The sequence below is a fragment of the Methylobacterium hispanicum genome (assembly GCF_022179285.1).
Lineage (GTDB): Bacteria > Pseudomonadota > Alphaproteobacteria > Rhizobiales > Beijerinckiaceae > Methylobacterium > Methylobacterium hispanicum.
Genome location: NZ_BPQO01000004.1, coordinates 112,204 through 169,874, shown reverse-complemented (window position 1 = coordinate 169,874; position 57,671 = coordinate 112,204). Strand labels below are relative to the sequence as shown.

The 57,671-nt window shown below is 68.5% G+C and carries 40 protein-coding genes and 1 pseudogene (2 of these 41 only partly in view); 21 read left to right on the top strand and 20 right to left on the bottom strand.

The annotated features are described in order from the left end of the window. Nucleotides 1-655, bottom strand: partial view of a site-specific DNA-methyltransferase gene (locus MFF56_RS06340; RefSeq protein ID WP_238229763.1) — the beginning only. It extends 773 nt beyond the left edge of the window; 655 of the gene's 1,428 nt are visible here — the first part of the coding sequence; it begins with the start codon at nt 653-655; the stop codon falls past the left edge of the window. A gap of 5 nt (nt 656-660) precedes the next feature. Beyond that, nucleotides 661-1,500, bottom strand: a complete 840-nt coding sequence (locus MFF56_RS06335; protein ID WP_238229762.1) for a metallophosphoesterase family protein — start codon at nt 1,498-1,500, stop codon at nt 661-663. A 298-nt stretch (nt 1,501-1,798) separates the two neighbouring features. Here MFF56_RS06335 and MFF56_RS06330 point away from each other — a divergent pair, with 298 nt between their 5' ends. From MFF56_RS06330 to MFF56_RS06320, 3 genes are all read left to right on the top strand, one after another. Then, entirely contained in the window at nt 1,799-3,799 is a 2,001-nt protein-coding gene (locus MFF56_RS06330) for an ATP-dependent helicase (protein WP_238229761.1), read from the top strand. After that, entirely contained in the window at nt 3,796-4,530 is a 735-nt protein-coding gene (locus tag MFF56_RS06325; protein WP_238229760.1) for a hypothetical protein, read from the top strand. Before MFF56_RS06330 ends, MFF56_RS06325 begins: the two co-directional genes overlap by 4 nt. A 106-nt stretch (nt 4,531-4,636) precedes the next feature. Beyond that, nucleotides 4,637-5,830, top strand: a complete 1,194-nt coding sequence (locus tag MFF56_RS06320; protein WP_238229759.1) for a hypothetical protein — start codon at nt 4,637-4,639, stop codon at nt 5,828-5,830. A 212-nt stretch (nt 5,831-6,042) separates the two neighbouring features. Here MFF56_RS06320 and MFF56_RS06315 read toward each other — a convergent pair. The 10 genes and pseudogenes from MFF56_RS06315 to MFF56_RS06270 all read right to left on the bottom strand — a co-directional run. After that, nucleotides 6,043-6,309 (bottom strand): annotated as a pseudogene (locus tag MFF56_RS06315) (deubiquitinase); the annotation flags it as partial. 465 nt (nt 6,310-6,774) lie between these two features. Next, the gene (locus tag MFF56_RS06310) at nt 6,775-7,737 is read right to left on the bottom strand and encodes a hypothetical protein (RefSeq protein WP_238229758.1); all 963 of its coding nucleotides are present in this window, start codon (nt 7,735-7,737) and stop codon (nt 6,775-6,777) included. Nucleotides 7,738-8,017: 280 nt separating this feature from the next. Next, nucleotides 8,018-8,290: a DUF6894 family protein gene (locus MFF56_RS06305; protein ID WP_238229757.1), complete on the bottom strand. Its 273-nt coding sequence runs from the start codon at nt 8,288-8,290 to the stop codon at nt 8,018-8,020. Nucleotides 8,291-8,751: 461 nt separating this feature from the next. Next, nucleotides 8,752-9,036 carry a hypothetical protein gene (locus tag MFF56_RS06300; RefSeq protein WP_238229756.1) on the bottom strand — a complete coding sequence of 95 codons (285 nt, stop codon included), beginning with the start codon at nt 9,034-9,036 and terminating at the stop codon, nt 8,752-8,754. A gap of 32 nt (nt 9,037-9,068) precedes the next feature. Continuing rightward, on the bottom strand, nt 9,069-10,262 hold the full coding sequence (locus MFF56_RS06295; protein ID WP_238229755.1) for a hypothetical protein: 1,194 nt from the start codon (nt 10,260-10,262) through the stop codon (nt 9,069-9,071). A gap of 10 nt (nt 10,263-10,272) precedes the next feature. Then, nucleotides 10,273-10,665: a hypothetical protein gene (locus tag MFF56_RS06290; protein ID WP_238229754.1), complete on the bottom strand. Its 393-nt coding sequence runs from the start codon at nt 10,663-10,665 to the stop codon at nt 10,273-10,275. A 191-nt stretch (nt 10,666-10,856) separates the two neighbouring features. Next, nucleotides 10,857-11,240 carry a hypothetical protein gene (locus MFF56_RS06285; protein ID WP_238229753.1) on the bottom strand — a complete coding sequence of 128 codons (384 nt, stop codon included), beginning with the start codon at nt 11,238-11,240 and terminating at the stop codon, nt 10,857-10,859. A gap of 137 nt (nt 11,241-11,377) precedes the next feature. Beyond that, nucleotides 11,378-13,291, bottom strand: a complete 1,914-nt coding sequence (locus tag MFF56_RS06280; RefSeq protein WP_238229752.1) for a hypothetical protein — start codon at nt 13,289-13,291, stop codon at nt 11,378-11,380. A gap of 73 nt (nt 13,292-13,364) precedes the next feature. Then, nucleotides 13,365-20,372, bottom strand: coding sequence for an Ig domain-containing protein (locus MFF56_RS06275; RefSeq protein WP_238229751.1), 7,008 nt, complete (start codon nt 20,370-20,372; stop codon nt 13,365-13,367). A 173-nt stretch (nt 20,373-20,545) separates the two neighbouring features. After that, nucleotides 20,546-20,923 carry a hypothetical protein gene (locus tag MFF56_RS06270; RefSeq protein ID WP_238229750.1) on the bottom strand — a complete coding sequence of 126 codons (378 nt, stop codon included), beginning with the start codon at nt 20,921-20,923 and terminating at the stop codon, nt 20,546-20,548. Nucleotides 20,924-21,034: 111 nt separating this feature from the next. Here MFF56_RS06270 and MFF56_RS06265 point away from each other — a divergent pair, with 111 nt between their 5' ends. The 5 genes from MFF56_RS06265 to MFF56_RS32085 all read left to right on the top strand — a co-directional run bounded on the left by MFF56_RS06265 (nt 21,035) and on the right by MFF56_RS32085 (nt 29,757). Continuing rightward, on the top strand, nt 21,035-21,898 hold the full coding sequence (locus tag MFF56_RS06265; RefSeq protein ID WP_238229749.1) for a DNA/RNA non-specific endonuclease: 864 nt from the start codon (nt 21,035-21,037) through the stop codon (nt 21,896-21,898). Between the two features lie 41 nt (nt 21,899-21,939). Then, nucleotides 21,940-22,167, top strand: a complete 228-nt coding sequence (locus MFF56_RS06260) for a hypothetical protein (RefSeq protein ID WP_238229748.1) — start codon at nt 21,940-21,942, stop codon at nt 22,165-22,167. Nucleotides 22,168-22,384: 217 nt separating this feature from the next. After that, the gene (locus MFF56_RS06255; RefSeq protein ID WP_238229747.1) at nt 22,385-23,128 is read left to right on the top strand and encodes a response regulator; all 744 of its coding nucleotides are present in this window, start codon (nt 22,385-22,387) and stop codon (nt 23,126-23,128) included. 13 nt (nt 23,129-23,141) lie between these two features. Next, on the top strand, nt 23,142-26,816 hold the full coding sequence (locus MFF56_RS06250) for a PAS-domain containing protein (RefSeq protein WP_238229746.1): 3,675 nt from the start codon (nt 23,142-23,144) through the stop codon (nt 26,814-26,816). A gap of 1 nt (nt 26,817) precedes the next feature. Further along, complete coding sequence (locus MFF56_RS32085) at nt 26,818-29,757, top strand: ATP-binding protein (RefSeq protein ID WP_283207410.1); 2,940 nt, start codon at nt 26,818-26,820, stop codon at nt 29,755-29,757. Between the two features lie 43 nt (nt 29,758-29,800). Here the strand turns inward: MFF56_RS32085 and MFF56_RS06240 are convergent, their stop codons facing one another. From MFF56_RS06240 to MFF56_RS06215, 6 genes are all read right to left on the bottom strand, one after another. Beyond that, nucleotides 29,801-30,844: a hypothetical protein gene (locus MFF56_RS06240; protein WP_238229745.1), complete on the bottom strand. Its 1,044-nt coding sequence runs from the start codon at nt 30,842-30,844 to the stop codon at nt 29,801-29,803. 1,725 nt (nt 30,845-32,569) lie between these two features. Beyond that, on the bottom strand, nt 32,570-33,178 hold the full coding sequence (gene scpB / locus MFF56_RS06235; protein ID WP_238229744.1) for an SMC-Scp complex subunit ScpB: 609 nt from the start codon (nt 33,176-33,178) through the stop codon (nt 32,570-32,572). After that, a complete protein-coding gene (locus MFF56_RS06230) occupies nt 33,175-33,981 on the bottom strand; it encodes a segregation and condensation protein A (protein ID WP_238229743.1) in 807 nt (268 codons plus the stop codon). Before MFF56_RS06230 ends, scpB begins: the two co-directional genes overlap by 4 nt. Before the next feature lie 190 nt (nt 33,982-34,171). Beyond that, entirely contained in the window at nt 34,172-35,197 is a 1,026-nt protein-coding gene (locus MFF56_RS06225; RefSeq protein ID WP_238229742.1) for a hypothetical protein, read from the bottom strand. Further along, on the bottom strand, nt 35,194-36,147 hold the full coding sequence (locus MFF56_RS06220) for a hypothetical protein (RefSeq protein ID WP_238229741.1): 954 nt from the start codon (nt 36,145-36,147) through the stop codon (nt 35,194-35,196). Before MFF56_RS06220 ends, MFF56_RS06225 begins: the two co-directional genes overlap by 4 nt. Then, entirely contained in the window at nt 36,144-36,662 is a 519-nt protein-coding gene (locus MFF56_RS06215; protein ID WP_238229740.1) for a thermonuclease family protein, read from the bottom strand. The genes MFF56_RS06220 and MFF56_RS06215 overlap by 4 nt, the downstream gene beginning before the upstream one ends. Before the next feature lie 144 nt (nt 36,663-36,806). Here MFF56_RS06215 and MFF56_RS06210 point away from each other — a divergent pair, with 144 nt between their 5' ends. From MFF56_RS06210 to MFF56_RS06195, 4 genes are read left to right on the top strand one after another with little or no spacing between them, the layout of a single operon-like run. Next, nucleotides 36,807-38,870: a hypothetical protein gene (locus tag MFF56_RS06210; protein ID WP_238229739.1), complete on the top strand. Its 2,064-nt coding sequence runs from the start codon at nt 36,807-36,809 to the stop codon at nt 38,868-38,870. Continuing rightward, the gene (locus MFF56_RS06205) at nt 38,867-40,123 is read left to right on the top strand and encodes a glycosyltransferase (RefSeq protein WP_238229738.1); all 1,257 of its coding nucleotides are present in this window, start codon (nt 38,867-38,869) and stop codon (nt 40,121-40,123) included. Before MFF56_RS06210 ends, MFF56_RS06205 begins: the two co-directional genes overlap by 4 nt. Beyond that, complete coding sequence (locus tag MFF56_RS06200) at nt 40,120-40,977, top strand: ABC transporter permease (RefSeq protein WP_238229737.1); 858 nt, start codon at nt 40,120-40,122, stop codon at nt 40,975-40,977. The genes MFF56_RS06205 and MFF56_RS06200 overlap by 4 nt, the downstream gene beginning before the upstream one ends. Then, nucleotides 40,967-42,271: an ABC transporter ATP-binding protein gene (locus MFF56_RS06195; protein ID WP_238229736.1), complete on the top strand. Its 1,305-nt coding sequence runs from the start codon at nt 40,967-40,969 to the stop codon at nt 42,269-42,271. Before MFF56_RS06200 ends, MFF56_RS06195 begins: the two co-directional genes overlap by 11 nt. Before the next feature lie 59 nt (nt 42,272-42,330). On the opposite strand, the gene MFF56_RS06190 is transcribed toward MFF56_RS06195, so the two are convergent. Beyond that, on the bottom strand, nt 42,331-46,872 hold the full coding sequence (locus MFF56_RS06190) for an nSTAND1 domain-containing NTPase (RefSeq protein ID WP_238229735.1): 4,542 nt from the start codon (nt 46,870-46,872) through the stop codon (nt 42,331-42,333). A 169-nt stretch (nt 46,873-47,041) separates the two neighbouring features. Further along, nucleotides 47,042-48,769, bottom strand: a complete 1,728-nt coding sequence (locus MFF56_RS06185; RefSeq protein WP_238229734.1) for a class I SAM-dependent methyltransferase — start codon at nt 48,767-48,769, stop codon at nt 47,042-47,044. A gap of 202 nt (nt 48,770-48,971) precedes the next feature. On the opposite strand from MFF56_RS06185, the gene MFF56_RS06180 reads away from it, so the two are divergent. The 9 genes from MFF56_RS06180 to MFF56_RS06140 form a co-directional block, all read left to right on the top strand. Continuing rightward, complete coding sequence (locus MFF56_RS06180) at nt 48,972-49,886, top strand: glycosyltransferase family 2 protein (protein ID WP_238229733.1); 915 nt, start codon at nt 48,972-48,974, stop codon at nt 49,884-49,886. Continuing rightward, nucleotides 49,886-50,626, top strand: a complete 741-nt coding sequence (locus tag MFF56_RS06175; RefSeq protein ID WP_238229732.1) for an HAD family hydrolase — start codon at nt 49,886-49,888, stop codon at nt 50,624-50,626. The genes MFF56_RS06180 and MFF56_RS06175 overlap by 1 nt, the downstream gene beginning before the upstream one ends. Beyond that, nucleotides 50,619-51,497 (top strand): methyltransferase domain-containing protein, encoded by an 879-nt coding sequence (locus tag MFF56_RS06170; RefSeq protein ID WP_238229731.1) that lies wholly within the window; start codon nt 50,619-50,621, stop codon nt 51,495-51,497. Before MFF56_RS06175 ends, MFF56_RS06170 begins: the two co-directional genes overlap by 8 nt. Further along, entirely contained in the window at nt 51,494-52,813 is a 1,320-nt protein-coding gene (locus MFF56_RS06165) for a hypothetical protein (protein ID WP_238229730.1), read from the top strand. Before MFF56_RS06170 ends, MFF56_RS06165 begins: the two co-directional genes overlap by 4 nt. A gap of 40 nt (nt 52,814-52,853) precedes the next feature. Further along, a complete protein-coding gene (locus tag MFF56_RS06160) occupies nt 52,854-53,402 on the top strand; it encodes a type 4 pilus major pilin (protein ID WP_238229729.1) in 549 nt (182 codons plus the stop codon). Nucleotides 53,403-53,441: 39 nt separating this feature from the next. Continuing rightward, nucleotides 53,442-54,359, top strand: a complete 918-nt coding sequence (locus MFF56_RS06155; protein WP_238229728.1) for a glycosyltransferase family 2 protein — start codon at nt 53,442-53,444, stop codon at nt 54,357-54,359. After that, nucleotides 54,350-55,783, top strand: a complete 1,434-nt coding sequence (locus MFF56_RS06150; RefSeq protein ID WP_238229727.1) for an exopolysaccharide biosynthesis polyprenyl glycosylphosphotransferase — start codon at nt 54,350-54,352, stop codon at nt 55,781-55,783. The genes MFF56_RS06155 and MFF56_RS06150 overlap by 10 nt, the downstream gene beginning before the upstream one ends. Nucleotides 55,784-55,875: 92 nt before the next feature. Beyond that, nucleotides 55,876-56,244, top strand: a complete 369-nt coding sequence (locus tag MFF56_RS06145; RefSeq protein ID WP_238229726.1) for a hypothetical protein — start codon at nt 55,876-55,878, stop codon at nt 56,242-56,244. Between the two features lie 330 nt (nt 56,245-56,574). Continuing rightward, a protein-coding gene (locus MFF56_RS06140; protein WP_238229725.1) for a DUF8359 domain-containing protein crosses the window boundary here: on the top strand, nt 56,575-57,671 show its 5' portion. Its footprint extends 376 nt past the window's final position; 1,097 of the gene's 1,473 nt are visible here — the first part of the coding sequence; it begins with the start codon at nt 56,575-56,577; its stop codon lies beyond the right edge, outside the window.

Genomic DNA, 57,671 nt, shown 5'->3' with positions numbered 1-57,671 from the left:
AAGCCCGGTTGACCACGGGATAGGGGGGCGAGGTCATGATGAGATCGAGGGAACCCGGCTCGAGGGCCGAAGCCGCCTCCTCTGCGTGCGCCCAAAGAGCAAGGCCGTCGTCCAGGGTGTAGAGCAGCACCACGTTGCCGCGGCGGATGCGGCGCAGCTTCTCCTGGCCGGCATCGGCCAACTCCCAGATGCCGCGCTCGCCCTTGGCGATCAGGCCCTGCGCGACCGCGGTCTGCCGCGCCCAGCGGACCTGCTGCTCGAACAGATTGTAGGTCTGGTCCGCGCAGGCGCGGGTCTCCTTCCGGGCTTCGAGGTCGATGCCGAGCTCGTCCGCGAGCCTGCCGTAGAGGTCCCGCGGGCGAGCCCGCCCGCCTGCATCCTGGATGGCTTCCAGGAGAGGCATCTGCAGCAGATTCTGGATCGACGGCCTGCCCAATCTCTCGTTCGCCTGGGCCCTCGCCGCGGCTTCCGTCTCGACGCCGCGGCGGATCCGGCGCGCGCGGGCGGCGATCGCGCCTGGGGTGTCCGAAAGTGTCTGTCGGATGGTCACGGCTGCCTTCGCATGGTCTCGGCCGACGCTCGGCCATTCCTTCGCAATGTCGGATGCAATCTTTAAGTCCGGCCGAACCGGATGCATAAGATTGCGCCTTTCCATTCCTTTCACCCCGGCGCCGGATGCGCCCCGGGATGCGCCCAAGGCGTCTCCGTGGCCGTGCCCTCGAATCCTGGGCCCCAGACTTCCGGCCCTTCGATCTCGGGCAGCAGGCCCACGCCCGACTGCCAGACGCGGGGAACGGGCACCCCAGGCTCGAAGCGCACGCCGGTGAGACGGTCGGAAGAGTAGGCCCTCGTGTCGATGCCGAGCCTCCACCGCGTCGCGACAGGGCCGGCCTTCGAAGGCGTATGGCCATGCACGACGAGGCGATCGACGTCGTGCCTCTCCTCGAGGAAGGGGCTGCGGATCCAGGTCAGGTCCTGCTCGCTCTGGAAGGCGATACCCAGACCTGGGCGCACCCCTGCGTGCACGTACAGCCGCTCGCCGTCGTCCGCCGCAAGCTGCAGCCCCTCCAGGAAGCGGATGTGGGCCTCCGGAACATGCTGGGCGAGATCGCAACCGTACCCCACCCCGTAGGAGCGCTTGGTCGCCATGCCGCCGTTCATGATCCAGGTGGCGGCCGCATCGGAGTCCGGATCGCGCCATGCGGCGGCGAACAGTGCGTCGTGATTGCCCTTGAGCGGTATCCACGTCTCGCCTGGGCGCGAAGGCCCCCGCATGAGACGCTCCACGACTTCCCGGGACCGCGGGCCTCGGTCGACGTAGTCGCCCAGGAAGACGACCGTGGCCTGATTTCCGTGGGCATCGGCGCCCACCCAATCAAGGAACTCGGCCAGGAGATCGTCCCGTCCGTGGACGTCGCCGCAGCTGTAGACGACCCCCTCTATCCGCAGGGGAGCGAAGCGTCCGACGCCGGGATGCGCATAGGCTTGGGTCATGCTCATGGACCTCCCCTACAAGCGGTCGGGCTTCCCGGGCCGTGCCGCCGCCGGCGTATCGTTGCCGGAAGCGTCGGATGCCCACGCCGCCCTAGTCGAGCGCGACGCGGCCGAAAGCACCGGGGGCCGGTGCCGCCCCTGGGCGGCCGAGGAGCCCTCCGAAGGAATCAAAGATGCCACTGGGAGGCGTGCGGATCAATGTTGACCGAAGGAACTGAACAAAGGAATGAAACGCCCGTCGGGCTTGCTTGGCGCGAGGTTCGGCTCCATGGTCCGGAACCTTGGACCGCAGCTGAGGTGTCAGGTGTCGCCGACAGACGACCGCGATGGTGGCCCGGAGGATACGCATGCACGGATCCTTTCGGGACTGAACGACCAGCAGCAGGCCGTCGTGCTCGCCTGCGAACCGGACGTGGCCGTCGTCGCCGGCGCGGGCTCGGGGAAGACCGAGACGCTCACCCGCCGCATCGCCAGGCTCGTGCTCGACGGGGTCGAGCCCGAACGCATCCTCGCCATCACCTTCACCAACCAAGCCGCGCTGAACATGCGCGACCGCGCCGCCCGCTACGTGCCGGACGCGCGCCGCATCCGTCTGGGCACGTTCCACTCCATCGCCCTCGCGCTGGTGATGAAGAACCGCCACGCCATGCGGCTGCCCGACAAGATCAGCGTTCTCGACACCGAGGACGCCGTCGCCTCCCTGAAGAAGGTGGCGGCCGCCCTGCGCACGAACGAGGAGAACCTCCCGCGCGCCGCGACCATCAACAAGATCCTGAGCTTCGCGCGGAACACGGAGCGGACCATCGAGGACGTCGTCCACAGCCAGTATCCGCAATACGTGCACGCGGTCGAGTTCGTCCAGAAGGTGTCCTCGGCCTACGTCCAGTTCCGCCGCAGGAACGCGCTGTTCGATTTCGACGGCCTGCTCGAGGCTCTTGCGAAGATGCTGGAGCACGAGCGCCTCGGCCCTGCGATCGCGTCCCTGTTCGAGGAGGCGCTGATCGACGAGGCGCAGGATCTCAACGCCCTCCAGATCAGGATCGTGCGCGCGCTCCGGAGCCACGACGTCAGGGTGATGTTCGTGGGCGACCCCTCGCAGTCGATCTACCAGTTCCGCGGCGCCTCTCCCGACATCATGTTCACGCTCATCAAGGAGTGCTCGGCCCAGGTCTATCTGCTGGAGACGAACTACCGCTCGAGCGCCGAGATCCTGGAGGTCGCAAACGCCGTCGAGGAGGCCATGCGCAAGCGCATTCCCCGCGAACTCGTCTCCCACTGCGGAACATCAGGCCTTCTTCCCCGGCTGATCGAGGTCGACGACAAGGCGGCGGAAGCCGTGGCCATCGTGGACGCGATCCTCGACCGCAAGAACGAGGGCATGGAGCTGGAGGAGCAGGCGATCGTCGTCCGCTCCACGGCGAACTTCCGCCACGTCGAGGCCGAGCTGATCGCCCGGAAGGTGCCCTACATGGTGCGGGCGGGCGTGAAGGTAACGGAGGCGGGCGCCGTGCGCGATCTGCTCTGCGTGGCGCGCGCATCCCTCAATCTCGGCAACGAGCCGGCCTGGATGCGCATCCTGCAGCTCGCGCCGCGCGTAGGCGAGCGCAAGGCCGCCAAGATGGTGGAGGCCATCTCTGGGTGCGGGTCGCTTCAGAACGCGATCGGCATCGTCCTCGACGCCGGCCTGAAGAACGAGGCCATCAGGCCGGTGGCGCACGCCCTGCGCCTCGTGGACGACGAGCGCGGCGGGCCGCCCGCGGCGCGCCTGCGGCTGGCGTTGAACGCCCTGGAGCCCCTCATGGAAGCGGAGTACCGGGACGACTGGAAAGCCCGCAAGGCCGACGTCGTGGCGGTGATCGACATCGCCCACCAGCATGCGGATCTCGACTCCTTCGTCAGTTCGTTGACGATCGAGACGTCGATCGAGAAGAAGCGGATGGGCACGGTCGATCCGAACGAGGAGCGCCCTCTGACCCTGACGACCATCCACTCGGCCAAGGGCCTCGAGTGGCAGGCCGTCTACGTTCCGAGCATGATCGAGGGCCACATCCCGACGATGTACGCCCAGGCTCCGGACGACGTCGACGAGGAGTTGCGCGCGTTCTACGTCCTCGTCACGCGGGCGAAGACCCATCTCGAGTTCTTCAAGCCCACGGTCATGCCGGACGGCATGCTCCGCACGGCCTCGCGGTTCGAAGGCGTCATCCGCGATCACTGCGGGCGGGAGCGCGGGGCGCGCGTGCCGCATGGCCGCCGCGGCGGCTTCGGCGTCCGGATCCAACCCGAAGCCGTCGAGCTGTGGTGACGGTCAGCGACATGGGCGGAGCCGACACCACCCTCGACATGCCGCTCGACGACTACCTCGGCGTGGCCTGCGCCCTCCGCTTCGAGGTCGTGCTCCGCCTGCCTTTCGCGAGACTCCAGCGGCTGCACGTGCGCGGCCGACCGGAAAGCCTGGGCGAGATGCAGGAAACGCTCTGCGTCCTGGCCCGCAGGGACGGCTTCCTCCTCGTCCTCGAGAGTTACACCGGATCGTCCGGGATGCCGGTCGTGAACATGGCCGAGCTGTACTACCGGTTCAGGCAGGGGCCGCACCACGAGACGACGGCCGAGTTCGGAGCCCTCAAGATTCGCCTGCCAGAAGAGCTTGAGGAGGACGAGCGAGTCTACCAAGCCGTGGTCGCGGGGTTGGGCGGCAGCGCTCCCCTGGACGACGGCTCCATGTGCGTCTCCGCCATGGAAGATGCGCGCCTCGGCCTGAGGACCATCATGGCGCGCAAGGAAGCCTATGCCCGGCTGCCGGCGGCGCGGCGGGCCCGGATCGGCGAGTTCCTGCCCGAATGGCCGGCCGGCTTCCTGCACACCTACGGATTCACCTTGGCCAGGGTCTGCGAGAGCGAGATAGCCCGCCATCTCGACGCCTCGCGCCGGATGGCCGAGTCGCGGGCCCTGACGGAGGAGCGCCTACGGCTCCTGCCTGCTTGGGTGCACGGCATGCTCGGTTGCGCCGACGAAGCGGACCAGCGCGCGGCCTGAAGGAACCACTCGCCGACAAACAGGGTTAATACATTCCTTCTTCGTTGACAGTCGCCGGGCACCGCACCAAGGTCGTCCCTACCCGTTCCTTCCGGTGGCTGATCCCTTGACGCGAACTTCGGCTGCGCTGACGCTCATCGCCATGCTCTCGGGCGGCACGGCTCTCGCTGCTCCGCCGGCCGATCCGCCGCCGGCGCCCGATCGCGCAAACTGGATCCGGGTGTCCTGCACCCAGTACGGCTCCCTCGTCTACTCGGACGAGAAGTCGGCCGACGACGTCACGGCGAACTCTGACTGGCGCGAGACCGTTTCCCGTTCCTTCCCCAAGGCACTCTGCGTGACGGCCAAGCGCTTCGGCGCGGTCGATCCCAGGTACAAGCCCTTCGGGACGCTGCCCGCGGTCCTGCCGCCGCCCGAGCCGCCACCACCGGAGCCCGTAGCCCCGGCCGCGGCCCCCGCTCCCGCCGCCCGCCCCTCCCATGCCGAGAAGGCACCTGCCTCGCTGCCCCTTCAGGCGCCCGGCAACCCCGGAGCCCCGATCGACGATGCGTCGCTGCGCGCGGCCCTCTCGGCCATCGGAATGAGCCGCGGCAAGCCCGTCCAGAGTGGCCCATCCATCCAGCCGATCCCCGTGGCCGTGCCGCCTTCCGTGGGCGTGCGGCCTTCCGGCGAGCCATCGGCCCCCGTGACGGAGCCGCCGCCGTCCGCCAAGGCCGCGTCCTCTCAACAGATCCCCTTCGACAGGATCGTGTTCGCGGACGGTCAGGATTATGCCACCGGCGGATTCATCGTGTCCGACGAGCTCCCGAGCGAGCGCAAGGGTGCCGGATCCCGCACCGTGCTCGCCGGGATGGTCTTCGCGGAACCGGGACAAGCCTCCGGCTTCGCGGATCCAGGCATGTCGACGGGCGGCGTCATGATCGCCGAGGTCGCACCCGTCGTCCGGATCGACGCGCTCGCGGCTGCTGCGGCCCTGCCGGCGGAGCCGGCCCCGAAGGTCGAGACGGCTCGGTCGGGGAGCGTCATGGTCCAGATCGCCTCATTCGCGGGTTGGGAGCGGACCCGGATGCAAGGCGTCTGGCGTCATCTCTCGATTAAGACGGCGGCCCTGGCCGGGATGGACCCGAAGATCGTGAAGGTCGGCACCTCGCGCGTCTACACGGCGCTGCGCATCGGCCCGTTCGAAGCGCCGGCCGCCAAGGATCTCGCCCGCTCTCTGGGCGAACAGGGCGTCGAAGCACGGATGCTGCCGGCGGGAGTTCCCGCCCTGGTGGCCATGGCCGGGGAAGGGCAGAACTGACCTCTGGTCCTACAAGCGGCCAACAGCGGAGCGGTCCCCGTGTCGGTTAGGGATCAGCCCTCGGCTGAGCCCCGGCCCTTCCCCTGCAAGAGCCGGAACCAGTTCGAGCCCACGGATTTGCACATCAGGCCCCGACGGCAAGTGAGGCGGCGCGAGGGCCGTACTAGCTCGCATGCAGCCTCAGGCCCAGACAGTCGGCACCCAAGGGGTGCCGGCGCCTCGGTCTCGACCACGATCGGGCAGAACGCCAGAGCCCGCGTGGTCTCAGGCGCCAGGGGACCACAGCGTGCCTTGAACCACTGTCGTTCCGGAGCGATCAGAGTGATCGACGACATCCCGGTGCCGAGGATGCGTTGAGCAAGCTTCGCCAGCACATCGAACTCGCGTTCGGGCGGCGTGTCGAGGAGAGCGATCTCGGTCAGCGCTGCCTGGCGAAGCGCCTCGCGCTGATTGTCGACATACGCTGCTCCAACCCCCATTTGGCCTCGCCGAGGCCGGAATGCGATGTTGGCTTTAGTCGAGGGGGCTTAATCGCTCGTAACGCTGCCTGTCTGGATTGCGTGTGCACCACATCTGAGATCATCGCGGGCCGGGGTCTTCCGGCAGTCATCGCAATTGAGAGCATAGCTTGCGTCGTGGGATCTGCTAGACCACACGCAGCACGTCGTGATTGTTCAACCCAACATCCCCCCATGCGCGCGATTACCTATTCCGCTTCGACTGCGCGCAAGGTCTGGTCGAGGTGGGCGGATCTTATGACGAGCTTGCCGCCGATCCCCCGCTGCCGTCGGTCCAAGCCCGTGGGCTCAACCTGCGCTTGGTGTGCATCCTACGACCCGCCCGGCAACGTCTTGGTGGTGGTGAGCGAGGTATCGGACCTCCTCCGGACCCTGCTTCAGGTCGAGAACCACCCCTCCCATGGCCGAGTCGATCGAATCGTAGCTTCAGAGTCCTCCAGGACGGGCTGCTTGGTTGGGGACCGGCGCGTCCCCGCGCTTCCGGACCTCCTCCGCTTTGACGATGGCTTCCCGGCAAGCCGCACCGCTTCGGTTGACGCAGGCACTGTTCCGCGCCTTGAGCCCTTCCCAGAGATCCAGCAGCACCAGCGACTGTTGGTGACAGGCTTGGAACTCCGCGCCTGACCGATCCAAGGGAGCGCATTTCCTTCCGTTTTCCATGGCGGCATAGAAGCAGGCATCCACGTCGCCTGCGAAGCAACCTTCACGCTCGGATCTCGGCGGTGCCGCCTTGGAGGCAGCGGTCTTCACGATGGGAGATCGTAGGCGGATGGCGTCCCTGTCCGTCCTGATCGCGATGTCGATGGCCAGATCCCGGTTCCCGTCGCACCGGACCACGAGCGGCGCTTTTCCGACGACGGTTCCGCGACTCCACATCGATGAGCATTCGAGGCCGGTCACCGCGACGTTCTCGATGACGGCGCGCTGGACGCCGAGTTGTTCGGCCCACCGAAGCCGGATCACGGCCGAGTCTCCGTCGCGCTCGATCGTCCCGATCAAGCCGGTGCCTCCCGCGCGCATGCAGTCCCTCCACTGCCCCAACGTGCCCTGGTCGACCAGATCGGACAGGGTTTGCTCAAGCTGGCTGTCGTCGAGTTCCTTCCGGCCGCCGACGCAGACTTGGTCCCGCATTCGCTGGATCCGCTTCCTGGCGCTCTCCTTTGGATTGAATGCGGCGAAGGCCGCCGATCCGCCACCGTGGTCGCCGTCGGAGGACGGGGTGCCGCACAAGACGCCTCCGAGATCCGAAGCCATCTGCGTAGTCCGAAGGGACTGGTCGATGTTGTGCGCTGCGTGGACGAGGATGTCCCGGCACCGGTCGGCAGCCTCCTGAGCGGACACGCTTCTCAGAGAGAGAATCAACAGTATGCAACCGGCCAGCGTCCGCATCCCAGCCCCCGAACACCTCCGCCAAGGCGGCGGTCGTCAGTGCGGATGCTGCCAAACCCGCGATCGCCCGTCGAGAGGTCCGCGGGGAAGCGCAAAGCCGAACCAAGCCATCGGACCTGAGGCGGCGGCCGAGCGCCCCGGGGAGGTAATGCATACGACATGTCGCACGGGTCAGGGGATCGGATTCCCCTATGCATTTGTCGGAGGCATTTCAGAGGAGCGAAGGGCAGGCAGGGCCTGGGTCCGCCCTATCGCGCCAAGCGCCGCACGCACAGTCACGTCAGTGGAGGGTCTCGCCCCCGCCCTGAGGCCCCGGCATCGCCCCAACTACCAGCGCATCTACCAGCGGGAACTCCAGCACGATCTCCTCGGCCTCATCGGCCACGAACAGTACCGCCTTGAGCAACTCCGGATCTCCGTCGGCCCCCTGAAGCAGTTGAAGGGCCAGCCCCTTGGCGGCATCCCGGGCGGCCTCCAAGTCCGCCAGCTCGCTGCCCTCAGGGTCCACCACGACACCGTCGCCTAAGTGGGTGCGGAAGAAGTAGCGCGGCATCCGCCCTCGGTTCCTCGAGACGATGGCAGCAGGCGTAGCGCGAAGCCGGTCAGCGCAGCCGTGCTCACGGTGACCAGCTTGAGGGCGGAGAGGGTGAGGCGCAGCGGCCCCGGAGCCGCTCGCCTGTTGTCGTTGGCCGCCCGGCAGTTCGGACCGCGCGATCGAAATTGCACTTCCGAAAGCGGGCGCCGGTATCCGGTCCGTCTCGATCCACTCCGATCGCCTGCGCACATCTTCTGGCCCTCCGGTCGGCGGCCGCATGCTCGCGCCACGACGACAAAGCGCATCGGGCAGGAAGGCTCCCGCGCCATGCCGTTCGTCGCAGGAAAATGCCCTGGGGCGGCCCCGCGGAAAGGAGCGGGCGCCGCTTCGATGGGGACAGGCGCCGTAGCGGGCCCGGGGCGTTTCCCGAAGAACCCACGGCAGCGGGACCTTCCGCGCTGCAACAGGCCGCCGCAGCGTCAGGGAGCAGGAGCGGGCGAGGCCTCTGCGGTTTCGCATCGGAACGCCTCGGCCACGGTCTGCCCTTCCTCGGTGTCGATCCCATCGGTCCAGGTCAGGCAGTTGTTCCATTCGGAGAGTTCCGGGATCGTCTCGTCGAGCTTGAGAGCAATCACCTCGTCGTTGGCGCTCTCCACCGTGCCTCGGAGTCCGGACGGCACGCGGGCATGCGGGAAGCGGTCTATCTCAAACGTCAGCACTACTCTGTCGCCGACCTGAGGCATTTGGGCGTGGGGATAGGTCATCTCGAGCTTCTCCGGAGACGGCATGCGGGCGGTCAGAAAGTCAGCGAGAACGCCGGCTGCGACTGGGGCCTGTACGCGTCGGCAGCCGACGCTTCAGGCCGGAGGCGGTCGGCAAGATCGCGGAAGATCTCCTGGAGGCCCAGCGGCGTCCGCCACGCACCGTAGCAGGCGAAGCGTTCCCGAGCCCGGGGGTCGTCGGGCAGGGTCGCGACGACGTCCTCCAGATCGGCCGCGAGCATTTCCGCGGCGATCCGGCGAAGTTCGTCGGGGAGAAGGTCGTGGTCGCAGGCTGTCGTCGCGGCTGCATCCTCAAGAGCGGCGATGCGCTCGGGGGCCACGGACGCGGCAGGCGGCAGGAAGCGCTCCAGCGGGTTCGCGAACGCTGCTGCGACGGATGCGGGATCGCAACCTCTCCAGCCTTCGGCCGCAGCGCGCAGGGCGGGTGCGGTGTCGAGGATCAGATCCTCCCGGTCGAGGCGACCGTCCCGAAGGCGTAGGCCCGCGCGCGCTTCGCGCAGCTGCGGGATCAGATCCGCCGCCTCGTCGCTTCCCAGATGGCGCAGCACGGCGCACCCGACGAGATCGGCCAGGACTTCGGCCAAGTGCGTGCGCCATGCGGCCGTTGGACCGTCGTCCTCGGGCAGGTTGGAGCTTTCGGGGAGCAGTGTGGGGGCGATCGCAAGGCCGATCTGCCGTGCGGCGACGAACCGGCGCGCGTCCTCCGCCCTGAGTTGTGCGACGGGCCAGACGCGGCGGGGTACGCCGACGAGATCGCGGGTCGCATCCCATCCTCCCGAGAAGGGCGAGTAGGGCACGACCCATGCGACGCTCGTGGCCGCGCCCATCGCGGCAAGCGGCCGATGCACCTCGGGAACGACGCCGGCGGCGAAATTGCTGGACAGCGCCTCGACCGCACCGAGATCCGCCGTCCCGGCCGCCCCGAGCATCGCGTCGATCCGGTCGCAGGTCCATTCGGCCGCGGCCACCGCGCGCACGTCCAGAACGACGAGGTCCGGCTCGACGCCGCAGATCTCTCTCACCGCGGCTAGGGCGTCGACGACGACCGGATCGCCGATCGCCTTGCTCCAGCGGAACGATGCTCCCTCGGCGGGGGATACGACGCCCACGCCTTCGCCCTGCAGCGAAGCTGCAAGCAGCGCTCCGGCGATCTCGGACGTACCGCCGACCGAAATCCTCGCGGACCGTGTCCCCCGCCTCGACGCCATGGAGCGCTCCTCACATACCCAGGGCAGGGGAAAGGTGTTGCTCCAGCGGTCCGGCCACGGGGACGGCGGCCATCACGACGGGAACGCTGTAGACCTCGTTGCGGCGGAAGTTCCCGGCGCCCTGGAGGTCCACCTCCTCGATCCGTACGAAGCCGATCCCCGCCGCCATCTCGGCCAGAAGGGGGTCCGTCGTGAAGCGGACGTCCTGCCCATCGGAGCGCCGCAGGCACGGACCGTCGTCGCCCACGTCCAACGATACGAACCGCTGCGGCATGGAAGGAATGGAACTCGTCAGCAGCACCGCAGCTCGACCGTCGTCGCTGATGCTCAGCATCGCGTCGCCGCCATACAGAACCTCGTTGTCGGCGCGGCGGTCCCAGTGGGGCTTGTTGTGCGCGCTCATCCTTCGCTCTCCGAACTACTGCGAAGAGGATGCCGACGGCCCTTGCAAGACGCAAAATATGGAACCACGGACAGCTGTTCCAGGCATCGCGGCGCACGACGGCGGCGCCTGCCCAACCGAACCCGGTGCCGCAGGACGAGACGGACGGAACCGGCCACGCGAGAGGCCGGTCCCGTCCCCGATGGCGCCCCTCAGACGCCGCCGGCTTCGACGATCCGACGCACGTGCCTGACGAAGCCCAGTCCTCTGTCCACGAGGCGTGCGTCCACGGCCTCGTCGAGCCCGGCAGGAACGGGCAGCCCGGAGCGTCCGGATATCGCGTCCGCCGCGAGCGCGACGGCCTGCCAAGCGTAGATCTCCGCACCGCCGTGATGCCACGCCCACGCCTCAAGCATGTCGGCGACCTCCCGCGACCTGAGATGAGTGCGGCCTTCCAAGCCCCGCCGTACGGTCCGGACGACGACCCGATGATGAAGCGCGAAGGGAAAGGCCACCCGGTCGAACGTCATGTTCGCTGCGAGGAGTGCGTCGACGGCCCGTGCCTTCACGTCCGCGACCGCGCTTCTTTCCGCCACCGTCCAGATCCGCCCGATCGTGGAAAGGGACGGGCCACGCGTCGCGAGGGATGCGCCCGTATGCATGTCTGCCTGCGGTCCGAGGTTCATCGCGGAGCGTCTGCGGCCGGGTCTGGGCCCGGCCGCAGCCTTTCCCGTCAGTATTCGACGAAGATCTTCTTCGAACCCCAGAACCGGCCGCGCCAGTCGCGGCCCGAGATGTAGACGGCGTCCGAGCGCGCGCCTGGCGTTTGCGAAGGCAGCGCGTCGACGGCACGGAAGACCACGTTGTCGGTACAGAACCCGGGACGCTTGGAGATGCAGTCGAGCACCTCCTTGGGGGGATTGCCGTAGATGAAGGACAGCGGCCCTCCGCCGAACCACCCGAAGTCGAGATTCAGCGAAGAGGTCGGAAAAATGAAATCGTATGACGAGCTCGATTTGTACATCGACGAATAATTGACGGACCCATCGGACCATTGGCCGCCATCCCACTGATTGTAAGGCGGCGCGCAGAAGGAAACGGATTTCCCCTTGGTGTTGCCGATGACGTAGGAATCGTCGGTCTCGGTTATGACGAATTCGTTGTTCGGGCTGAACCGTCCCGTGCAGGGACGCAGATGATCGTCGACGCGGTTCTCAAGCGCGTACGCGATGGTCTTGACGCCGCCGCACCGGTTAGAGATGGCGACCTCTCCGCTCCAGCTTCCGTTGGCGATCGGCGTCCCGCAGAGGCCGTATCCCTCGGCGCACAGCCCGACGCCCGGCGGCAGATCCCCTTTGACGTCGATCCTGACGTCCTGACCGATGTACCACTGCCATCTGTAGGGCGTACGGAAGCCGAGAGCCGGAGCGGGTTCCGCGTAGACGGTGGCGGGAACCCCTGGGGTGCAGGTACTGGTCGGCTCGACCGTGATCTTGAATTTGTCGGAGTAGGCGATACGGCCCTGATCGTCCGTAGCCCTGATCACGACGTCGTTCCACACGCCGGTCTGCGTCGCCGTCGCCTCGTATCGGAGGGATGCGGATCCGCCATCGTCGACGGCGACGACCGGCTCGACAGGATTTGCGCCGGGCGGCCCTCCGACGACGTCGAAGGAGATCCATTTCCTGGCGCTCTTCGCCGTGGCGAAGAGAATGTATTGACCGCCCTGACCTGCTGTCACACCGCCGACCGCACCGACGATGCGAAGTCCGTCGGGCGCCACGACCTCGACGGTGAAGGGGGGAGACGCAAGCGTGCGGCCGACGGCGTCCCGTGCGGTGAGACGGATGTCTCGATAGAAACCGGCCGAACCCGGGGGAGGCGTCGCGATGGCCGTCTTGGTGAAGGTGCGGCCGTCCACCTTCAACGTCTCGTCGGCAAGCACCATCCACGAAGGAGCGCCGGTCAAGCCGATCGCGATGGCGCCCTCGCCGCCGTAGACGGCGACGGAACCGGACGTCTCCTCGCTCTCCGGGATCCGGCCGAACGGCGGAACCGCACCGAAGAAGGAGAGGACCGATGCGTCCCGGACCACGATGTCGAACGGTTGGGAGATGATCGGGGGGTGGACGGGGTGTCGGGCGACGACCTGGATGTCCTTGTAGACCTGCTCGACGGGCGGAGGGAGCTTGACCTCCGGCTCCGGCGGCTTCTCGACGGGCGGTACCGCGACCTTGGGTTCGGGATCGGCAGGCCCCGGAGCCGCGGGGCAGGTGAACATCACGTTGCGGACGATGTACTGGTTTGGAAGCTTGGCCGCGTGCGCGGCCTTGATCTTGTCGGACGCTTGGCCGGACCTCTGATCGCCGAGGGTGGTCAGATAGCGCATCGTCGCGGGCGCCGACAGCGTGGAGTCGACGGTTCCGCGCGTGTCGACGATGCCGGGGCAGAACGTGGCCTCTCGTTCCAGGTAGCACCCTTCCCCGATGCAGTTGCCCTTCGGCACCATGTACTCGCCGCAGGGCGTCATTTCACGGGTGCTGCACGAGTAGAGGGCCGGCCCCAGCACGCGCGCCTGGGAGACGGGTACGGCGCCCGCGATTTCCAGAAGGAACGACGTGGCGGCGAGAAGGAGCGGGCGCTTCATCTTTGACGCTCTGCAAGATTGCCTTGGACAAGGAGTTCGTGCGGACCGTGCGGCGAGGCCGGCCCGGGGCGGGTCATTCCAGCATCGGGGGCATGATGATCGGTCCGCCCGGTCCGCCACCGTCCGATCCGCCGCCGCCCGGATCACCACCCGACGCGGGCTCGTTCGGGATGCCGATCCCTGGCTGGTCGCTCACGCTCCCGACCGGTGGAGGCACGGCTTCCATGGTGCGTTGATCGTAGTAGCCGATGAACTGGTAGCCGGCCCACTCGCTCATGAAGTCGTCGAAGCCGAAGACGACGGAGGGCCCAGGCCACTTCAGCCACGACGGAGCGTTCACGAAGGCGAAGGTCACCTCCGAGGGATCGCCGACGGCAGGACCCACACGCTCTTCGGGACCGGCCCCCCAGGGCCAGCCGATCGTGCCGTTGGGCTGGACGTACAGCCTGAAGATCTCGGCCACGGCCCTGGAAGCTTGGTTCGCCGGGATTGGTCCCCATGTCGGCCAGGGTCCGGCCGTGAACCTCATCTGGCAGTAGGGGCCTCGGCAGAACCCGTCTCCGGTCGGCGCTCTCGCGCTTTCCACCGTGATCGAGACGGGCGTGGCCTGGGCCGTGGCGCCGTTTGAATCCTGCACCTGCATGACGATGCCCGACCACGTCCCGACGCTGCCGGACGTCCCGCTGACGATGCCCCGGTAGTCGACCTGCAGCCCAGGCGGCAGCATTCCCGAAGCGAGAGTGACCCGGTAGGGCGGGAAGCCGCCGGCGGGCGTCCAGGTCATCGCGAGGTAGTCGCCGACGTCGACGGTCTTGTCGGCGGGCGATGTCAGGCTGAGCGGGGTCACGGGCTTGTGGACCGTCGTCGAGAACTGCCACGTCGCGGTGGAAGGATAGTCGTCGCGGATCGAGACGGACTGGTCGACGTATCGGCCGGCCGTCGCGACCTGTCCGAAGATCCGGACCCCGCGCCCGGAGACCGAAACGGAGAGCCCCGGCGGCAGCTTCGATGCCGTCAGGCCGATGGGCTCCCATCCATCCAAGGCGGTGGCGAGCACGTCGACCGCGTCTCCGACGGTCAGGTTCGCCGGGAAGATGCCCGACAGACCCACGGGTTTGCGGAAGTCCAGATCGAATGGCGCACTGTCGGCGACGGCGCCCGACGAGTCGGTCACGCGGATGCGGATGTTGCGGACGAGGGCGCTCGGTACCGCCTTGTAGACCATCCGCTCCTCGATCGGGTTGAACCCGACCTGAAGCCGACTGAAGAGGCCGCTTTGGTCGACCGTCAGAGCGCTCCGCTTCAGATCGGCATCGCCTGCTCGGGCGTCCGAGCACCACCACTGCTTCGGGTCGCAGATCATGGGCATGTTCCCGATGCCGGGCGAGAGCGAGAACGCGTACGGCGGCGTCCCCCCGGAGGCCTTGAAGACGCGAATGACCGCCTCGTCGTAATCGTCCGACCTGCCGTCAGCGGCGCCTTTGAGGATGCGCGTGGGCGGGTTGCCGCCGACGACGGCCACCGTCAGCGGATCGGCCGGTCGATTGTCCGGATCGACCACCTTGAGCGAGTAGAGGGGACTGGCGGCCCCCCGGAACCAGCCGCCGGCCCAGTCCGCGGAGAACTGCAGCTGCTCGTAGGTGCCCGCCGCGCCGGTGGCTCTGCCCGAGACGAGCCCCGTCGCCGCGTCGAGCACCAAGCCCTCGGGCAGGACGCCCGCGAGCTTCCTGAAGGCGTAGGGCCCCTTGCCGCCCAACTTGCGCAGGTCGACCGAGTAGGGCTGCCCGCGCGTGGCGTCGGGCAGGAGCGACTGCCACTCAAAGGGATCGACCACGGAAATCGGGCCGGACTCGACCTCCTTCACGCGTCCGTCCGCATCGCGGATGGAGGTGCGGACGGAGGCGTAGGTCCCGACGGTGGTCGGCGTCCAGTAGACGGCCCCGTAGCCGCTGGGAGTTGCGGTGGCGGGATGTCCCGGCCAGCCGTACCACCACTCGCCAGGGGCGACAGGGCAGCCCCACCACCCGCCGCTGCACTCGCTGGAGGCCTTCAGCCCATCGAGGAGCCCGGGCGGGAACTGCGCGTCGCTGCCGACGGGCGCGTACGTGACCGCCCACGGGCTCTTGCCGCCGGGGGCGACGCTGGCGTTGCCGTTGTACCAGTAGTTGGTGACCGCCACGCCCCTGACGTAGACGGGATCGAGCGGTCCCGAGAGCCTGAGCTCGGGACCGATCTGCCAGGAGATCGTGCCCTTCGGGGTTCCGCGCCCTTCCGCGTCGATGATCGCGTAACCCATGCTCCACGGCACGGACCAGCCGTTGGATGCGGCGTAGCGACCGGTCAGGCGGAGGTTCTCGTCGTCGAGGACGAGGCCGGGCGGGATCACGCTTCCCTCGTCGACCATGATGAGGGTGTAGGGCGGCGTCCCGCCGCGGACCGGCAAGGAAAGGTCGCCGCTGTCGCCCACGACGCCTTGGACGTCGATCCAGGTCTCGGTGAGTTCCAGGGGCGCGTCGACCTTGATGGTCTGATCCGTGGTCTCGGCGGACTGCCCGCCGGCGTCGGCGACCTTGACGCGGAAAGTGAAGGAACCGGCCGTCGTGGGAATGCCCGCCACCGTACCCTGGCCGGTCAGGATGAGGCCGTCGGGCAGCCCCCCCGAGCTGATGGAGTAGACGTAGGGCTGCGTACCGCCGAGGCCGAAGTAGCGGCTGTAGAAGGACTCTCCGACCGTCCCCGCGATGGTCGAGAAGACGCCGATCGAGAGGGGTTCCGCTCCGTCGCGGACGTCGAGGGTGAACGTCTCCGTCGTGGCCGTGGCCCCCACGGCGTCGGTCACGGTCACCGCGTAGCTGAAGATGCCCGGCGCCGTGGGGGATCCCGTGATGCGGCCGTCGGGCGAGAGGCTCAGGCCCGACGGCAGGGTCCCCGACGTCAGCGTGAAGACGTAGGGCCCGGCACCGCCCGACGCTGCGAATGTCGCCGCATAGGGGCTCCCGACCCGCCCCGACGTGGAGGGAATGCCGGAGACGGCGAGCGGGCCCTCCACCGCGATCGAGAAGGCCGACGAGGAGGCGCGGCGCCCGTCCACGTCGGTGACCAGGACGTAGATGTTGCGCACCGTCGTCGCCGCCGTCGGCGTGCCCGAAATCGTTCCGGTCGACGATGAAAGCGCGAGGCCGTCCGGCAGACTGCCGAGCAGCGAATGGAAGTAGGGCGGGTGTCCGCCCGAGGGCGTGAACCGCGCCGCGTATGGCGACCCGACCGACGCGGTGGTCGCCGGCGATCCGGTGATCGTCAGCGGTTGATAGGTCGTCAGCGTGAAGATCGGGCTAACGCCCGTGCGCCCTTCGGGATCGGTCGCCGAGAACGAGATGCCCGAGAGCGAGACGGCCTCGGTCGGACTGCCCGAGATCCTGCCGCTCGCAGGGTCGAGCGAGATGCCGGCCGGAAGCGCGCCGCTGGCGAGCGAGAACACGAGAGGCGAGCGGCCTCCGCCGGCCCGCAGTTGTGAGGAGTAGGCTTGGCCGACCACGCCGTCGCCGACCCAGGCGGCCTCGACCGAGACCCCGTCCCTGATGTCGATGGCGATCTCGTCGATGTCCGCGCTGCGGCCGTTGGAATCGGTCGCCGTGACGACGATGCCGCCGTAGACGCCGGACAGGGTCGGGATGCCGGAGATCGCCCCGGAGAATCGGTCGACGCTGCTTGAGGAGACGATGCGCAGGCCGGGCGGCAGCTTGTCCATGACCCACTTGCTGCCGAAGCCGCAGCCCCATTGCGGGCCCGAGCAGCGCAGGGCGACCTCGAACGGGGATCCGACCGTCCCGGACGGGATGGTCTCGATCCAGGCCTTGATCGGATCCCAGACGCTGATGGTCCAGTCGCCGGCGGCGACGCGCCCGTCCGCGTCGGTGACGACGATGGTGCGCCCGTCGAAGTCGCCGCGCTCGGAGGGCGTGCCCGAAATCCTGCCCGTCGCCGCGTCGATCGCGATCCCGCCCGGGAGGGGCTTGGTCGCGCTCGCGGAGAAGGCGTAGGGGCCGCGGCCGCCGGCGGCCTCGAACACGTACTCCTTGAAGATCCCGAAATCCCAGTTCCGCGGCAGGTCGCCGACGAGGCGCAGCCTGGACACAACCGCGAGACCGTATTGCGGAGAGAGGGCCGTGATGCCTGCGGCGTCCGTCGCCTGGATGCGGAAGGCGTAGCTGCCGATCGAGCTCGGGCGACCGTCGAGCACGCCGCTCGTCGCGAGCGTGAGGCCGGGCGGCAGGGCGCCTCCGACGATCGCGAAGGTGTACGGCCCGGTTCCGCCGGAGGCCGAGAACGCCGCCTCGTAGGGCTCGTCGACGACCACGGACGGTGCGGGGGCGCCGACCACCGCGAGACCGCCGGTCACTGTGAGGACGAACGGATCCGCGGAGGCCGTGCGGCCGTCGGCGTCGCGGACCGAGACCACGAGGCCGCCGGAGGAGCCCGCGACGGTCGGAATGCCTGAGATGCGGCCGGAGGCGGGGTCGAGGACGAGGCCGTCCGGCAGCGTGGCGGAAACCGAGAAGACGTAGGGGGCACGGCCGCCAGCGGCTCCGAACTGCGCACCGTAGGCTTCCCCGACGACCGCGGCCGTGGCCGGCTTGCCCGAGATGCCGAGCGGGTCATGGACGGTTACCGAAAAGGCTGGCGACCTGGCCGTCCGCCCATCCGCATCAACCGCCTCGACCGTCAGGCCGGTCGTCGTGCCGGGGCTCGACGGGACACCCGCCAGACGTCCCGAATCCGACAGCGAGATCCCGGCAGGCAGCGCGCCTCCCGCAACGGCGAAGCGGTGAGGCCGGCTGCCGCCGTCCGACCGGAACTCGAAGGCATAGGCGTCGCCGACCGTGACGCGCTCCGGCGGGAGGCCGGAGATGGTCAGGGGATCGGATACGGCGATCCGGAACGGTTCCGAGTAGGCCGTGCGTCCGTCCCCATCGACGGCGCGGACCTGGATCCCCGCGCGTGTCTCGACGGCCGACGGCGTTCCCGACAGCACGCCGTCGGCGCCGATCGACAGGCCTGCGGGCAAAGTGCCGACGCCCGGTCCGAAGACGTAGGGCGCGCGGCCCCCGGAGGCCGTGAAGGTCGAGGCGTAGGCTTTGCCGACCGTAGCGGTCAGGACGGGAATGCCGGAGACGTGCAGTTCACGCCCGACCTTGATGGAGAAGATCCCGGACAGGCCGGTCCGGCCGGCCGCGTCCCTTGCCCGGACCCGCAGGCCGTCGAAGGTGCCGGTCGAGGACGGTGTCCCGGAAACCGCGCCCTCCTCGGTCATGGAGAGCCCGTCCGGCAGGGCTCCGTCCGCGACGGTCCACGCGTAGGGCGCGGCGCCGCCCTCGGCCGAGAACGACGCCGAGTAGGTTTGCCCGAGGGTGGCGAAGGCCTGCGGCTCGCCGGATACCCGGACGGGCGAGGCGATCGCGAGCGTGAACGGGCCTGCCGCGGCGGTCCGGCCATCGAGGTCGCGGGCGACGACCGAGAGGCCGGACGAGGTTCCCGCCGCCCCTGGGCTACCCGAGATCGCCCCGGTCGAGGGCGAGATCGAGAGACCGGCCGGCAGGCGTCCGGAGACGCTCCAGGCGAAGGGACTGCGCCCGCCCGTCGCCGCGAAGGAAGCTGCATAGGGCTCGTCCACCGTGCCGGAAGACGGCATGTCGCCGTTCACGACCAATTTGTCGAAGACGGCGATCGCGACCGGCTCCCGATGGGCGACGCGCCCGTCCACATCCGTGGCCCTGATGGAGAGACCTGCGAAGGTGCCGGCCAGGACGGGGGTTCCGGCGATGGCGCCGCCGGTTCCGAGCGAGAGGCCGGGCGGCAGATCGCCTGCCCCGAGAGAGAACGCGTAGGGAGCCCGTCCGCCCGTCGCCGAGAACATCGCCCGGTACTCCTGCCCGACCGTGGCGTCGGGCGCGGAGCCCAGGGCGACGAGCGGCGAGGCCACGGAAACGGAGAAGGGATCGGACACCGCCGAGCGGCCGTCGGCATCCACGGCGCGGACCTGCAGACCACCGTAGGAACCGACCTGGGACGGGGTGCCGCCCACCGCTCCGGAGGCGGCGTCGATGGCGAGTCCGGGGGGCAGGCTCCCGATTGCGGTCCAGGCGTAGGGCTCGCGCCCGCCGACCGCGGCGAACGATGCTGCGTAGGGCTCCCCGAGGGTCGCCCAGGACGCCGGCGCGCCGGACACCGCGACGGTCGCCTGTACGGTCATCTCGAAGGCCGGCGTCAGGACGTAGCGGTTGTCCAGGTCCACGACCTGGACGACGAGGTTCGGATAGACCCCCGCCGTCGACGGGCGGCCGGTCAGGCGGCCGGTGTCGCGGTCGAGCACGAGCCCAGGCGGGAGCACCCCCTGCTGGACGTAGTGGAGGTACGGACCCCGACCGCCCGAGGCGGCGAAGGTGGCGTCGTATGGGTTGCCGACGGCGGTCCGGACGCCGGCGCAGGGCGGGCAGGTCGTCGCGAGCGGCGCGTAGTCGACGCTGATGCTCTGGGTGGCCGTGGTGGCGACGTAGGCGGTCGGCTTCGTCGAGTCCACGGCGCGGATCGAGAAGGTGCTCGTGCCGCGCGCCGACGGGGTGCCGGTGATCGCCCCGGTAGCCGTGTCGAGGATCACGCCGTCGGGAAGGGAGCCGCTGTAGATCGAGAACACGACCGGCTTCGCGCCGCCCTTGGCCGTGACCGTCGCGGCGTAGGGCTGTCCGATCGTCGCCGAGAGGGGGACGTTGGGCGTGATCGAGAGCGGCCGGCCGGAGATCGTGATGGTGTAGGCGTTCGACGTGGCGGTGGCCCCGTTCCGGTCGGTGACCCGTACCTTGACGTTCGGGTAGGATCCCGAGACCGGAGGGGTGCCGGCGATGTCGCCGGTGGCGGGATCGAACTTGGTGCCGGTCGGGGCGCCGCCGGAGATCAGCTCGTAGGTGTAGGGCGAGACGCCGCCGGTGCCGCGGAAGCTGGCGAGATACGGGTCGTCCACGCGTCCGAGCGGAACGTTGGCCGACATGGCGACGGGCGTGGTCGACTGCGCGGCCTGCGTGGGCACGCGGAATACCGCCGTCGCAGCGGCCGCGGGCTGCGGCGGCAGAGCGACGAGAGCGCAGAGAAGGAACGCGGTCGCGCGACGGAACATGGACGTACCCCAGGCCATGCCGCCAGCTTAGAAAGCTTGGCCGTGCGGTACAAGGTCGTTCCTTCCGGACCCGGCCGGGGAGGACGTCAGCGGGACGGCGGGAGAACCTGAACCCGGAAAGGAATGGAGGTGGCGCTCCGCCCCTTCGCGTCAACGACCCGGATCATCACGCCGTCGAAGATCCCGAACGCATCGGGTTCGGCACGAAGGATGGCCCGCGACACGCCCGGAGCGATCTGGCCGACCTCGGCCACGGTCAGCCACGCCGGCGCATTGAGGAACTCGACCTGGACGTCGTCGCCGCCGCCGACCTCGATGGAGGCGGTGGCGTGTCCCCCGACCTGGAGGTTCGAGCCGAAGCTCGGCACGCCGCGCATGAAGTAGAGGGAGCCGGCGAAGGCTGGAGCGGCGGCCGCCGCCGCCATGGCGAAGAGAGCGGAGCGAAGGAACGATCGTCGCGACATGGGGAACCCTCGGATGAACGAAGGAACAATGGAACGGCGCGAGCATGCCCACAAGGCTCGATTGACCTTTTCGCCGACCGCTCCGACCCTTGGGAGCGCAAGGAACACCCGATGATACGCCTCGCACTCTCCGCTCTGAGCCTCGCTCTCGCGGCGGCGGCCGTGCCGCCGGCCTCGGCTGCGCCGACCGATTGCCCGGACAAATTCGTCGGCGGCGCCGCACCGGACGTCGTCAACCCGAAACTGCTTCCGCGTACGCAGCCGCTCTGCTTCTCCGCATTCGCGATCCTCCATTCGGGGGCGGTCAGAACCTCCCTCTGGTCCGCCGAGCATCTGACCCGGGAAGGCGTGCGGCGGGCCCGCGAGACGAGCCGCGTCAACACCTTCCATGCGGATCCTCGGCTGCCCGCTGCCGACAGATCGGAACTCGCCGACTACGCGAGGTCCGGCTACGACCGCGGACACCTCGCTCCGAGCGGGGACATGCCCGACCCTGCCGCCCAGGAGGAAAGCTTCAGCCTCGCCAACATGATCCCGCAGGATCCCAGCCTGAACCGCGGCTTGTGGGAAGGCATCGAGAGCGCCGTCCGGAACATGGCGTCGCGCAACGGCGAGCTCTACGTCGTCACCGGACCGATCTATCGCGGCAGCGAGGTCAAGGCGCTCCGGGGCCGCGTGCTCGTCCCCACCCACGTCTTCAAGGCCGTGTACGATCCGCGCACGGGGCGCTCGGGCGCCTATCTCGTCGCGAACGCGGCCGGGACGGACTGGAAGGGCGTCGCCATCACCGAACTCGCCGCTCTTTCCGGCATCGACGTCTTCCCCGCCCTGCCGGCGTCGGCGAAGAACGCGGCCATGAAGCTTCCCGACCCCACGTCCCACGGCTTCGACCGAGGCGTCGCCCAGAGGAACGGGGAGAGCATCCTCGGGAGAACGGCCGAATGGCTGGCCAGAAAGGTGATCCGGTCATGGTAGACGAGCGCAGGTTCACGTCTTTCGCCGACGGCGAGACGTCGTTGGAACTCCACGGCCTGACGTTCGAGAACGGGACCGACGCTCTCGCGGTCTACGGGAACGGCGTCTTCACGCGCGACGCCGCCGGCCGCGCGGCGCTCGCAGCCGTCGTCGACGTGCTGCGCAGGGCCGTCGCGGCACTCGACGAAGCGGGGCCGGCCGCGCAGGCCCTCCCGGACGGCGATGGTCGCGGGGACGGCGCGACGAGCGTCGCGAATCCCTTCGGCTAGGAGCATCGCTCCTTCCGGGCGCCCACGCGGCAGTGCATGGAAGTCACATGTCCTTCCCGCAGGCGCCGACGCCGGAAGGTATCGTTAAGTCCGACTTCCGATGTGCCCGCGTTGCGTCACCTTCGGGGTTCCACGGCATGCGCCGTTCGGATAACAGCCAACGATGGAGCGCCCGTCACAAGAGCGCCTCCGCCGTCAGCTCTGTCCGCGGATCCCCATGCGCGCGTTCGTCATAGACGACTCGAGAGTCAACCGCCTCACGCTGTCCACGGTCATCGCGCGGATCGAGGGCGCGAGAGTCGAGGAGTTCGACAATCCGGTCGAGGCTCTGGAGAAGCTCTGCGCCGATCCGCCGGACATCGTCATCGTCGACCAGATGATGGAACGCATGAGCGGGATCGACTTCATCCGGAAGGCGAGGTCCATACCGGCCCTCGACACCCTCCCCATCGTCATGGCGACCTCAAGCGAGCGGAAGGAGGTCCGCAGGGAGGCGCTCGATGCGGGTGCCACGGACTTCATCGCCAAGCCGGTCGACATGATCGAGTTCAAGGCGCGCGTCCGCAATCTGATGACGCTCCGCCAAGCCAGCAGCCCGCGCAGCGGGATGGCCGGGCTCGCGGAACTCCTCGCGGAGGCCTTCTCCGAACAGGGGCGCCGAAGCAACCAGTCCGCCATGCGGGACCCGTCCGAGCGGCGCGTCGCGGCCTACGCCGCCGTGATGCTCCAGGATCTCGGCATTCCGGACCTCAGCCGTCGCATCCTGCAGGTGGCGACGACCTTCGACGCCTTGGCCTCCGGCTCCCAGGGGCGGGGCGCCATGACGCTGGACGAGGCCCGCGCGCGGGTGGTGGCAGAGGCCGGAGAGCGACTCGACCGGAGCGCCGTGGACACGTTCCTCAGGACCTGGGACCTCATCGAGCAGATCTACGATTCGTCGGCGTCCAGCAGAGATCTATAGGGCGGCCGGAGCGATGGAGACGAAGGCCGCGAAGGCCGGTCGAGGCCGCGGCCTTCTCACCTACGGCAAAGGCATCCTCGCGTTCGCGGCGGGCACGCTCATCGTGGTCTGGGCCGCGCTGGCCTGGATCTCCGACCGCGAGATCGAGAACGATACGGACACCGCCCTCAGCCAAGCAACGAACCTCAGCCGCTTCTACGCCGATTCGATATCGCGCTCGTTCGGAGGCGCGGACCAGTTCATTCAGCGCGTGCGGTGGATGGACCGGCAGCCGGGCTTCGATCTCGCCGCCTGGGCGCGGAGCAGCGACTTCGATCCCACGTCGGGCGAGGTGTCCAACATCATCATCGTGGATACCGACGGCCGGGTCATGCAGGCGACGAGCGGCAAGGGGCCGTTCGGCTTCGATCTCCGCGGAACGCCTCATTACGAAGCGTTCAAGGCCGACCCCACGGATCGGATCATCGTCAGCCAGCCGGAGTACGGGCGCATCACGGGCAGGAACGTGGTCAAGCTCTCGCGACCCGTCCGCAACCCGGACGGATCGTTCGGAGGAATGGTCACGGCGTCCCTCCTGCCGGAGACCCTGACCAAGGTGTTCGGGACCGTGGACCTGGGACCGCGCGGAAGCGCGATGGTCACCGGCACCGAGGGCCGGATCCTGGCCCGAACCCCCCATACGGGCATCGGCGTCTCGGTCAGCACCTACCTGACGGAAGGGCCGGCCGAGTCGAGCTGCAGGACGATCGACAGCAAGGTCGACGGGGTCCGCCGTCATTTCTGCTTCTCGGCGGTGAACGGGATGCCTCTCGTCGTCGGCGTGGGCATGGGCGTCGACGACGTCCTGGCGCAATCCTCCTCCACCCGGGGGAACTATCTCATCGGCGCGATCGTCCTCAGCGCCGCCATCGTCGCGGCGGCGCTGCTGATCGCCCGCGACAACCGGCGCCGGGTCGCTGCCGCGGAAGCCGTCGAGCGCGGCAACGTCGAGCTCCAGGCCAAGTCCGAGCTCCTGGAGGCCACCCTGGAGGGCGTGGGACAGGGCGTGGCTCTCTTCGACGTCGACGGCAGGCTCGTCCACGCCAACCGGCTGGCAGCCGGCTGGCTCGGCTACGCGACGCCCGGAAGCGCTACAGGACAGACGATCGAGGAGATCCTGCAGGCCCAGATCGCCGCGGGCGCCTTCGCGGAGGACGAGGACGCCGAGACCCTCTACGCGCGGATGCTGGCGCAATGCGGAACGCCGGGCGCGGCGCCGCTCACCTGCATCATGCGGATGGCGGACGGCACCTGCCTCGAGGTCAAGACCATCTCGGCCCCCCGCGGCCGCACGGTCCGTGTCTACAGCGACGTGACGGACAGCCTGAAGGCCAAGGCGGCCCTGGAGGAGAAGACTCTCTTCCTGGAGACGGTCCTGGAGAACACGGGCGAGGGCATCCTCGTGTTCGATCGGGACCATCGGCTCCGCCTCGTCAACGGCAAGGCCGCGGCTCTGGCCCGGGTGCCGCCCGAGTCGGTCGTCGGCCTGCGCATCGCCGATTTCGTCGCCATGACGCTGGAGGACACCGCAGGCGACACCTCGCGGTCCCGCACGGAGGCGATCCTCGACCGCTTCCTTGGCGGGAGGCAGATCAGCGCCGGCGTGCGGCGCCACGATCTCGGACGCGACCTCGTTCTGGAGATCCGGACCAATCCCCTCGGCGACGGAGGCTGGGTCATGGTCACCACGGATGTGACCACGGCCCACCGCAACGCCGCGGCCCTCGAAGCCTCGGAGGCCGTGCTGAAGGAGAAGTCCGCCGCCCTGGAGATAACGCTCGACGCCATTGACCAAGGCATCCTCACCGTGGCGTCCGACGGCCGCGTTGCGGTCGCGAACAGACGCCTCCCCGAGTTGATGGGCGTCCTGCCCGAGACCCTCGCGCCCGGCAGGCACTTCGGCGACGCGGTCCGCGAGAGGTTCGCCGCAGGCTACGATGGCCAGACGTCCGACGTCCACGGGAAGATCGAGTCGTACGGGCGCCTCATCGCGAACTGGCCCGCCGACCTCCCGCCGCCGGTGCGCGTTTCGCGCGGTCCCGACGGCCGCGAGATCGAGACCGTCACCCGCCCGCTCTCGGGCGGCGGGATCGTCCTGACGGCCCGCGACGTCACCCGCCAGCGCGCTGCGGAAAGCGCGCTGGAGGCAGCCAAGGAGGCGGCGGAAGCGGGCAACCGCGCGAAGTCCACCTTCGTCGCGACGATGAGCCACGAGATCCGCACCCCGCTCAACGGCGTGATCGGCATGGCCGAGGTCCTTTCCCGCACGGATCTCGACGACCGCCAGCGCGAGTGCCTCGCCACAATCCGGGAGTGCGGCGACGCGCTCCTCTCGATCGTCTCGGACATCCTCGACTTCTCCAAACTCGAGGCGGGACGCACAGAGTTCGTCCAGCGTCCCTTCGACGTGGAGAGCGGCGCAAAAAGCGTCCTGGACATCGTGGGCGCCACCGCGGCCGGCCGCAGGGTCTCGGTGATTCTCGACGTCCACCCCGACGTTCCGCCCCGGGTCCTGACCGACGGCTCCCGCGTGAGGCAGGTTCTGCTCAATCTCGTCGGCAACGCGGTCAAGTTCACGGGTGCGGGCGGAGACGTGGTCATCCGCCTCAGCTTGGTGGATCGCGGCTCCCGCAGCATGCTCCGCTGGGACGTCGAGGATACCGGGAGGACTATCGCCCCGGAGAAGACCCCGCTCCTCTTCTGCGAGTTCTCCCAGCTCGACAACGGCTTCATCGCCGGGCAGGGAGGAACCGGCCTTGGTCTCGCCATCTCGAAGCGTATCGTCGAGGGCCTCGGCGGTTCGATCGGGTACGTGATCACGTCCGCAGGGACGAACGTCTTCTGGTTCGAGATCCCGTGCGTGCCCACCCGCTCCGCCGAGATCGGTCACGACGGAGCGACCCATAGGGAGCGCAACGTACCGCTGCGGATCCTTCTGGTGGAGGACAACAAGATCAACCTCGACGTCGCCACGGCATTCCTTGAGGCCGCCGGCCACGCCGTGCAGATCGCGCAGGACGGCCGCTCCGCACTCGAGTTGGCACGGACGGTCCACCCCGACGTGGTCCTGATGGACGTGCAGTTGCCGGTCATGGACGGTCCGGACGTCGCCAGAGCCATCCGGCGTTCCCAGGGCCGAACCGCGCAGCTGCCGATCGTCGCGATAACCGCCGACGCCTCGGAGACGACTAAGGCCATCTGTCTCGACGCCGGCATGGACGCGTTCCTCACGAAGCCGTTCTCGGCGGACGGCCTGCTCGGGGTCATTTCCTCGGTCGCGTGGCGCAGACGCATCGCCCGTCGCGAACCCGTCAAGATCGACCGCGCGCGGACCGACGAGCTTCGATCCGCCATCGGCACCGGCACGCTCCTCGAACTCGCGGACGAGTTCGAGTCGGAGGGGACCGCCTGCACCCGAAGACTGGCCGAAGGTCTTGCGGGCGAGGACGCCGTCAGGCTCCTGCACAACCTGAAGGGAGCGGCGAAGACGCTCGGCATGCTGAACGTCGTCGCCATGCTGGACCGGATGGAGACCGACGCGGCGGAAGGAAGACGGGTCGGGACCGGCGACCTTCCCGACGCCCTCGACGTCGCCCTGCAATGCCTGAGGACGATCTACCGGGACGCCCCGCGGGAAAGGGTCGCCTAAGATGGCCTCTCCCGATTCGGCCGCGGCGGCGCCTCCCGCGGATCCGCTGACCCGGACGGCACGCGCCGAATTCGAGAGTATCCGCTCCGGACGCCTGCTGCCGACGTGGAAGCTGTTCGCGGGGTTCGCGGGTCTGGTGATCGGCCTCGCCTGGACCTGGGTCGGCTACGTGTCGACGCGAGACTACACGCGCAGCATCGAGAACGCCCAGAAGTCCGCGGACAATCTCTCCCTCGCCTTCGCTCAGCAGGTCGCGCTCAGGGTCGAGCTCGTCGACCGCATCCTCCAGGAGGTCGCGTCCCGGCTGCGCGAGGACCCGCGGATCGATCTCGGCGCTTGGTCGCTCGCGAATCCAGCCGCGATGGAACGCATCGGCGACATCGTCGTCGTCGACGCCTCGGGCGAGACCGCCCGATCAGTCGCCGGACAGGGTCCTCGCCGACCGACCCCCGAGGAGCTGGAACTCCTCCGGGCGACGACGACGCGGGATGCGCGCGAGCTCGTCGTAAACCGGCGCTCCGTGGACCGCGCCACCGGCCGGGACATCGTACGCATCGCGCGCCCGGTAGGCGGCCAGGGAAACCAGGACCGCGGCATCGTCGTCACGGCGGTCGATGCGGACACGTTCCTGGGGCACGGAAGCCGGATCGACGTCGGGATCAAGGGAGTCGTCTCGATCTCCACGGCGGACGGCAGCCTCGCCGCACGCCTTCCTTCTCCGCGCCTGTCGCAGAACCTGCCCGCCGAGACGTGGCTCGCTTCCAGGCGCACCCTCCCGGCCGCAGCCGGGCGTTGCGCGATCGGACGTAGCAGCCTCGACGGGATCCCACGCATCGTCTGCGTCCACGAGGTGCCGAACGCTCCCCTCGTGGCGACGGTCGGCCTCGCCATGGACGAGACGTCGGCCGACTACGCCGCCGCCCGACGCAACTACTACGTCTGGGCCTTTTTCTTCTCTCTCGGAGCGGCCGCCTTCCCTCTGAACTTCTTCTTCCGCGAGAAGAAGATGGAGAGGTTCGCCAGGGCGCTGGCCGACAGCGAAGGACATCTGCGCGAGCAGGGCATGGCTTTGACCACGACGCTCGACTCGGTCGCGGAAGGAATCGCCCTGTTTGGTCCCGACGATCGGCTCAAGCTGCTCAACAGGCGCGGCTACGAGCTTCTCGCCATTCCCCGCATCGCGGAGACCGAGCAGTGGCCTCTGACCCGGATCCTGGAATGGCAGATCGAGCAGGGCCATTTCGAGGAGTTCCCTCCCGGTACGCCCGTGCAGCATCTGATAGACGAGCAGTACGGCGGACTGGGCCTCAAACATTCTCTGCCCGTCCTCACGCGGCAGCGCGCCGACGGTTGCGTCCTGGAGATCAGAACCTACCCGTCGAAGGACGGAGGCACCACCCGGACCTTCACCGACGTGACGGAGCGGGAGCGCACGGCACGGGCGCTTGAGGCGGCCAAGGAAGCCGCGGAGGCCGGCAACCGCGCCAAGACCGAGTTCGTGGCGACCATGAGCCACGAGATCCGCACGCCGCTCAACGGCGTCCTGGGCATGGCCAATCTACTTTCCGACAGCCACCTCGACGATCGTCAGCGCCACTACGTCGGTACGATCCGGCGCTGCGGCGACGCCCTTCTGTCGATCGTCGACGACGTCCTGGACTTCTCGAAGCTGGAAGCCGGCCGCGTCGACCTGGAGCACATCCCGTTCGAGACCGGCGAAGTCGCACGCTCGGTCGCCGACATTCTCGAGGTGAAGGCGGCCGAGAAGGGCCTCTCCGTCATGTATGCGGAAGGTGACGGGTTTCCCGAACGGTCCTGCGGCGATCCGAACCGCCTCCGCCAGGTCCTGTGGAACCTCGTCGGCAACGCCATCAAGTTCACGGACGAGGGGTGGATCTCGATCGAGGCGAGCTTGGTGCAGGGACCGCACGGCCCGCGCCTGCGCTACAGCGTGTCGGATACGGGGATCGGCATCCCCGAGGAGGCGCGACATCGCCTGTTCCGCCAATTCGAACAGACCGATCCTTCGGTCTCGCGGCGGTTCGGCGGGACCGGCCTGGGCCTCGCCATCGTACGCCGGATCGTCGAGGCGTTCGGCGGCGAGATCGGAGTGGTCTCGCAGCCCGGAGAGGGCAGTACGTTCTGGTTCGAGATCCCGCATGTCGAACCTTCGGCGTGCGATCCCACGGCTGTACGGGACGAGGACGTGCTGCCTGCGGGAAGGCGGATCCTCGTCGTCGAGGACAACGGCATCAACCAGGAGGTCGCCCACGCTCTGCTGACCAAACTCGGCCACGACGTCGTTCTTGCGTCGGGCGGGGCCGAGGCCATCGAACGGGTCCGCGAGGGGCGCTTCGACCTGGTCCTGATGGACCTCAACATGCCGCTGATGGACGGCTACGAAACCGCCCGCGCGATCCGCCAGATCGCGGGCGAGAACCTTGCCGTGCCGATCATCGCGACCACTGCCGATGCATCCCTCAGGGCGCGCGAGCGCTGCCTGTCGGCCGGAATGCAGGGCTTCGTGTCCAAGCCGTTCGACATCGCGCGCCTCAAGGCGGCGCTCTCCGGCGAGGCGACGTCGGCGGTACGGCCGCAAACCCGAGCGGACGGCCCGCTGGTCGACGAGACCCGCGTCTCCGAGCTCCTGGACCAGCTCGGGCCACAGATTCTGGTCCGCCTCGCGGAGGAGTTCGTCGTCGAGGCGGAAGCGCTGCCGACGGAGATGAGGGGCGGCGGCGAGGCGATGACGAGGTCGGTGCACAACCTGCGCGGCTCGGCCGCCAACCTGGGCCTGCTCAGGATCGTCGCCCTCTGCGACGTTCTCAGGGCGAGCGCCGAGGCGGGGGACGACACGGCGGAGGTCCTGGCGGCGATGCTCGCGGCTGCGCTCCAGTCGGCCGAGGTCCTGAAGGCATCCGCCCTGGCGGGCGCTGCCTGAGGACGCCCGGCTCGGGACCGGCCGGCGCGGGCGATCCGGACGTTCAGGCCGCGACCGAGGTGGCCTCGACGGTCGGCAAGGCGGCCAGGAGATCGAGCTGCATCTGAGGCTTCTCGGCAGCCGTCGGCAGGGCATGCTTGTAGTGATAGCGACGCATCTTCATGCGTCCGTTCCCCAACTCCTCGATCGTGTAATGCTTCAGTCCTCCGGCCTTCACCATGTCTTCGAAGGCTTGACGGCAATCCTTGCGGAACTGGGATCGCTTGGCGTTGGTGTCGCCCTCTCCGAACAGATCGTAGGAGATCAACGAAGCGAGCATGGTCTCGTCGATGTAGACATGCGTCGGGTTGGAGTCGATGAACGGCCAGAAGCTCTTCGCGTACTCGCTCTTGAGCGAGAACTGGACCTCGGCGTTCAGCGAAACCAAGGCTCTGGTGCGGAAGGCGGTCATGACCGTCCGTCCCCACCGGACCTTGACCTTGCTGTCCAGCTTGATCCCGTCCCATTCGACGCCGTCGATGACGCCCGTGATCTGACCGCGGCCATGCGGCACCCGGCCGGCGCCGAGCCTGCGCATGACCTCGTCGGGGTCGCCGTCGTAGATCGTCATCGTGATGCTTCGGAGCTCTTCCATCACGTTGACCAACGTCATGATGTTGTTCGCGTGCTGCGTCTTGCCCATCGTGATCAGCAGATCCCGCCAGGACAGAACGCTCTCGACCACGTCGATGTGGGTGGGTATGCCGTCGATCGTTCCGTTGTCGGGAGCCAGCGGGTTGCGGACCCGGCCGTTGGCGAGCTTACTCTTCAGGCGGAACAGAGCGTAGATCATGTCGCGGTGGACAGACCCGAGTTCTCCGCCCTTCACGAGCACGACCGAATGTCCGGGCACGTGGAAGATGCGCTCGATGTTGGCGTTGACGGTCCCATACCGCCGAGGCGCGAAGGCCGACGTGCGGGTCAGTCGCGCAGGCACAGCGGAGGGATCCTTGCGACCGCGCCGGTTGAGCCTCGTCCGCTTGTCGCGAGCGAGCCGCTTCTCCTCGGCCTCGGTCAGCTTCCGATTGACGTCCAGCTGGTTCTGCATGGTCCCTCCGGCGGCAGGAGAAGACACCGACTCGGGTTGCGACCTCAAGTGTCGGGAATCGCGGCCCCACGAAATGTGGCGGATACCCTCCAGAATGGCCGCGACATGCCGCTGTGGATTTGTGGACAACCTGCCGCTACCGGTGGAAGACCAGCCCCACGACCGGGAACCGCGGCCCCAGGATCCGGAAGCGCAGCCCCATGAACCGGAGCGTCGGCCCCACGAGCGCCTCATAAGCCACTGGAATCGTTGAACCCGTTTCGTAGACTCTTGAATCGACAAAGAATCGACGAATAGTCGACAACGTTATCCACAGATTGCCCTCCAATTCGGAGCCCTGAGACGGAGGTCGCAAGGCTGCCGGAGGAGTCGGCGGATCTCAGCCTCCATCGGAAATGACTGTCGGAACAGGCGCTTGAGCCGGAACCGCAGCCCCACGAATCTCCGGGACGACCTCGGAGAGGTTCGGGAAAGCCGACCCTGAGCCACTCGAAAACCCCAGCGAACTCAGCGGCTTGGGACGGAACCGCAGCCCCACGAAGCCTCGCGAAGCGGTCGTCTCGCGCCTGCCGGACCTCGTAACGGCACCGATACCGGCGCGGGCGTGGTCTCGCATGAAGGCTGACAGCTGCCACGGGAACCCGCCATCCGGTTCGGGAACAGCGGCCCCACGATCGGGCGACCGGCGGAACCTCGCCAGTGGATAGCCTGGATCTAGCCGGAACCGGGATAAGTTCGGCCTGTTGCTGGACTCGCCGAAGGGAATCGGAAATCGAGGGACCAGGGACCGGATCCGATGCATCGTCCGCGGATGGACCGCGCGGAAACGGGAATTGCTCCCCCAGGAACGGGATGCAGGACCGGGACCGCACGCGGTGCCGTTGGCGCGATCCGTCGGGTCGATACGGCCGATTGCCGGGCATGCCGAAGCGCCCGCCAGTAGGGAGATGGTATAAGTCGTTGATATCGTTGGTTACCGCCGGAAGTGCAGCCCCAGCAATCCACTGCGGCCCCTTCCGTGGCGCGCGCCAGCAACCGAGCGATGAACGACACCTCAATCACCGGGGCTGGTGAGCAAGTGCTTCAGCTTCCGGGCCGTCACGCGGGAATGGCAGCCCCACGAAGCAGGGCCGAGGCACGTCCGGTACGATCCGGATCGCCTATCCGGCCCGCTGTGCCTGGGCCGGCAGGGACCGTCCAGGTCCCGCAAGTCCCTGATTGCAATAGGATCCAGCGGGAATAGCGGCCCCACCAACCCCTCGACGGGAATGAAGCGCGCCGCCGCGGCGACACTCGGAATCGCCGCTTGGCCGGCTCGCAGCCGTCCGCGAACCCCGCTATCCCGGGCGGTCTCGACGGCATGGCCGGGAATGACGGCCCCACGACGAGGCGTGACGCCTGCGGTGCCCAGCAAGTCTCCGACGGTGTTGCGCCTCGGCGGGAACGGCAGCCCCACGACCCCCTCCCGACCTCACGGCGTACCCTGCGTTCCGGCCGAGCCCCACGTGGCGTGGCCCTCGGCTCGACGGGCCGCCTCGCCTGGACGCGGAGCTACCGAAGCGATCCGATCAGGAACAACCGCCGAGCGGGAATGGCAGCCCCATGAGGTGCGCTGCATGGGGCGGATCCGCCGCCAGGACTCGGCATGCTGGGATCGGGCACCGACGGTGGATTTCGTGGGGGCGAAGGGAATGGCGGCCCCATGAATCCTCTCGGCCGAACGGATCAGACCGGGTCCTTCAGGGGAACCGCCTCGGGGTCGGAGGCGCCAGGCTCCGCATGCGCATCATCCGCTGGAGGCTCCTCGTCGGTCCGGACGGCAAGGTCGGCCACCTCGGGGCGGCGCGCCTCCTGCCACGTCGGCAGCGCCGCGGACCCCGGAAGGTCGAACATCTCGTGGAAGCGCGTGTCCACCATCCACGTCATCGCGGTGATCCGGCCCTCGCGCCTGGGACCGGCCCGGATGAGGCGTCGATCGGCGAGGGTGACGACGACCGCCCGGGCGTCGCGCTCCCGGATCCGTTCGATTTCGGCGAAGGTGAGCGGTCCCCATAGAGCGATCGTCGCCAGGGTCTCCAGGGCCGCCGGCGAGAGCGGTCCCTCCTTGAAGTCCGCGGCGAGACGCGAGCATTCCGGCCGGGTACGGAAGGTCCACCCTCCCCCGGTCTGTGCGATGCAGATGCCGCGGCCTTCGTAGGTGGCGCGCAGTTCCTCCATCACGGCCTCGACGTCGGCGTCGGGGAGATGCATCCGCAGCACCCGCGCCGTCACCGGTTGCTTCGCGACGAAGACGATCGCTTCGGCCGTCCCGATCTGTTCGGGCGTCACGCTCATGCGGCGCTCTCCGTCGTGTCGGGCGCCGGTTCGGCCGGGCGGATCCAGAAGGGCCCGAACAGCTCGTCCTGCCTGAAGTCGAGGACGCCGGTCCGGACCAGCTCCAGCGCCGCCACGAAGTGGCTTGCGGTCTCGGACCGGTGCCGGTTCTCGCCCGCGGGCGGCGGAAGGGCATCCTCCAGCCGCAGCCATCCGCGCGCGCGGTCGAACAGGCGCACCAAGCGCTCCTTCGCCTCGTCGACCTGCCTGAGGTCGTAGGGTTCGAAGGCGGGGATGAGAGGCGGCGCCGCCCGTCTGAGATCCGCCGCACAGGCGGAGAACAGCGCCTGCTGGTCGCTCCGCGCTCCCGCCACGGCCCGTGGGCCGTCGAAGTCGGTGGTACCCCCTCGTCCGTACCAGTCCCGTCCGAGCCGCCGTCGGCCGGCGAGGAACTCCGCCGTGCGGACCACGAGGTCCCGGCGGAGCACCATCAGGTTCTTCTCCTCAAGCGAGGCCTCGGCCTTTCGGCGCTCATCCACATTCTCGGGAGGCATGATGCGGCACGATTTCAGGTAGACGAGCTCGGCGGCCAGCGCGAGCCACTCCGCCCTGACGTCCAGGTTGAGGTCGCGCCCCTTGGCGACGAAATCCACGAACTGGTCCACGACGTCGAGGACGCTGACGGTGGCGATGTCGCGCTTCTGCTTCTTCACGAGCTCGTACAGCAGCTCGATCGGGCCGTCGTAGGCGTCGATGCGCACCTGGAACGAGGCCGGCCCGTCGCCCCGCCAGGGAGCTTGGTCCTCTTCGAATTCCTCTGCCACGGCCTCGATCCTAATCCGGCCTGCAGGCGAACCGCACCGCGGGGGCCGAGCGGGTTGGCGCCATGTGCGTCGGGTTGCCGGCGGCCCCGGACGAGCGCGTGCGCCGCCCTGCTGGCAAAGGAATGAAGGAAAAGGTCATGGAACGATCCGGAACCGTTCCTTCGGAGCATTGACCGGATGTCGGCGGCGGTCAACGGAACGGCGCGGGCGGAACGGTTTCATGCGGATCGGGCCGGGGCCCGATGGCCTCGACCCCGGCTGGGGTGATCCCGACCGCGCTCGGGAAATGCGCATGGTCGGTGTCGATCCAGCCGGCGGCCGCCAGACGGGAGATGTCGCCGCGCTTCATGACGACCCCGCCGGCCCGGATCTGAGGGTTTCGGCGGACGATGTCGATCGAGGCCTCGCCCCGCTCCACGCCTTCGAGGAAGGCACGTATCCGCGGCGTCACGATCATGGTCTCCATGAATCGTTCGTGCCAGTAGGCCTTCGCGATCGGACCGAAGTCCGCCTGCACCTCTCCCAGAAGGCGTGCGGCCGCGGCCGCCTCGGCCGGAGCGAACACCCTGGCGCAGCGGAGTTCGAGTTGTTCGGGGTCGAAGACGACGCCGTTCTCCGCCGCATGCGCGACGTACCGAAGCATCAGGGGATCGTCGCCGTCGCGCCTGTTGAGATGCGCGTCGCAGTCGATCTCGTACCATCCGTCGGCGGCGAGCTGGATCGTCGATCCGCTCCCGCTGCAGCGGACCCAGGTCTGGGCTCCCTCCGCGACGCCGAGGCCGATCTCCGCCATCGCCGCGCGGAGCGGCTGCATGAGGCGCATCTCCGCCTCTCGCCGTCGTTCCTGATCGACCCGGCGCTCCCTGTCCCTCTCGGCGCGGTCACGGGCGTCCCAGTCGTTGCGGGCATGCTCGATCACCGGGACCGTCTCGGACAGGGTCCCGCCCGGAGGCCGATCCTCCGCGAAGCGTGCGGTCAGGACGCACCGGTTGCCGACCTCCCCGCCCGGCTCCCAGGTCCAGGCGACGCCGTTGGCGGAAGCGTACCGAAGGCCGTCGACGAAGGCCTGAGCCCTGTTCGCGTCGTCGAAGACGTGGATCTCGACGAGATGCTCCGGCAAGCGTGCCGGATCGTCGACGAGTTCGCCCTCGACAAAGCTGAGGCCCGTGGCCGACATGCGGTTGCGACGGAGGCGGTTCAGGACGTCTCTGATCATCGGGATCCCTGGGGATCGGGCCTGCGTACCGCCGTCCCGTCGAGGCTGCCGACCTCGTACGCGAAGGCGTACAGCGCGTTGCGGCCTTCGGCGTGCCGCGGCTTCCGGATCAGGTCGGCATCGACCAGCCTGTTCAGGAAACCTCCGCCGACGCGGCGCATCCGGGCCTCCGAGCCCGGCGGCGGGACGAGCGCGGCCGTATGATGCGTCGACGACAGACGCCATCCAGTCAGCATGAGTTCGACCACCCTGCAGTGCTCGGGGTCTTTGCGGACCTGTTCGTTGAGGACGGCAGCCGCGTCGCGGCTCTCCTCGCCGGCGAGGAGTTCATCCACCCTGACCAAGCGGGGAAGCAGGGCGAAGAACCGCTCCGGATCGAAGTTGATCCGGAGCGCACGGTCCTTCGCAAGAAAGTCGAGCGCGCTCGTCGTCCAGTCGCAGGCTATCGCCGTGGACACGCGTTTGTCGTTGGCCGCGTAGTCCGTCCTCGCGACGACCTCGCCGTGGGAGACGTCCAGGGCGAACCTGCGTGGGCCCAGGACCAGTTCCGCCGATCCGCCCGACGCGATCCCGAAGGTGAACGGAGCGGGCACGGCGACCGCGAGGCGCCGCCAGATGGCGTGGGCCCGCTGGACTTCGGCACCTCCGTGATCGGTCAGGCCTACGCCATCGCGCACGTCGGCACCCGCCGAGTCGGCCCAGGGCCACACGAGGACGACCCGCTCGGCTCCGGCGACGCCCTGGATCGCGCGAACCGTGCCGCCCGGATGGAGAGCCGAGCCTGCCGCGAAGGCGGCGGCCTCGGCGGCGTGCTCGAAGACGTGGAGGACGAGGCCGGACGTGCCGCCGGGAACGGGCACGCCTGCCGGAACATCCGCGAGGGTCGGGGTCGGCACCCCGTCGATCTCTTCGATCCTGCAGAGTCCGTGGGCGAGCCCCTCCTGGATCATCGGCTCCGCCGCTCGGACTTGCGGGCTCGCCGCCAAGCTTCGGGTTCCACGAACTCTCCCTGCCAGATGCCGGCCTTCGCCCGCCGGGCTTCCGCCTCGGCGGCGGCGTAGCGTCCCTTCGAGTAGCGGACGTAGTCGAGGGCCCAGCCCGCCGAGACCTGCGCGGATCCCACGTCGACGCCGGCCACAGTGCAGGCTGCCACGATCCGGTCGTACGATCTGTCGTGGCCCCGGCAGACGACGGTGCGCCCCGCCAGCAGCCGATCGAGATGCGCGGCTGAGAGGTTCCCGCACAGATACACGCCCTCGGCGCGGCTGCAGGTCTGATCGGATTCCGGCGCGTCGATGCCGCCGATCCGGATGCGGACCCCGCGGATCTCGATGGTGTCGCCGTCGATCACGCTGGCCCTGCCGGCGATCTCGTCGGGAACGTCGTCGTACGCCGCAGCGGGGGCGGTCGCGCAAGCGGCGAGGAGGGCGATCGTGGCGAGGCGCATGGTCATTCGTTCCTTCATGGCGCCATCCTGGGGTCGAGCCTCTAAGGTCGCCTTAACACGATCCGCAGCCTTCTCCCATTCCTTCGACGGATGCTTGCCACGCTACCGGGGCTGGCGTAACTCGGAAGGAGCTGGCCTCCCATTCCTTCCGGAACCGCCGATTTGTCCCTCCTCAGACCCGCACTGCTCAACGCTCTCCTCGCGGTCTGCGCAGCCTCCCCCTTCGCGTTCGTCCTGACGCTCCCCTTCGTCGATCTGGGGCAGTGGCGGCAGGTCGAGACCGCGACGGTCGCCGTCCACGGAGCGGCCGGCCTCGCCGCCCTCCTGATGGCCCTTCTGGCGCTCTCGGGCGAGCGCGCCGTGCGCGACGCGGCCTTCTCGGCTCCGGTGCTGCTGCTGGTCGGCGTCGGGGTCCTGTCCCTCGCGCTCTCGCCGCTCCACGACGATCCGGTCCGGACGCTGTTCGGGCTTCTGAAGCACGGCGTCGGCGCCCTCTGGTGGATCTCCACCGGCGTCCTCGCCGCCGCCTTCGCGGTGGCGGGCCGGGGCGTGGGGCGCACCGTGCTCGCCTGCGCGGCCGCGGCCGCAGCTCTCTGCGTGTTCGGCCTCTACGCCCTGAACTGGTCCGCACCGGAGCCGCGCTGGATCCCCTACGATTTCAAGGAGTGGGTCGCCATCCTCGGCCTTCTCGCCGCGGTGCCGCTCCTGGCGATGCGTACGCGAGGCTCCGTCGCGGCAGCCGCCGTGACGGCGGCGATCGCGATCCTCGGCTTCGGCAACCGCTCCATCATGCTGACCGTCGGCCTCTCGGCCATGGCCTACGTCGCCTGGATCGTGCTTCGGAACCGGATCCCGACGAAGCCCCGCGTCGCCCTCGTGGCCGGCCTGGCCCTGGCGGCGCTCAGCGGCACCATAGCGGTCGCGCTGCTTCCGCCGGTTCTGGAAAAGCTCGCGGTCTCCAGCATCCGGGAGACGTCCGCGAGCCCGATCCCTTCGGAGAACCCGCTCGACCACGTCTCGATCGAGGGCAAGCCCTACGGCACCCTCTGGTCCCGCGGCGTCGTGTTCGATCTCGTAGCCCGCAATCTGGCGGCCCGTCCCCTCGCGCTCGCCGCAGGCCGGGGTTGGGGATCCCTGCAGGAGGTGATCGCGGAGGACGGACGCAGCGTGCCGGGCCGCCGCTTCCGGTGGGGGCCGGAGACCGCCTCCCTCACATTCCTGGACTTCAACGCCAACGCGGACTTCCACAGCCACAATCTTCTGGCCGAGTCCGCACTCGCGCTGGGATTGCCGGGTGCGCTGCTGACGCTTCTCGCCTTCCTGGCCCCGGTGCTCTGCGCCCGCCGACGCTCGCTCGCCGCCGCGGGCATCCTGTCGGCGACGCTCCTCGTCGCGGGCTCGCTCTGGTTCCTCCTCGCCATCATGGGCCCGTTCCTGGCACTGGCGGTCGCAAGCGTCGGCCTCGGCCGTCCTCCTGCTTCCACGCGTCGCCTTCCGGCGCCGGCGCTGGCCCCGGCCTTCGCGGTCCCGGCCGTCGGCATCCTCTTCTGCTCCGCCCTCCTGCTCGGCTTCGGCAAGGCGCAGCAGGAGGAGCGCTGGTTCGCCCCCCTCTCCTTCTTCCGTGCTCCGCCGTGCACCACCGTCGTCGGTCCCCTCCTCCCCGAACGGGAGATCAACACGGGCCTGTTCCGCCGCTTCGTCGAGCAGACCGAGCGCGCCGGCTCCGCCGAGAAGACGAAGGAGTACGCGGACGACCGACGCGGCAACGCGATCAACTTCGCCTGCATCATGCGGACGCTCGCGGGCCGGAAGCCGAGCGCGTCGGTTCTCGCCGCCTCCCTGGAACTGCGGCCCCGCATCTTCACGGCCGCCGGCAACGACCCGATCTGGCTGCAGTCGATGAAGCCCGACGTCGTCTACTGGGAAGCCGACCTCGCGCGCCTCTGGTCGGTGGCCCCGGGGCGGACCGAGGTCGCAGTCCCCTACGTCTCGTGGCTCATCGCGCAGCGGGATCCGAAGATGCCCGAGATCGCCGGCCGCCTCGCCTCCGCGATGCGCGACGGCGACCCCGTGAAGGCGTGGATCCTGTCGCGCAAGGCCGAGGCCGAGGGCGACCGGACCGCCCAGGACCGGCACCTGCGCGACGCCCTCGCGCAGGGCATCGCCAACATCGTCCCGATCTCGCGCGCCTCCGTCGAGCGCGCCATGCAGGCGGCCAGCCGATGACCCAGACGCCCCCCCCCGAGCCAGCCAAGCGCCTGCTCTACGTGGCGACGCGCTGGCCCTGGCCCGTCTCCACCGGGCGGCAGCGCATGATCGACCAGTCGCTCCGTTTCGCGGCCGAGGGCGGCTGGAAGATCGTCCTTCTCTACGCGGGCCGCCGGGAGGCCGCCGCCTCGACCTGTCCGCTGCCGGACCTCGAGCACCATCTCCTGCCGATGCCGAGGCTGCCCGAGGCCGCGGTCAACCTCGCCGTCTCGGGCGGGCGCCCGCTGCAGGATGCCTTCTTCGGCTCGCGCACGGCCCACGACACCGTTTCGCGCACCATCGACGACTTCGATCCCGACACGATCGTGGTCGACATGCTGCGCATGGCGCAGTTCGTCGAGAAGCTACCGCGCAAGCCGCGTGGCCGCCTCGTCCTCGACATGGACGACGTGCTCTCGCTTCGTTACGCGCGGATGCGGGAGACCGGGACCGGCAACGTCCTCGGGGCCTTCGGCGAGCGCCTGCCCAAGGCGGTCCGCATCGCCGCGGACGTGGTGCCGAAGGCGCTGCTCGGCATCGAGGAACGGCGCATGCGGGTCCGCGAGCGCGAGGCTCCGAAAGGCTTCGACGCCACGATGGTGGTCTCGCCGCTCGAGGCCGACCACCTGCGGGCCCGGATAGGACGTCCGATCTCCGCCCACCCGCCCGCCGTCGACGAGATGCCGTTCCGGACCCGCGACTACGGGAAGGGCCTGAGGGTCGTCTTCCTGGGAGGCGACAGCTACGGCCCGAACGCGGAGTCGCTCTTCGAAATCGACCGCGTCGCACGCATCCTGACCGAGAGCGCGCCCGGCCTGCCGATCGTGTTCGAGGCGGCCGGCGCGGTCACGCGCGACCTCGGCCTGCGCCACGTCCGCAGGCTCGGCTTCATGCCCAATCTCGCGAGCCTTTTCACGGAAGACGCCGTCCTCCTGGCACCCGTCAGAAGCGGAACCGGCGTGAAGACGAAGGTGCTCGACGCCATGGCGCACTCGGTTCCGGTCCTGACCACCTCATTGGGTATCGAGGGCTTGGCCGCGGTCTCCGAGAGCGAGATCGTGGTCCGCGATCGCGTGGAGGACCTCGCCTCCGCCCTGATCCGCTTCGCCGGCCACGAGACGCATCGGCTCGCCTCGGTCGCCCGCGGCGGCTGGGGCTACGCCGCCCGTCTCCACCTCAGGCACGACGTCCGCAGATGCTTCCTGTCGGAGATCGGAGGCACGCCCGCATGACGACCTCGGAGATCTCGATCCGAACGGCCTCGGGTCCCGGGGAAGGGCATGCCGCTCCCTGGGCTCTGTTCGCCCTTCCCTGGACCCACCGGAGCCTGCTCGGCGCCATGGTGCGTCGCGATCTGGCCGCTCGATATCGAGGGTCCCTGCTCGGACTCGCGTGGTTCGTGGGCATGCCGCTGGCGTCCATGGCGGCCTACACCCTCGTCTTCGTGGGCATCCTTCAGGTCCGCTTCGACGTGGGCGCCGGCGGCGCGCCTGTCGCGGCCCTGTCGATCTGGTCGGCCGTCGTGATGTGGCAGGCCTTCGCCGAGATCGCCTACCGCTCCGTCTCCCTCGTCCACGATCAAGCGTCGCTCGTGAAGCGCGTCCCCTTCCCGATTGAGATCCTGATAGGGTCGTACATCGGGAGTTCGATGGCCGGCGCGGCCTTCTCGCTCGTCCTGTTCTGCTGCGCCTACGTCCTGGTCGTCGGCGTGCCGCCGTGGACGTGGATCCTGTTGCCGGCGGCCGTGCTGCCCCTTCTCTTCATAGCCGTGGGAACCGCCCTGATCCTGGCTGCCGTCGGAGCCTACGTCCGCGACCTCAAGCAGGTCGTCGGCTTCTCGGTCCCGCTGCTCATGTTCGTCACGCCGGTGGTCTACCCGATCGCCGCCGTGCCGGCCGGCCTCAAGGGCCTCATGCTGGCCAATCCCCTCGCCTACGGTTTCGAAACGCTGCGCTCCGTGCTGGTCGCAGGGCGGGCTCCAGACCCGCTTTTCCTCGGTCTCTATCTCGCCTGCGCGTGGCTCTTCGCGGCCGCCGGGCTCCAGATCTTCCGCCGTCTCAAGGGAGGCTTCGCCGATGTCGCCTGACAACGCGGTGGAGATCGCCGGCGTCTCAAAGCAGTTCAGGACGTACCGCTCCTCGGGCGACCAGATCCTGGAACTGCTCAGCCTGGGCCTCGTCCGACGACAGCGGCTGCACCAAGCCCTCCACGACGTGTCCTTCAGCGTGGCCAGGGGCGAATGCGTCGGCATTCTGGGCACCAACGGATCCGGCAAGTCGACTCTGCTGCAGATCGTGGCGGGCACCATGCGCCCGAGCGAGGGACAGGTCTCGGTGAGGGGGCGGGTCGCAGCCCTGTTGGAGTTGGGCGCCGGGTTCGCTCCCGACTTCACCGGCCGCGAGAACGCCCTCCTCAGCGCGCGGCTGCTCGGCTGCACGGAGGCCGAGGCCGAAGCCCTGCTGCCGCGCATCGTCGAGTTCGCGGGCATCGGGGAATTCATCGACCGGCCCGTCCGCACGTACTCCTCGGGGATGTACGTCCGGCTGGCCTTCGCTACGGCCGCCTCCGCAAGTCCCGACGTGTTCATCATCGACGAAGCCCTGGCGGTCGGCGACCGCGTTTTCCAGGGCCGATGCTACGCCCGCCTGCGCGAACTCAAGCAAGCCGGAGCGACGATCCTCTTCGTCTCGCACGATCTCGCCAGCGTCGGCAGCTTCTGCGACCGCGCCGTCTGGATCGAGAAGGGCCACCTGCGCTCCCAGGGCGCGGTACAGGCGGTCGTCGCCGACTACGTCGCGGGCACGCGCCACGACACGCCGCCGCCGGCTCCGGACCGAGCAGCCACGGCAGGGGACGGTCTCGTCCTTCGACCTGGCGATACGGTCGATCTGGGCGGCTTGGACGCTTCCGACCGCCCAACCGCCGTACGCTTGGTCTCGGCTAGGCTCGAGGCCAGGGAGGGGCATGTCGAACTCGGCGTGGACGCCGTCGTACGGGACGACGTGCGCGATCCCGATCTCTCGCTGGCGGTCAAGGACATCCGCGGGCTGCCCCTGTACGGGACCGGGACTTCGTCCGAAGGCCGTCGCATCGGCCCGCTGCGCGCGGGAGACCGCTTCCACGCGGTCTTCCGCATCCCGATGCCTCTGCGCGGCGACCTCTATCCGCTCGCCCTGTCGATTTCGGACGGATGCCACACCGGACCCCATCTGCCGATCGACACGATCGACGGGCGCCTCTTCATGGAGGTCCCGGCCCGAGGACGCGGCCGGCACCTGATCGACGTCCCGTGCGACGTCGAGGTCGACGTCCTGCATTCCGGCGTCGGCGTGCTGATGCCGCCTCGTCGAGAGATGCATCGACGTTCGGTTTGCGCATGAGCGCGCGAGGTCGCGTAGCGGCGCCCCGAGCCGTCAGCGTCGGAGATCCGGGTTCGACCTCATCGGCCGGCGCCTGCCAAGTGCCTCGGATATGGCAGCGGCCACGCATAGGTTGGACCGTTGGTTCCAATGGCTGCGATCTCGGTGCCGTCGTCGTTGACGGCCACTTGTCGGATCTTCGCGAAGACGGTCGACATGTCCAGGAACGGCTCGATGGAGCCGCCCACCTCCCAAGCCTTGATCCGTCCGTTTTCGAAGCCGGCAACGATCATGTTGCGAGGCTTGTTGTAGACCAACGAGCTGACTGAGCTGTTGCCCGACGGAACCACGAACGAAGGCATGGCCGTGTCCCCGGCGTAGAGCTTGATCCTGCCGTCCTCGCCGGCGTCCAGAACCGTTCCATCCTCGGAGGCGAAGACCCGCTCATCTGCCGAGGCAGAGCTCGTCCGAGCGGAGCCTTCCTCGAAGATGGCGATGGGGGTGGTCCCGGCCTCCGTCCAGAAAGCGCCTGCATCGCTACAGGTGAACCGCTTCGCCTTCTGGTCGTGAGGATCCTCGATGCTCAAGGCCAAGTTCTTCAAGCTCAAGGGATCGTCTTCGTCCGTCGACGCGAGATCGACCATCTTGGTGGCGTCGCCGAGCGCGGCGTCCCGTCTCCAGAGAGTGAACAGAGGTTTCTCGTGATCCTCCTTGGGGACCCATTCGATCGTCCACACGCGATTGGAGCTGCGGCAGACATGCACGGGTTGGTTCTTCGAAACGGCCGTCCGCGCGCCGTCTGGAGATCTCAGATCCATCGAGACGATACGCTCGCCGTTGACGCCCACAACGACGCTGCCGTTCGCCGACCAAGCCAACATGCGGGATCGGTCGACCTCGAAGAGGACGCGGCCGTCGGGATGCCCGGCCGAGATTGCACGCAGGCCATCCGTCGTCTCATAGACGACCTCGTTCGTATCCGCATCTACATGAGGCTTCGAGAGGGCAACCTCCTCTTTGACGATGCCTTTGCCAACCTGCACCAGAGCGATGTGGCTTTGGAACGATCGGTCCTGGTAGGACAGGACCACCCTGTCGGGGGACAGACGTCGCAGGTCGGCGAAGTCGGGGTAGACGGTGTCGAGAGACCAAGTCTCCCGGTACGCCCCGTTCACCCGGTCGAAAGCCTTCAGCGTGATCTTCTCGGATTGCAGGACATCGGCCCTGACTGGAGCCGATGCCGTCAGGATCTTCGAGGCGCCGAGATACGCAAGTCTACGCATGTTCGGGTTTCCGGTGGAGATGCGGGCGACGCCGGTATTCCTGGAGGCGAGGCTCAGGTATCGGGCGGCCCCCATGCGGCCGAATGCCAGCACGGCCCCGTTGCCCGGCAGCACGACGGCTTGCTCGATTTCCGATGGCAACGAACCCAGAGCAGTCCGTTCCCCGGAGTTCGGATTGACAAGTGAGAGCGTCCGGTCTCCGGACGTGACAACCTCATCCTTGGAGCTGAACCCGCGGACAGTGCAAGCGCATGTGAATCTGGCGACGTTATTGGAGCCGGACGTCTCGTAGATCTCATACGTCAGTCCATTAGAATTGTCAGACTGGCTATTCTTTACTCTATAGACAACATAACGGCCGCTCGGCGATACATCTGCCCGACTCTTGGCTTGATATATGGGGTTGGGATCGGCTTTCCCGTACAACGCCGGACGCAGCAAATAATCTTCCATCACGATCAGGTTGCCTGCAAGGGCCGGCGGCGACCCCTCGTTGCCGCTCGAAACGTAGTGCCCGATCGGCTGCAGGGTATCTGGGTCGTATTCCGTTGCGCCCCTGAGGTCCCGAACGAAGACCCTCCCACCCGGTAGCGCATGCACGTGGCTGCACTCCACATCGTCGAGCGGAGCTTCGTGCACGATCTTGGAGGCTCCAGTCGCGGTCAACTGAAGTTTATAGATCTTCTCCTCGGCGCACCCTATCAGGATTTGCTTGTCGATCGCAGCAAACGAGGAGATATCAATATCTTCCGAGGAGGCGGGCGCGATTTCGAACTTGGTCCATTTTTTCGTTTGAAGCTGGTACTTGTAAGACCCAAATGGGCTTCCGATGAAAATGGCCGAGCCATCCGCGGCAACTTTAGGATCTTCTCCTATGACATCACGGACGGACAGAATCCCTCGTTCGGGGGACCAGATCGAAAGACGCATGTCGGTGATCGTGACGAAGGTGCCGTCGCTAAGTCTCCACGTTTGGAACTTGAGTCCGGAGTGCTGAAGGGCGATGTCGTAGTAGCTCGAAAGGTAGTCCAAGTGGTATAATACGTTATATGACTTTGGAACCAAAGTTTCGCTGTCGGACACGAAGAGGCTTTTCCTCGCCATTTCCCTGGCGCCAGTCAGGTCGCCCCTGCTCAGCAGGTCCTGGGCGAACGTCGCATCGGTGGCCGCCTGTATCTCCGCATTGCGCCGTGCGGCATTGCTGAGGTTCAGATCCTTGAGCCGGAGAGTCTCGTTCGTGGCTGCCTGGATTTCGGCATTGCGGCGTGCGGCAGCCCGATTCTCGTTGTAGAGGATCCCGGCACCGGCGATGGCGATGACGGCAGCGGCCACCGCCGATATGCGGACGGCCCGGGATCTTTTCCGTTCGGCTTCCTGTTTCTCCGCGTTGGCGGCGGACATCTCGATGAAATCGACCTCGCGGTCCTCCAAGTGTACCAACCGGTCGGTCTTCAGCTGCATGGCGGCTTCGATCCGACTTGTCCCACGCAGCAGTTCGGCCTCGTCCCGTCCGCGGTCCTCCCAGACGCCCGCGCGCGCCTCCAGCTCGTCGCGTAGCGTCATCGCGGTCGTCAGCTGCCGCACGAGGCCTGCAAGCCGCTCCCAGTGAGTGGTGAGAACCTCGTGCGCTAGGCGGGCCTGCGGTCCGGCCGTGCTGACGAAGAGGCCCACGAGCCTGCCTTTCGCCAGATTTCGGAGGATCGAGCCCTCCTCGGACTCCGGCCTGTAGACGACCGTGCGTGCGTGCGGGCGTCCGGTGTCGCGGTCGGTCCGCACGAGGGATACGAGAACACGGTCCAGGGCGGCGTCGCTTGCGCCGCCTGCGACGAGCTCCGCAGCGACTTCGTCGGCCCAACGCCCCACCACGCCCTCGAAGCCCCCCAGGCGCTCGAGATCGCGCGCCGTGATGCGCTTGGCTTCGCCCGACAACTCGAACAGGCGGAACAGCACGGCCTGCAGCAGCGGGAGGCTGTCGGAAGACGCCAGCGCCGTCTCGACGAGCTCGTCCGGCATACCGCTGTCCGGGAACGCGTAGCCTGCCAGAGCGGCAGGGCTGGCTATGATCTCGACCAGTTCCCGCCTATTCGGACGCTCCAGGCGGTATAGACGCTCGTCCCGCGCGAGGCGCGCCAGTGCCGGAGCCTGATCCAGCGACCCGAGCGCGTCGGACCGGATCGTCGCGACGACATACGTAGATCCGGAGCGCACGATCTTCTCGATCATGTCGGCGAACGCGACGCGCTCGGCCTGGCTTATGGACGGAGCGAACAGCTCCTCGAGCTGATCGACCACGAGCAGGCGGGCCGGCCGGCCTCCGCGCTGCCGAGGCGGCGCGGTTTCTTCCGCAGGTCCGCCGGGGTCGGCATGGGTTTGGTGCTGCCGATCCATGTCGACCAGCGCGGCGGCTACGGCGGCCGCCGGCGACGTCGCCCCGGACGGGGTGATGATCGCGACGGCAAGTTTCGCCTCGGCCCCGAGACTAGCCTCGAGGTCGCCGACCAAGCCGGCCTGCACGAAGGACGACTTGCCCGCCCCGCTTGGACCGTGGACGAGCAGGAACGGCCGTTCTCGGGCGTGGGCGATGCGTATGAGCTCGCCGGCTTCCTCGCGCGCTTTTCCGCGACCGAAGAAGACGGCGCTGTGCTCCCGAAGGTAGGGCTCGAGTCCCCGGTAGGGATTTCCCGTCCAGCGTCCCAGGTTGCCGGGTTCGTCTGTGGCCGCACGGGGCAGCGCCGGCAGGCCCAGCTTCGCGAGAAGGTCGTCGACCCGGCCTACGAAAGCGGGTTGGATCCGGAGCGAGCGCAGGCTGGCTGCCACGTCGCCGTCGAGGTCCTCCTCGGTCCCGATGGGCAGAAACACGTCGACTTCCAGGCCCGCCGCGCGCGCGGCCTCGAAGAGCGCTGCCGACTTGCGCAGCTTCTCGGAGATGTGGGCGACCGGCTCGATCGAGAGGTGTACGGCGTTGATGCTGCCGGTGGCCCAGACGAGGTGCGTGGCCTCGTGGATCGCGGACGCCAAGCCACGAGATGCGGCCTTGAGGGCGTGCGCTGCGAGTACCGCAAGGTTCCAGCTGGACCCGGATTCGATGCGGTCCGAGATGTCGAGCCTATATGTCGGCGTATCGGGTAGATCGAAGAGCCTATTGATCAATCCCGTAGGTGACTTGATGAAGTCGTTGTAGCTGTTCGAAATGTTGGCCTGCGTCGTGGTGCCGTCCAGCAGGACGGCCGAGCGGCCCTTGCTGCCTATGGTCCTCAGACTCACTACGCGGATGGGACCTGCCGTAGTGGGGATGACTACGAGGACTTTCTGGCCGCTGCGATCAGCCTGATCTGCCATCTAACGTATCCCCCAGCGCATGCCTTTTCTATGCGAGCGGAGCTTGGCCTTGCAAGGCAGCTTGTGGTGCGCACGGGGGCCGTGCCGATTTCGTTAGGCTTGATCGCTTGCACCTGGACACGACGCCGCGCGGGAGGACGGAATGGCGATGCAGCAGCGTCCGGGCGCCTTAGTCGAACGGTAGCATCACGAAACCCGACACCACTTCGGGCGGCCGCATGAGGTAGAGCGACTCCAGTCCTCTCTTCAGGCGGGCGGCAATCCTACGGGCCGCATCGGGGCGCGACGGGGAGCCGGCAGGCGGAGGAGGCACGGGGCCGCCGAAGATCATCCTGGGCTTGGGTGGCGTCGCGAGGAAGCGTCTCAGGGCTTCTTCGCCCGAACGGCGGTCCAAGTTCAGCGCCAGAGCGGCATAGGCGGCCATCTGGAGGGTTGCCGCCGCTTCCAGCATGTAGAAATCCGTGAATGCTCCTTCTTCCCCGATGATCTGCGACGGATCGGATCCGAGGGTCGCGCGCGTGGTGGTGACCGCCCTTCGCAGGAGCGATCTCGCCCCCTCGGCATCGCCGAATGCCATCTCGATGCGGGCGGCGCGTATGGCCGCTTCGGCAGTCTTGGTCAGCAACGAGGGATGGAATTCCGTTGCATCCGCGGCGGCGACACGTCGGTAGAGGTCGCAGGCCGCCCGCATCCGTCCCCGGGCCTCGTGCAGGCCGGCTTCTACGAAATCCAGCGATGTCTTCCAGCGCAGATAGGGCGCGTCGGATCCTGCGTGGGCACGCGCATCGGCTGCCCTGCGGAGCCACTCGTCTTCAACGATGACATCCATGCCGTCGAGTAGCCGATAGCCGAGAACCACGAGAGCGGAGAACTCGTCCTTCGATCCCTTTCCGCTCGAACCGGCGACGTCGAGCGCAAGCGCCGTCAACGCGTTCGCGCAACGCAACCGAGAGGGGGCCGTGATCAAAGCCGAGGCTATGGCCGGATTCTCGTGCATCCTGGACGGATCGAGAGAACCCGGCGTACCGGGACGAGCGCTGAGAAAGTAGCGGTCCTCCACCGGCTCCCCCGCCGCGGCCAGAGGACAGCGCATCCAGACTTCCACGCCGGGCCAGGGATCCGCGTCGCGGCGAAAACCTGGGAGCGGAGCTGCGGAACGCCCGAACACGATGAGTCGACCGCTTGGCGCGACCGCATCGAGCACATCCGGCCGAATCTGACGGTGCCGGCAGAGGATGCAGTCGAAGCGCCCCCTCGCCAAGCTCGCGTCCAGATCGGCGAGATCCCGGAATGCGATGCGGTCGGCGCCCGCAACTCCGAACCGCTTCCTCGCCTCGCCGACCCGACGATCTCTCAGCAGCGTGACGACCGAGGCCGCGGGCGTCGTCGCGGCCAGCATCAGGCCGCGGAAGCCGCAACCACCCGCAAGGTCGAGGACGACGTCGCCGAACTTGATTTGGCGTGCGGCCGACATGTGGCGACGCATCGCTGCGGAGGCGAGACGGCCCGCACGCCTGGACACGCAGCGACCGACGCGTCCGACGTCACGCTCGTATTTCCGAATGCGGAGGGGGGTGTTTCCGGCGTACAGATCGTCTGTTTCCACGTCGTCGACCGCACGTCGGAAGCAGCACCGAAGAAGGGTCTCGTCGCCGACCCCGGCCGTTATCGGCGTGGTCGATACATAGACGATCCTACGGGCGTGCAGAGCTGCTTCGGGGATGGCGTCGACTGCGACGTAGAGGTCGACATCCCTCCCGTCGGACATGATGCATGCGCAATCGCGGGCTGCATCGAGGAAGTCATCGAGCGGAGGGCCGGCGAGGCGGCAGGGTCCCACCGTCGCCAGGACGGCCAGCCAATGCTCGCGACCGAGGCTGATTCTTTCGCTAGGCACGGATGGATGTCGTGTCGCCGAACGGAGATCGCAAACGTTAATCATTCCTTCGGCCATCGCAAGTGGCAACCTCGCTCCCGTTGCAACTTCCCGAGCGCATGAGGTCGCGCTCGTCCGTCGGAGGCGTCCATTCCTTCAGGTTTTTCATGCTAGACCACCGCCCCCGCTTGACCCGGACGAAGGAACGAAGGAACGTCGCTTCATGCTCTCACTTCTCGATATCCCGCATCGCCCCCGAGTCGCCGTCGTCACGCGCACGAAGGATCGAGCCGTTCTTCTCGAGCGGGCTCTCCGCTCCGTGGCGAGCCAGTCTTTCACGGAATTCCACTGGATCGTCGTCAACGACGGCGGAGCCTGCGATCCGGTGGATCGCGTCGTGCGCAGGGCGCGGGAAGACGGGATCGCCGTGACGGTGATCCACCACCCCGTTTCGCTCGGGATGGAAGCCGCCTCCAACGCCGGCATCGGCGCCGTGATGTCCGATTACGTCGCCATCCACGACGACGACGACAGCTGGGATCCCGGATTCCTGACGGCGACGGTCGCCTTTCTGGACGCGGCGGATCCGCAATGGGGCGGCGTCGTGACGGGGACCGTGCGCGTGGACGAGCGTCTTCATACGTGCGGGGTCACCGAGATCCGCCGCCGGCCATTCAACCCCGGCCTGCGCTCGGTCCATCTCTCGGAAGTCGCAGAGGAGAACCCTTTCCCGCCCATCTGCTTCCTGTACCGCCGCGCCGCCTACGACTGCGTCGGCCCATACGACGCCAGCCTTCCGGTCCTCGGCGACTGGGAATTCAACCTGCGGTTTCTCGCCCGCTACGACATCGGGGTCGTGGACAGACCGCTGGCGAACTACCACTGGCGTCCCGACGAGAAGGGTGGGTACGGCAACAGCGTCTCCGGCGGTGTAGACCGGCACGTCCAGTGGGACGCCGTGGTACGCAACCGCCTGCTGCGCCGCGATCTCGCGACGGGGACCGTCGGCCTGGGACATCTTGTGGCCGCCGGTCGACGTCAGATCTCGCTGAACAGGACGCTGTACCCGCTGTCCGCGGCGCGGGGCGTCGCGAAGCGGCTGGCCCACAAGCTGCGCCGGGTAGCGGGCGCGGCCTGATGTCGGTCGCGAAGCTGCGTCGCGCCGTCCGCCGCCAGCGTCCCCGGCTCGTCACCATCGATTGCTTCGACACGCTTCTCTTACGGGGAGCAGATCACGAAGAGGATCGCATCCGCCGCCTGGGGGCCGCGATTGAGGTCGCGTTCGCGGCCGAAGGCGTGTCGGTCTCGGGCGCCGCTGCCGCGGCGACCCGGATCGCCGCGTCGCATGCCGTCTACCGGAAAGCGGCTCGCACGGGTGCCGAGGGGCGCCACGCGGAGATGCTCGCGCTCCAGTGTCTCGCACTAGGCCTCGACCTCGCTTGGACGTCGCTCCTCGAGAGGGTCGAGATCGAGCAGGAGACGAGGGATCTACGCCCGAACCGGCCTCTGGCTGATCTGCTCAGGGAGTGCCGCCGCAGCGGCGTCCGCGTCGTCGCCGTGAGCGACATGTACCTCTCCTCGGAAGCCATCCTGCGCCTGCTCGAGGCCGCGGGCGTCGCCGACTGCGTCGAACGCGTCTACGCCAGCTCGGACCACGGCGCGAGCAAGCGCCAGGGCGATCTCTTCCCGCTGGTGCTCGCCGCCGAAGGCGTGTCCGCGGCCGAGGTCCTGCACGCGGGCGATTGCCGCGTCGCCGACTTCGTCGTCCCCCGCTCCCGCGGCATCGCCGCGGTGCGGATCCCCCGCCCTCTCGTCGACGCCGTCCGAACCCTGAGACGGCTTGCCCGACGCATCGGAGCAGTGCCAGCCCATGCCTGAGACAGCCTACAACCAAGCCTTCTACGACCAGCAGGCCGACGGCAGCGCGCTCTCGGCCCAGGTGATGCTCGGCTGCCTCTTCGAGCGCTACGTCCCCGCCTCCGTCGTCGACGTCGGCTGCGGGGTGGGGACGTGGCTCGCGGCCTGTCGCGACAAGGAGGTCCCCACGCTTCTCGGCCTCGACGGCGAGTACGTCGACCGGTCCCGTCTGCGGATCGACGGCCGCCTGTTCAGGAGCGTCGACATCGTCGATCGGAACGCTCTCGCCGCCGCGGTCGGCGGTGCGCGGTTCGACCTGGCCATCAGCCTGGAAGTGGCCGAGCACCTGAGCCATGTCTACGCCGCCGCCTTCGTGGAAAGCCTGACCGCCCTTTCCGACGTCGTGCTGTTCTCCGCCGCGATCCCCTACCAGGGCGGCACGCGTCACGTGAACGAGGCGTGGCCCGAGTTCTGGGCCATCCTGTTCCGTTCCCAAGGCTACGAGATCGTCGACCTCTTCCGCAGCCGACTTTGGGACGACCGCAGGGTCTCCTTCTGGTACCGGCAGAACGCGGTGCTGTACGTGCGCCGCGACAGCGAGGCGATGAAGAGCTTCCGCGACGTCGGCCTGCGCTTCCCGCTCTCCGCCGTGCACCCCGAGATGCTGAGCTGGGCCTCCGCGCGCCTGGGCCGAGCCCCGGAAGGCCATACCGAGCGTGACGGCGACATCCACGCGGAACTCGTAAAAGCCTATCGCGGCGACGCGGGCCTCCCACCGCGGCGGCACGCCTACGGCCCGGAGTTCGACTACCGCTACGGAGGTCTCGGAGGACATCTCCCCGGACCGGTCCGCCGCGCCGCGAAGGCGCTGCTGCGCGCCGTCGGCCAATGAGCGGGCCCGCCTACGACGCCGGCCGGACCGTCCTCGGTCCGGTGATCGCCCGCTTCGTCCGGAACCTCAGGCTTCAGGCGGCGGCGGCCGGAACCTCGGACGAGGTCGCCCTGCTGTTCTGCGCCCGCGGCGGACTGCGCCTGCGCCTCGCCTACGAGGCGGGGGTCCAGGCCCTGGGAATCGGCTCGGGGGGGCACGTCGCCGACCTCATGGTCTCCAGGCTCATGGCGGCGAAGGCCACCCTTCGGCGGACGCCCTACGCGACCGAGGTCCTTCTCAGGGAATGCGCGGGGCGCTCCCTCGCCGAGGCCGCCGAGCTGCTCCTTCCGCCCGACCGGATCGATCTGGCGCGCGGCGGCGTTCTTGAGCGCACCCCCCTCGATCGATCCGGGCTCCGGCTCCTCCTCGAGGGAGAGGGGGCATTGGCCTCCGCCATCCGGATCGAGGTCGCGAGCCAAGCGGGGGCGTTCGCCGCGCATCTGTCGGAATGCGCCGCCGGCCGCCGGCATCTGCTGCTCGTCGATACCGGCCTCTACGGCGGAACGATGCGGCTCCTGGAAGAGGGGTTTCCGGACGCGGAATGGAGCTGCTCCATGATTGGGCGCTCCAACCACAGCGGAGCGGACGCTCCGCACTTCCCCAGGACGGCCGGCCTCGTGTTCGAGGCGGACCGCACCGTCGGACACAGGCCCGCAACCGCCCTCCTCAGGCACTGGCATCTCGTGGAAGGGCTCTTCGAGCCGGCGCTTCCGAGCGTGACCCGTCTCAAGCGGGGAGAGGACGGCTCGATCGCGGCGAACCTCCAGGTCCCCGGCTGGCGCGACATCGTCGCCGCCCGCGGCAACGCGCTCTTCGACGGCGTCATGGACCATCTCGCCGCCTTGCGGCCGAGCGACTTGACGACCCTCGACGCCCAGGCCGATGCGGCCGAACGCGTCCTGGCGCGCATGATCCTGCGTCCCGGTCCCGGCGACGTCGTCGCGCTGGCGACGGCACCGAGGTCCTGGGATTTCGGCCGGAACGGGGCCTCGCCCGTGATCAGTCCGGTCGGGGGGCTGGGCCCGAGAGGCCGCCTCTGGTCGGTCCGCCGATCCCTCTGGCGCGAGGGGCAGATCCGGCTCGCGGTTCCTTGCCCGGGCCTTGCGCTGCAGGCCTTCGCCCTGGGCCGGATGCTGTTCGAGAGCGTGCCCGGCCGCACGCGGATGGTCGACCGGATCCGGACCGCGCTGCGGCGCAGGCTCGCCCTGCGGACATGGCGGAAGAGATCCGCGGACTCGGCGGCGCCTCGCATTGTCAATCCTTCGCAGGCGCATTAACCTTCGGCGGCTTCATTCCTTCGCCGACGGGTACCCGACCATGCAGAACAGGTACCAGCGTCGCCGTCAGAGGGGCGTCACCCTCATCGAGATCTCGATGGTGCTCGCTCTGATCGCGATCTTCATCGCCGGCATCTTCGGCTACCTGCGCAGCACGACCGTCAACCAGAAGGTCGAGCAGGCGGTGGGCGAGATCGCGTTCATGCGCAACACGGTCTACGAACTCTACAGGTCGCAGGCATCGTACGGCCAGCTCACCTCGGCCCAGCTCGCCGCATCGAACGTCGTTCCCCGGCGGATGGTCGACGCGGACGGCACCGGGCTCAGGCACTCGTTCAAGGGGCGCATGGACGTTTCGCCCAGCACCATCGCGGCGTTCGGCGATTCCTTCTCCATCGAGCTCGACGACCTGCCCAGCGACGGCTGCATGCTGATGGCGAGCAAGGATCTGGGGCGCGACGTGTTCCGCATCGACATCACCGGCGGGACAGGCGGCAGCTTCGCCACGTATCCCGCGCCGGCCGCCGCCAGCGCGGCCTGCGGCACGCAGGGCGAAACGACGGCCAGCGTCACGTGGTATTTCCGATAAGGCCGTTGACGAAGGAACGGATCCGGGGAAGCTTGGTGCATGCTCTTCCTCGGCCCCGCCCCGGCCTCGCCGCCGATCTGTTCCTTCGTGGTGGTCACCTACCGCCGCGACGAAGCGCTGCAACGGACCCTGTCGGGGCTCCGAACCCAGCTCGCGGGTCGCAACGCCGAGCTCGTGCTGGTCGACAACAACGCCGACGGCCTCGACCGGATCTGGATGCTGGAAGGCTTCGAGCGCTCGACCCTTCTGCGGCAGCCCGACAATCTCGGTGTCGCCGAGGGCCGCAACGTCGGCATCCGGCACTCGCGCGGCCGATTCCTGGTCTTCCTCGACGACGATGCCTCCTTCGCGGTTCCGGGCGCGCTGGACGCGATCGACGAGGCCTTCAAGGAGGATCCGGCCATCGGCGCGGTCGCGTTCCGCAGCTACGACGCCGCAACCGGGGCCGGCGACCCGACGGAGTTCCCCCATACGGACAAACGGCTCCGCGAGGACGGTGCGATCGACACCTTCCGCTTCATCGGGGTGGGACATGCGCTGCGTCGCGACGCGGTCGAGCAGGTCGGCGCCTACCGCCCCGAGTTCTTCTACTCGATGGAGGAGTTCGACCTGTCCTACCGCCTGCTCTCCCACGGCTGGCGGATCGTCTATCGCCCGGCGGTGGTGGTCGAGCACCGGCGCGACCCCGCGGGACGGGTGCCGTCGCCCCGCAAGGTGGAGATGTCGGTCCTGAACAAGCTCCGCATCGCCTTCATGCACCTGCCCGCGCGCCAAGCTCTGCTCTGCGCGGCCGCGTGGCTGTGCAACGGCTTCGCGATGCGCCGCGGCATCTACCGCATCGACCGCGTGCTGGCGGAGTTCGTCGCCTGGGCGATCCGCAATCAGGACCTGCGCCGTCCCATGCAGCCGCGGATCATGCGGCGCATCCACGACATGGGGGGCGTGGCGTGGCGATAGGCGCCGGCTTCCTTCCCGCCCAGGGCGCCACCCGCTGGCGCAGACCGGCGGTCAGGGTGGCCCACGCGCTCGCACTCGCCTCCGCCGACGTCAGCGCCGCCAGCTTGGCCGGGATGACGTCGTTCCTCGCCGCGAGCATGACGAGCCCGAGCTTCACGGGCATGGGCTTCGTGGCCTTCGACGTCGCCCTGGCCGCGCGAACCCAGACCGCGATACCGCTCCTCCTCGCGATCGCCGTTCTGCTGCATCTGCGCGGACACTTCACGGATCGCCTTCCCTTCTGGTCGGAGGCGAAGGAGCTCGTTCTGGCGGCCCTCCTCGCCCTGCTGGTCGAGGGCTTCGTCGCCTACGCCCTCAAGGAGCAGGTGAGCCGAAGCTGGATCGTCAGCAGCTGGATGCTTTATGCGCCCTTCGTCCTGCTCGCCCGGTCCATCGTGAAGCGCGCCCTTCTCGTCCTGGGCGTGCGCACCGTGCGGGTCCTCGTGGTCGGCACCGGCGAAGCCGCTCACCGCGCGAGGCAGGCGGTGGAAAGCGAGCCGCTGCTCGGATACCGCGTCGTGGCCTGCCTCCGCCCCCGATCCGCCGGCGAAGCCCTCGCCATCCTGCGCGGCTGCGGGGCCGATCTCGCGGTCGTCGCGCTCTCGCGCGAGGACGAGGAGCTGGGTATCGCGACGGCCAGGGCCTTCGTGTCCGCCGGCGTCCCCTATGCCGTCTGCCCCACCGTGCAGGGCCTCGGGTTCTCCTCCATGCGATCGACCATCATGTTCGGCCACGACGTGCTGTTCATGACCGACCGCAAGGGGCTGGGAGACCCGGCCGCGCGGATCCTCAAACGCGCCTTCGACGTCGCGGTCTCGTCGGTGATCCTGGTCGCCGTCATGCCCGTGATGGCGGCCGTCGCGCTCCGTGTCGGAGCCGACGGCGGAGCGCCGTTCTACGCCCAGTCCCGGGTGGGGCGTCACGGGCGCGTCTTCCGCCTGTGGAAGGTCCGCAGCATGACCGTCGACGCCGAGGAGCGGCTACGGCGCCTTCTCGCCGAGGATCCCGTCGCCAGAGCCGAATGGGACCGTGAGCGGAAGCTCCGCGACGACCCGCGGATCACGGGGTTCGGCAGATTCCTGCGGAAGTCGGCCGTCGACGAGATTCCGCAGCTCTGGAACGTGCTCAAGGGCGACATGTCCCTCGTAGGTCCGAGACCCGTGGTCGAGGCGGAACTCCAGCGGTACGGAGACGAGGCCGACGCCTACCTGCTCGTGCGGCCCGGCATCACGGGACTCTGGCAGGTGGCCGGCCGGAACGATGTCGACTATGCCCGGCGCGTCGCCCTCGACGCGTGGTACGTCCGGCACTGGTCCTTCTGGAACGACCTCGTCGTGCTGTTCATGACCCTCCCGGCCCTGCTCTCCCGCAGAGGGGCCTACTGACTGGCCGGTCGGGCGGGGCATGCGACCGGAGCGGTTGCGGCTTGCGGCCGTGCGGTGTTCCTGGGCCAAGGTAAGCAGCGAAGGCGCAACGGATGAAGCCCGGGTTCAAGGAGCCGAAGCCGCAAGGCTACATCATGCTGATCGGCGGCATGGCCACGCGGGACAGATCCGTTCCCGTCCGGGGTACGTACGACCCGAACGATGCGGTCGCCGTCCGGGCAGCCTACGAACGCGACTTCAGCGGCCCGGCGAACGGCCCCACGGGCGGCTATTTCCAGATGCTGATGTTTCTCTCCAACGTGGAGGGCCGCATGGGTTACGCGCCCGGAGCTCTCACGAACGCGGAGAAATTCGAAGAACTCGTCGACCTCTATTGGCAGGCGCGCTGCAGGCACGGGATCGTGGTTGCGGAGCCGGACGCGGTCCCGCCCGTCGCGCCGGCTCCCGCCCCCGGCTGCTGACGCGTCCCCGTGCCGCCCGGCGGTGCCGGAACTCCGCGGTCCAGGCACTTGATCGGGGAGCCGCGGCGCGATCGACGTCGGGCTCCTCCGGGAGCCGCCCTCCCCCGGCCGACGTGCTCTTCCGTCTTGGGCTCGAGTTCCGCGCTTCGGCACGCACGTGGAGGGCTTGATCCACGCCCCCTTCGCAAACGCTCCTTCTCCGGATCGGTCGCACCCACCGAGGCCGCCGCCTGGCCGAAGGATCGGTGCTCCAGGGGGCACTTCGATTCCTTCGACTTTTGCGTACGTCTGCGCCAGCCTGTCGCCATGACGAACCTGCCGAGCCCATCCGTGGACCGCCCGAAGGTGCGGCTCCCCGTCGAGTTCACCTACCACGTGGGCTATCTGCCCCCGCGCGCCCAGAACCAGCGCCGGATGCCCATGCAGGGTTCGACGGTCGTCGAGATCGACGAACTCGATCCCGCAACGACCGAGCACGTGGCCAACGTGACGTCGCGCCGGCAGTTCGCCTATTCGAGCGACCGCTACGTGCGCGCCCGCGGCGCCCCGCCCGTCAGGGTCCTGTACGCCGACGGCTCCTTCTGGCGGGAGGACATGCCCCTCGACGACCTCAGGCGCCAGCTCGCCTCCGGCGCGATCGATCGCGGATACCTTGCGCATCTCGCCTCCCGCGGCACGCACAGCACCGAGCACGGCGACGTGGCCGGGCTGAGCAACGAGCAGCGCGCGGCCAAGGTCCTGGCTCACGTTCCCCACGACCGCTGGCAGGACGACGGGGGCGCCGCGACGGCGGAAGCCTTCCGCAAGCGGGCGGCATCCATGGCCGTTTTCGACGGCGCCGTCTTCGTCCGAACGCCGATGCCGGTGATCGAACTCTCGCGATACGCGTCTCGCGGCCTCACGATCGGCTCGTCCCGATCCTACGGCCCCGCCGAGGGGCGGGAGAACGAGGGCGACCACCGCTTCGACCTCGACGAAGCGAAGCAGGCCCTGGCCTTCCAGAGGTCGCTGAGTACCGAGAAGGAGGCTGCGGACGGCACGCTGGAGATCGAGCTTCTGAAACCCGGCATCTGGGAGGCCGCGAGCCACCGCGACGCCGTGATCGACATCGCCAAGCACGCCTTCTCCAAGATGATGGAGAAGCCCGACGAGCTCCCCGTGGAGGTCCTCGAGCGGGCTTTCGATCTGCGCGACGCCCTGATCGAATGCGCTGGCGAGATCACCCCGATGCTGCTGCAGGTCCTGGAGGATCTGCGGGCCATGCCGCGCCCCTCCGACGGGCAGATCGCCGAATGGACCCTTCAAGCGGCCCAGTACGGCGACAACTCCTGGAACAAGGGGCGCTCCGCGAAGCTCGTCGAGGGTGCGGCCGCGGTCGTCGACGAGGTCGTGGCGCTCGCGGGGCGCGCGATGACGCGCTGGGAGAT

Coding starts and splice junctions, on each gene's coding strand:
- MFF56_RS06335 (WP_238229762.1), bottom strand. CDS start 1,500: ATGAGCATGACCCAAGCCTATGCGCATCCCGGCGTCGGACGCTTCGCT.
- MFF56_RS06310 (WP_238229758.1), bottom strand. CDS start 7,737: ATGCGGACGCTGGCCGGTTGCATACTGTTGATTCTCTCTCTGAGAAGC.
- MFF56_RS06305 (WP_238229757.1), bottom strand. CDS start 8,290: ATGCCGCGCTACTTCTTCCGCACCCACTTAGGCGACGGTGTCGTGGTG.
- MFF56_RS06300 (WP_238229756.1), bottom strand. CDS start 9,036: ATGACCTATCCCCACGCCCAAATGCCTCAGGTCGGCGACAGAGTAGTG.
- MFF56_RS06295 (WP_238229755.1), bottom strand. CDS start 10,262: ATGGCGTCGAGGCGGGGGACACGGTCCGCGAGGATTTCGGTCGGCGGT.
- MFF56_RS06290 (WP_238229754.1), bottom strand. CDS start 10,665: ATGAGCGCGCACAACAAGCCCCACTGGGACCGCCGCGCCGACAACGAG.
- MFF56_RS06280 (WP_238229752.1), bottom strand. CDS start 13,291: ATGAAGCGCCCGCTCCTTCTCGCCGCCACGTCGTTCCTTCTGGAAATC.
- MFF56_RS06270 (WP_238229750.1), bottom strand. CDS start 20,923: ATGTCGCGACGATCGTTCCTTCGCTCCGCTCTCTTCGCCATGGCGGCG.
- MFF56_RS06265 (WP_238229749.1), top strand. CDS start 21,035: ATGATACGCCTCGCACTCTCCGCTCTGAGCCTCGCTCTCGCGGCGGCG.
- MFF56_RS06255 (WP_238229747.1), top strand. CDS start 22,385: ATGCGCGCGTTCGTCATAGACGACTCGAGAGTCAACCGCCTCACGCTG.
- MFF56_RS06250 (WP_238229746.1), top strand. CDS start 23,142: ATGGAGACGAAGGCCGCGAAGGCCGGTCGAGGCCGCGGCCTTCTCACC.
- MFF56_RS32085 (WP_283207410.1), top strand. CDS start 26,818: ATGGCCTCTCCCGATTCGGCCGCGGCGGCGCCTCCCGCGGATCCGCTG.
- MFF56_RS06240 (WP_238229745.1), bottom strand. CDS start 30,844: ATGCAGAACCAGCTGGACGTCAATCGGAAGCTGACCGAGGCCGAGGAG.
- scpB (WP_238229744.1), bottom strand. CDS start 33,178: ATGAGCGTGACGCCCGAACAGATCGGGACGGCCGAAGCGATCGTCTTC.
- MFF56_RS06225 (WP_238229742.1), bottom strand. CDS start 35,197: ATGATCAGAGACGTCCTGAACCGCCTCCGTCGCAACCGCATGTCGGCC.
- MFF56_RS06220 (WP_238229741.1), bottom strand. CDS start 36,147: ATGATCCAGGAGGGGCTCGCCCACGGACTCTGCAGGATCGAAGAGATC.
- MFF56_RS06215 (WP_238229740.1), bottom strand. CDS start 36,662: ATGAAGGAACGAATGACCATGCGCCTCGCCACGATCGCCCTCCTCGCC.
- MFF56_RS06205 (WP_238229738.1), top strand. CDS start 38,867: ATGACCCAGACGCCCCCCCCCGAGCCAGCCAAGCGCCTGCTCTACGTG.
- MFF56_RS06200 (WP_238229737.1), top strand. CDS start 40,120: ATGACGACCTCGGAGATCTCGATCCGAACGGCCTCGGGTCCCGGGGAA.
- MFF56_RS06195 (WP_238229736.1), top strand. CDS start 40,967: ATGTCGCCTGACAACGCGGTGGAGATCGCCGGCGTCTCAAAGCAGTTC.
- MFF56_RS06190 (WP_238229735.1), bottom strand. CDS start 46,872: ATGGCAGATCAGGCTGATCGCAGCGGCCAGAAAGTCCTCGTAGTCATC.
- MFF56_RS06180 (WP_238229733.1), top strand. CDS start 48,972: ATGCTCTCACTTCTCGATATCCCGCATCGCCCCCGAGTCGCCGTCGTC.
- MFF56_RS06175 (WP_238229732.1), top strand. CDS start 49,886: ATGTCGGTCGCGAAGCTGCGTCGCGCCGTCCGCCGCCAGCGTCCCCGG.
- MFF56_RS06170 (WP_238229731.1), top strand. CDS start 50,619: ATGCCTGAGACAGCCTACAACCAAGCCTTCTACGACCAGCAGGCCGAC.
- MFF56_RS06165 (WP_238229730.1), top strand. CDS start 51,494: ATGAGCGGGCCCGCCTACGACGCCGGCCGGACCGTCCTCGGTCCGGTG.
- MFF56_RS06160 (WP_238229729.1), top strand. CDS start 52,854: ATGCAGAACAGGTACCAGCGTCGCCGTCAGAGGGGCGTCACCCTCATC.
- MFF56_RS06155 (WP_238229728.1), top strand. CDS start 53,442: ATGCTCTTCCTCGGCCCCGCCCCGGCCTCGCCGCCGATCTGTTCCTTC.
- MFF56_RS06145 (WP_238229726.1), top strand. CDS start 55,876: ATGAAGCCCGGGTTCAAGGAGCCGAAGCCGCAAGGCTACATCATGCTG.